Below are 57,299 nucleotides of genomic sequence, written 5' to 3'. Positions count from 1 at the left end.
CCAACGGGACGCAGGCGCAGAAGCAGCACTACATCCCGCAGATCTCCGCGGGCACGATGTTCTTCGCGATCGGGATGAGCGAACCCGACGCCGGCTCCGATCTGGCCGCGGTCCGCACCCGGGCCACCGACAACGGGGACTCGTGGTCGATCAGCGGCACCAAGGTCTGGACCACGGGTGCTCACATCGCACACGCGATGGTGCTGCTCGCCCGCACCGAGGGCACACCCGACGATCGGCAGCAGGGCTTGTCGCAGTTCGTCGTCGACCTCCCCCACCCGGACATCGAGATACGTCCGCTGGCGAGCATCGACGGTCAAGCGCACTTCAACGAGGTGATCTTCCACGATGCCGTCGTCGACTCCTCGGCACTGCTCGGTGTGCGCGGAGAGGGATGGCGACAGGTGATGAGCGAGTTGGCTTTCGAACGGTCGGGGCCGGAACGCTACCTCTCCACGCTGCCGTTGCTGCACGCCTGGACCGATCTGCTCCGGGAACACGGTGCGACACCGCAGCAGCGAAAAGCTCTGGGCGAGCTGACCGCACAGGCGTGGGCGCTGCGCCAGATGTCGATGCAGGTGGCGCGTGATCTTCAATCCGGCGGCAAACCCGACGTACTGGCGGCGATGGTCAAGGACCTCGGTTCGACCTTCGAAGGGGACCTCGTCGCCGCCATCCGGGACGCGTCCGGCGCGACCCCGCGGCGCACCGGCGGGTCGGACTTCGACCGCCTGCTCGCTCAATCAATCCTGCACACACCGGCTTTCACCCTGCGTGGGGGTACCAACGAGATCCTGCGCGGCATCGTCGCGCGCGGACTGGGGATGCGATGACCGAACTGGCACCAGAACTCGCTGCGGCGACGGCCGCGATGGTGGCACGGTTTCCCGTCGACCTGCGGACCCCGGCCACCGAACCCGACCCCGCGCTGTGGAAGGCCCTGGTCGACGCCGGGTTCACCGCGCTCGACGTCGCCGAGGGGGCAGGCGGTCAGGGCGCCGACCTCGCCGACGCTCTCGCCGTCCTCGACACCCTCACCGAGGCCGGCGCGATCACCCCGTATGTCGAACACGCATTGCTGGCTGCGTGGCTCGCGGGACGCGTCGATCACGTACTCGACGGGCTGAGCGCGACCGTCGCGGTCGTCGACGAGGCAACCGTCCGAGGAGATGACGAGCGAATCCGACTCAGCGGCACCGCGATCGGAGTCCCGTACGCGGCGTCGGCCGACATCATCGTGATCCTGGCCGCGACCGTCGACGACGCGGTGATCGCGGTGGTCGACGGCCGCGGACCGGGGGCACGCATCGAGCCCGGCACTGACCTGATCGGGTCGGAGTACAGCGACATCGTCTTCGACGACGCCGAGGTCACGTTCTCCGCCCCGTCGCCGGTCACGGTCGACGATCTCCGCACGCGTGGGGCGCTCGTCTACGCGGTCGCCTTGGCAGCCGCAGCGCGGGCAGTCCGCGAACGCACGGTCCGGTATGCCACCGAGCGGGTCCAGTTCGGCCGGCCGTTGACGAAGTTCCAGGCCATCCAACAGAGGCTCGCGCACATGGCCGCGCAGAGCACGATGATGGAGACCGCCGCACGAGCAGCGACCGACGCGGCGTCGGAAGATATCGTTACGGCCCGCGACGCGATCGCCGCCGCGAAGATCGTCACGTCGCGGTCCGCGCACGACGTCGCGGCCGCGGCCCATCAGATCCACGGGGCTATCGGGTTCACCGCCGAACATTCCCTCGGCCGGTTCACCACGGCGTTGTGGACCTGGCGCGACCGGTACGGGACCGAGCACGAATGGTCGGAGCAGTTGGCGGCGCGCATCCTCGACGACGGCCTCGACCCCTGGCACGTCATCACCGGCGCGTCCGATCCCGTCGCACAGTCGACGAGAACAGCCGCACAGTGAACGAGTTCAGACGCACAGTCGACAGATTCGGGCGCACAGCCGACGGGAACGGGAGCACCCCTGGCGTGGCATTTCTGTAACGTGTTCTAATTCAGGTAGAACACGTTCCAGCTGCGCGCACGAAGGGGACCCCATGGCCGGCTCGACCGAACCAGAACAGACCAGTACCCAACCCGAGACCCCTGGACCCGAGACCTTCGACGTCGTCGTCGTCGGGGCCGGCGGTGCGGGCCTGAGCGCGGCGATCACCGCAGCTCACAAGGGCTTGTCGACGGTACTGATCGAGAAATCGCCGTACTGGGGCGGCTCGACGTCGCGGTCGGGCGGCGGGGTCTGGATCCCGAACAACTCGGTGCTCCGCCGCGACGGCGTGACCGACACCCCGGACAAGGCCCGCGAGTACGTCCACGCGATCATCGGCGAACACGCGGCCACCGACCGCATCGACGCCTACATCGACCGCGGACCCGAGGCGCTGGACTTCCTGATGGCGCACGCCCCCCTCGACCTCGAGTGGGTCAAGAACTACTCGGACTACTACCCGGAGGCACCCGGCGGACGGCTCGCCGGACGGTCGATCGAACCGCGCCCGTTCGACGCGCGGCGGCTCGGTGACGACCTGAAGACCCTGCACCCGCAGTACACCAAGGCGCCGCTGAACATGGTCGTGCTGCAGTCGGACTACCGCTGGCTCAACACCGGCCTGCGTCACTGGCGCGGTCCGCTGCGGATGGCGAAGGTCGGCAGCCGGTTCTTCTGGGCGCGCAGCCGCGGCAAGAAGCTGATCGCCATGGGCGCAGCACTCGCGGCCGAGCTCCTTCTCGGCGTCCGCGAGGCGGGCGTCCCGGTCCGACTGAACACCGGACTCGCCGACCTCATCACCGAAGACGGCCGCGTGGTCGGCGTGATCGCCGAATCCGACGGCAAGCGGGTCGAGATCCGGGCCCGCCACGGCGTGATCCTCGCCTGCGGCGGGTTCGAGCACAACGACGAGATGCGCAAGAAGTACCAGCGCGACCCGATCGGCTCCGAGTGGACCACCGGTGCCCCCAGCAACACCGGCGACGGCATCAACGCCGGCCTCAAGATCGGCGCCGCGGTGTCGCTCATGGACGACGCCTGGTGGGGGCCGACCATCCCGCTGCCGCGCGGTCCGTGGTTCGCGCTGTCGGAGCGGGCGGTACCGGGCACCTTCATGGTGAACACGCGCGGGCAGCGCTACATGAACGAGTCGCTGCCGTATGTCGAAGCGGTACACCAGATGTACGGCGGCGAGTTCGGCCAGGGCGAGGGCCCCGGCGAGAACGTGCCGTCGTGGCTGATCTTCGACCAGCGCTGTCGCAACCGCTACCTCTTCGCCGGGATCAACGCGCGACAGCCGTTGCCCAAGAAGTGGTTCGAGTCGGGCGTCGTCGTGAAGGCCGACAGCATCAGCGAACTCGCCGAGAAGATCGGGGTACCGGCCGACGCGCTCACCGCGACCACCGAGCGGTTCAACGGGTTCGCCCGCAAGGGTGTCGACGAGGACTTCGGCCGCGGCACAAGCGGTTACGACCACTACTACGGTGACATCACCAACAAGCCCAACCCGAGCCTCGGCGAGGTCAGCAAGGGCCCGTTCTACGCGGTCAAGATGGTCCCGGGCGATCTCGGCACCAAGGGCGGGATCAACGCCGACGCCTCGGGCCGCGCCCTGCGGGCCGACGGCTCGGTCATCGAAGGCCTGTACGCGGCGGGCAACACCAGCGCGCCGGTCATGGGGCACACCTACGCCGGACCGGGCGCGACGATCGGTCCGGCCATGGTCTTTGGATACCTGGCCGCCACCGACATCGCCGCCAAGGCCGCCACCCCGACATCGACAGGAGCCTGACCCGATGCCCATCGACCTCTCCGTCGCCCTCGGTGCCGAACTGCCCGAGGTGAGCTTCGAATGGTCGGCGTCCGACGCCGCCCTCTACAACCTCGCGGTGGGTGCCGCAGCAGACCCGATGGACACCACCGGGCTCGAGTACATCCACGACGCGACGCCGAAGGTGCTGCCCACCTTCGCCACCGTGGCCGCCGGGTTCCACACCACCGAGCCCCCGAAGGTCTCGTTCCCCGGCATCGACATCGACCTCGCGAAGGTCGTCCACGGCAGCCAGCAGGTGACCGCCTACCGGCCGCTGCCGGCCGCCGGCAAGGCGACCACCCGCACCCGGATCGCCGAGATCCAGGACAAGGGGTCGGCCGCGGTGATCGTGCAGGAGTCGGTGACCACCGACGACGGCGGGCAGACCCTCTGGACGTCCCGCTCATCGATCTTCGCGAAGGGCGAGGGCGGATTCGGCGGCGAACGCGGTTCGTCGGCCAAGGTCGACTATCCCGACCGTGCGCCGGATCATCGCCTCACCGTTGCGACGCTCCCCCAGCAGGCATTGCTCTACCGCTTGTGCGGAGACCGCAACCCGCTGCACTCCGACCCCGGATTCGCTTCCCGCGCGGGCTTTCCCCGGCCCATCCTGCACGGCCTGTGCACGTACGGCACGGTCTGCCGTGTGATCGTCGACGAGGTCCTGGGCGGCGACGTGACCGCGGTCGCCGACTACTCGGCGTCGTTCGCGGGCGTGGTGTTCCCGGGCGAGACCCTCGCGGTCGAGGTCTGGGAGGACGGCTCCCGGTTGCTGGCCACCGCGACCGTCGTCGAACGCGACGGCGCGAAGGCCCTCGGCAATGTGGTCTGCGAACGTCGCCAGTAGTACCGACGCCGCGGCGGCCCGGGCGCAGCCCCGAGCCGCTGTCTGGTGGGGCCAGTACGCTACACACGCGGCCCGCGAGGCGGCCCGCAGGTTCCACGTCGCATATCCCCGAGGAGACACCCATGAGCGATTCGCTGACGCCCCTACTCGCCGACAACCGCAGTGCATTGGTGACCGACCTCGTCGGTGTCATCGACGCCGAGGTGGCCGACCAGTCGGGTCTGAGCGGCGCTGCTGTGAAGACCGCCTACTCCGCGGTGCAGAAGGTGAAGCCCGGTGTCGTGCGCAGCGCCACCGATCAGATGGCCGAGGACTTCCTGAAGGCGCTGGCGCCCTTCTGGGATTCCAAGCCTGCCGGTGTCGCCTTCGGCGATCACCTCTCGGCCAACGGAGATGCCGCGGCCGAGGCCCTGCTGTCGGTGACCGACCAGCAGGCCGAGACCGCCAAGCCCGCACTCGCGAAGGCGTACAACTCGCTGCGCGGCAAGGGGAAGAAGTACGTGATCGCGGCCCTGCCGCGTCTGGGTGCCGCCATCGAGCGGCACGCCGCCTAGCAGTCGGCGCGCGCGTCGTCGGCGGTCGCACCGACCTCCCCAGAGGGTCGGGTCAGACCGCTGACGACGCGATGGCCACGAGTGCCACGACGACGCCGATGAGTGCGGCGAGCATCGACAGCACACGCCACACATGGACGCGGGCGGGTGAGATCTCGGTCCCGTTCGGGGCGACGTCAGGCGATGCGGCCGCGGTCGCGGCAGCGGGAGTAGCAGCGGCGGGGGTTCGTGCGATTCGGGGTGAGGCCATGACCTGTCACCACTTTCGGTTGTCCGGGGCCAACGGGGACCGGCGCGGTCTCGCATTCGCCCGGTATCGATACTGCAGTGACAAATGTGTCACAAGTTACTCGAGTAGCGTCGGCGCCCACATAGCGTGTCGCGATAACGAAACCGCAACACCGCGGTGGCGGCGAACGTGCCGACCGAACCGGTTCCGCATGCCGACCCCGAAAGCGCAGGACGCCGAATGAGATTACCGTCCGCCATCCGCCTCGACGCCCGGTCCGCCTGGCTTGTCCTCGTCGCCTGCCTGTCGGTCAGCATGGTCGTGGCCGCCATGGCCGCCCTCAACACGGCCCTGCCCGACATCGCGATCGACACCGGCGCCGACGCCGGTCAGATGACCTGGATCGTCGACGGTTACACCCTGGCGCTCGCGGCGCTCCTGCTCCCGGCGGGCGCGATCGGCGATCGGCTGGGGCGCCGTGAGGTACTGATCGCCGGCCTTCTCCTCTTCGGCATCGCCTCACTGGTGGCGATCTGGGTGGACGGCCCGACCCAGCTGATCCTGGCCCGGTGCTTCGCCGGTGCCGCCGCGGCGCTGATCATGCCCACCACCCTGTCGCTCATCACGTCCGGGATGCCGGAAGGTCAACGCGCGGTCGGGATCAGCATCTGGTCGGCGATCGCCGGCGGCGGCGCCATCGCCGGCTTCCTGGTCACCGGGCTCCTCCTGGAGTTCTTCTCCTGGCACTCGATCTTCATCACCTTCGCCGCCGCGTCAGCCGTCGCGGCCGCACTGTGCCTGACGATCGGCACCTCCAAGGACAGCGACCCCGGTCGCTTCGACATCCCGGGGACCGTCTGTTCGGTCCTGGCCATCACCGGCGTCGTCCTCGGTCTGCTCGAGGCACCTCATCGCGGCTGGGCGGATCCCGTTGTCCTGATCTGCATCGTGGGCGGCGTCCTGCTCGCCGGCGGGTTCGTCGCCGTGGAACTGCGCTCGACGTCACCGCTGTTCGACGTCCGGTTGCTCGGCAACCGCGCCTTCGGGTCCGGGGCGCTGTCGGTCGCGGTCCAGTTTCTCGCCTCGTTCGGCATGTTCTACCTGCTGCTGCAACTGCTGCAGCTGGTCTTCGATTACACCCCGCTGCAGTCGGCGGTCGCGCTGATGCCGTTCGTGGCCGGCGTCGGCCTCACCACGCTCATCGCGAACTGGCTTGCCGTACGACTGGATTCGCTCAAGTTCGTCATCGCCGCCGGCGCCCTGCTGTCCGGCGTCGGGCTGATCCTCCTCGGATCGTTCCGGTACGAGACGTATTGGACGCTCGCCGGCGTGGTCGCGTTGATAGCGGTCGGGATCGGTCTGGCGTCGGCACCCGCCACGACGGCCATCATGTCCAACACCCCGCTCGACAACCAGGGCGTCGGCTCGGCCGTGAACGACACCGCCCGGGAGATCGGCGCCGCGATCGGTATCGCGATCGCGGGCAGCATCGTCGCCGCGGGATACCAGTCGCGCATCGGCGAGACCGCACAACTGGCCCGCGATCAACTGACCGCCGCCGGTGAGCAGCGCATCGCCGCCGGCGACACCGCCGGCGGCCAGGCCATGGTCGCCCAGGCCGACCAGGCCGGGACGCTGATCGAGCGATCCCTCGCCGAGGCGACGGTCGTCGTGGACCGGTTGTCCGGTCAGGCCGCATCGCTCGCGGAGAAGATCGCCGACGGCAGTCAAGAGGCGTTCTACGTGCCGTTCGAGTACGCCTGCCTCGTCCTGGGCGGGATCATGCTCGTCAGTTCGGTCGCGCTGCTGTGGCTCACGCCGCGACGCGTCGTCGAGGTGCCGCCGACCATCGAGTCCGACCCCGACCAGGACCGCGACGACACCTACGCCCGCGACTGAGTAGCCTGTCCCGGTGGTACTCACCGCGGACAGCATCGCCGGCACCCTGGTCGGAGTCGCCGCCCTGCTCGTGGTGATCGTCGCGACCGTTGTCGCCCAGCGTGTTCCGGCCGTTGTGGTGGCCGCACCGGTCGCCGCGCTGCTCCTCGCGCTCGGCCTGGCCGACGTCGAGCAGGCCGCCGACGAGATCGCCACGATGGCGCCGACCATCGGCTTCCTGGCCGCGATGCTGGTGATCGCCGACGCCTGCGCCCGCGCCGGGGTCTTCACCTGGATCGGCGCCCTCCTGGCCCGGTGGAGTCGGGCCTCGCCACATCGGTTGTTGCGCATCGTCTTCCTGGCCGCGGCGACGACGACCGCGGTCCTCAGTCTCGACACCACGATTGTCCTGCTGACGCCGGTCGCCGTCGCCACCGCGCGGCGGATCGGGGCGCCGGTGACCCCGGTCGCGTTCGCGAACGCCCACCTGGCCAACACCGCGTCGACCCTCATGCCGGTGTCGAACCTGACCAACCTCCTGGCGTTCACCGCGACCGGGCTGACCTTCCTCGGGTTCACCGGCGTCATGCTGGCGCCCTGGGTCGCCGCGATCGTCGTCGAATACCTCATCTTCCGGATGTACTTCGCCGACTCTCTCGCGCGCGCTGCCCCGGCAGCCGATTCGATCGCCGGCGATCCGGCTCCGGTGGATACGCCGCCCCGCCCCACCCTCATGCTGGTGATGCTCGGCCTGCTGCTGGTCGCCTTCGTCGTGACCGAACCGCTGGGCGTCCCGTTGGCCGCGGTGGCCGGCGTGGGCGCGGTCGCCTTCACGGTGCCGCGGTTGCTCGACGCACCGCTGCCCACTGTGCGGGAGACGGTGCAAGCCCTGAACATCCCGTTCCTCGGATTCGTCGCCGTGCTCGGTGTCGTCATCCTCCCGGTGCGAACCGGCCCGATCGGCGACTGGATCGGCAACCTGATCCCGGATGACTCATCACTCCTCGCGCTGCTCGCGGTCGCCGCGCTGGCCGCGGTCCTCGCCAACCTGGTGAACAACCTGCCCGCCACCCTGCTGCTCATCCCGCTCGTCGCCCACGAACCCGGCCTGGTCCTGGCGATGCTCCTCGGCGTCAACCTCGGACCCAACCTCGCCTACTTCGGGTCGCTGGCCAACCTGCTGTGGCGCGACATCATGCACCGCGACGGCTCCGGCGGGGGCACGGGCGCCCCGACCTCGCGCGAGTACCTACGCCTCGGCGCACTCACCGTTCCCGCCACGCTCGTCGTCGCGGTGGTCGCACTGTGGGGCGTGCTGCGGCTGACCTGACGCGCCGCCTCGGTACCTGGTGTCGGGCTGCCATCATTCCGGCGGTGTGCTCGTGCCGAGGATCGGCCAGCAGATCTCGGTGGTGGTGAACGCGGTCGGATCGGCGATCGTGCCGCCGAGGTAATGCTCGCGGATCGGGCCCTGACGGCTGATCAGGTGCTCGTTCGCGAATGTGCCCAGGGCCCCGTAACTGCGATCGATGCCGTCGTGACCGCCGGCGTGGGCGAGTACCGCGTACTCGGCCGGCGGCAGAACCTCGGCACGGACACCTTCCGGAGGGGTGGCGGATGGCGGCGCGGGGACGAACATGGTTGCCTCGCCGCGTGATTCGAGGAACAGGGCGCGGTCATAGAGACCGCCGGGCACGACCGCCACCGGCGCGCCGGCCGCCGTGGCGACCGCGTCCCGCAGCGTGCTCAGCGTCACCGCGAACCAGTCGTCGATCTCCGCGGTGTCGATGGTGCCGCCGACGGACCACACGGCAAGCGCGGGTTCGTGGCGCACCGCGATCGACGCGGGGGTGCATACCGGCGAGAGCAGTTCGCGCAGGGCGCCGACGCTGTCCCGAGTCTGCTGGAGCTGCGCCTCCATCTGCTCGAGATGAGTCGTGATGATCTCGGTGCGCGTCGCGGCATCGTCCGCGCTCAGCAGCGCCTTGATGTCGGGAATGGACATGCCCAGAGATCGGAACCGGCGGATGATGTGCGCGTGGTCGACCTGGCCGGTGTCGTAGAAGCGATAGCCCGTGTCGGAATCGACCTGGGGCCGGTTCGAGAATGCCGATGTCGTGGTAGTGCCGTAACGCCTTCCGGCTCAGGCCGGTCATCACCGCGAAGTCACCGATCGAGACCCGTGCCCCCATGTGCGTCATCCTCGGTGATCCGGTGTGCCAGGTGAGAACATCGTGCAACCTTCCCCTGGGGCAAGGTCAACACTGCAGCATGCTGGGTTGACCCTCCCCTTGGGGGAAGCCCCACGGTGGGGTCATGAACACAGAATGGGATGCACTCCCCGACACGATCAGGACTTTCATGACCGCGCTCGACGCGCGGGACGACGACCAGGCGCTCGCCATGTTCACCGCCGATGCGGTGGTGACCGACGAGGGCCACGACCACGCGGGACGCGACGAGATCAGCGCCTGGCTGGCCGCCTCGGTCAGCGGCAGTGAGTACACCTACACGTCCGAGTTCACCGGCGCGACCGCAACCGGCGACACCGTCGACGTCGGACAACATCTGCAGGGCGACTTCCCCGGAGGCGTTGCCGATCTGCACTACCGATTCGTTCTCGACGGCGCCCTGATCAGCCGGCTGGTGATCGAGCCGTGACCCGACGATGGTTCATCACCGGGGGGACACCGGGCGGCTTCGGGGTGGCATTCGCCGACGCCGCGTTGGTGACCTCGACGGACGCGGCGTCCTCGCTGCGCTCGGTCGACGCTGCTCGGCCAGCAGTGGGGGCCACCGGCCCCGGCGCGCTCGCCCGCGCCCCGGTTCCTACCATGACCTTCATGCTCGCCGCCCTCTTGTCCTTCATCGTCACCGCGACGCTGATCGTGCTGCTGCCGGGTCCGGACACCCTGGTGGTCCTGCGCGGAGTGGTCCGTGGTGGACGCGGCGAAGCCTTCCGGACCGCCGCCGGCATCGTGTGCGGACTGATGGTCTGGGTCACCGCCGCGGTCCTGGGCCTGTCGGCATTGCTGCAGGCCAGCGAGACCGGTTACGAGATCCTCAAGATCGTCGGGGCCTGCTACCTCGTGTGGATGGGTATCAGCTCGGTCCGCGCGATGCTGCGCGCCGCACCTGATCTCGCGGCATCGCATGACGTGGTCGAGCCGCCCGCGGGCCGGAAGGCGGGACTGCTGTTCTCCGGTTTCACCGCCGGCCTGCTCACCAACATCCTCAACCCGAAGATCGGCATCCTGTTCATCAGTCTCCTGCCCGGCTTCGTGCCGGACGGCTACTCGACGGGATGGACGACGCTCGGGCTGGGGGCGATCTACATCGCGCTGACCGCCGCGTACTTCACCGTGCTGGTGGGCGCCGCCGGCCGAATCGCCGGATGGCTGCAGAGCGCACGAATCCGCCGTCGCGTCGAAGCGATCGGCGGAGTCGCGTTGATCGGGCTCGGAGTGCGCCTGGCACTCGAGGGCTGATCAGACCGGGGCGGCCTCGTTCGCCGCGGCCGCGGCCTTGGCCCAGCGGTAGTCGGCCTTGCCGGCCGGGGTCCGCTTGACCTCGTCGACGAAGACGACCGTGCGGGGCACCTTGTAGCGGGCGAGGGTCTCCCGGCAGTGGTCCTGGATCTCCTCCAACGACGGCTCGTCGGCCCCGTCGGCGACGTTGACCACCGCCGCGACCCGCTGGCCGTACTTCTCGTCGGAAACCGGGACGACGAGCGCGTCGGCGATCGCCGGATGCGCGTGCAGCACCGCCTCGACCTCCTCGGCGTAGACCTTCTCGCCGCCGGTGTTGATGCACTGCGAACCGCGTCCGAGGAACACGATCGAACCGTCGGCCTCCACGGTGCCCATGTCGCCCAGGATCGAGATCCGGGTGCCGTCGGCCAGCGTCGGAAAGGTCTTCGCCGTCTTCTCCTCGTCCTTGTAGTAGCCGAGCGGGACGTTGCCGATGCGCGCGATGTAACCGACCTCGCCCGAGCCGGGCTCGATCTTGTTGTGCCGCTCGTCGACGACCATCATCCGGTCCGTCGGCGGGACCTTCAGGTTCCCGTTCTCGTCCATCATGATCTCGCCGTCGTTGCCCGACTCCGACGCGCCGAAGTTGTCGCGCAGCACCAGATCCGGTTTCACCGCGAGCATCCGGTCCCGCACGTGCTGGGACCAGATCGCGCCGCCGGAGGTGATCGAGAACATCGACGACAGATCGACGGAGTCCTTCCGCTTCTCGAGCTCCTCGACGAGCGGCATGCCCATGGCGTCGCCGACGATGAGGACGATGTTGACCTTCTCCTTCTCGATCTCGGTCACGATCGCCTCGGGGTCGAAGTCGCGCTGGATGACCAGCCGGCCACCGAGGGTGAAGAACGTGAACAGCGAGTACGACGCCGCGCCGTGCATGAGCGGCGCCGCGAGCAGGAACGCGATGGGCGGAAAATCCTTGACCGCCGTGCCGATCTCCGCGAGATCCTTGCGGGCCTCGCCGTAGGGGTTGCCGCCGGAAAGCGGCTTGCGGAAGAAGTCGTCGTGCTGCCACATGACGCCCTTCGGGTACCCGGTGGTGCCGCCGGTGTAGAGCAGGTAGAGCTCTTCGCCGTTGCGCGGCTCGAAGTCCCGGCCGTCGGGCTTGGACTCCGCGTCGGCGAACGACACGATCTCGACGACGCGGTCGTCGGGCAGGTCGGCGACCGCCGCACGGAGTTCCTCGACGATGTCCCCGATGACGAACACCGTTCGCACGGTGGGGGTCTCGGCGAGCAGCGCGGCGACGCTGCGCTGGTGCTCGGGCAGTTCGACGATGATCGCGCGGGAGTCGGAGTTGTCGAAGATGTACTGCAGTTCGGCGTTGGTGTAGCGGTAGTTCACGTTGACCGGGACCGCGCGCACCTTCAGCAGCCCCAGCAGACTCGTCACGTGGCCGATGCTGTTCTTCAGGAACAGCGCGACGTTGTCGAACGCACCGATCCCCGCGCCGGCGAACAGATGTGCCACCTGGTTGGAGAGGGTGTCGAGTTCGGCGTAGCTGATCTGGCGGCCCTGGTAGCTGAGCGCGATCCGCTCGGGCACCGAGTCGGCGACGGTCTCGAAGACATCGGCGAGGTTGAACTTCATCGTGCGCGCTCCTTGGTTCTACGGAGTGAATTGGTGGAGGAAAAGTGCATCGGATAGTCAGCTGTCATGCGGTCAGCACCAATCCGCTTGTGGGAACGCCGGTCCCGGCGGTCACGACGACCTTCTCGGCCGCCTCGACCTGGTTGACCGAGGTCCCGCGGATCTGCCGGACCCCTTCGGCGATCCCGTTCATGCCGTGGATGTAGGCCTCGCCCAGCTGGCCGCCGTGCGTGTTCAGCGGCAACCGGCCACCCACCTCGAGGGCACCCGGTTCCCGGACGAAGTCCTTGGCCTCGCCCCGACCGCAGAATCCCAGCTCCTCGAGCTGCAGGAGTGTGTACGGGGTGAAGTGGTCGTAGAGGATCGCCATGTCCATGTCGTCGGGGTTCAGACCCGACTGCGACCACAGCTGCCGGCCGACGAGCCCCATCTCCGGCAGACCGGCGAGCTCGTCCCGGTAATAGCTGGTCATGATGTACTGGTCGGCAGCACTGCCGGCCGCGGCGGCCGCGATCACCGCGGGCTTGTGCGGCAGGTCTTTCGCGCGCTCCGGCGAGACGATCACCAGCGCGACGCCGCCGTCGGATTCCTGGCAGCAGTCGAGCAGGTGCAACGGTTCGGCGATGTACCGCGAGTTCTGGTGATCCTCGAGGGTGATCGGCTTGTCGTAGAAGAACGCGTCCGGGTTCACCGCCGCGTGCTTGCGATCGACGACCGCGATCCGGCCGAAATCCTCACTGGTGGCGCCGAAGTCGTGCATGTAGCGCTGCGCGATCATCGCGACGAACGCGGCGGGAGTGGACAGACCGTGCGGGTAGGTGAAAGCGTTCTCGGTACCGGACGAGTTCTCCTGGTTCGCCACCGCCGAATTGACCTGCCCGAACCGCAGTCCCGACCGTTCGTTGAATGCGCGGTAGGCCACCACGACGTCGGCGACACCCGTCGCCACCGCCATCGCGGCCTGCTGCACCGTGGCGCACGCCGCACCGCCACCGTAGTGGATCCGCGAGAAGTACGTCAGGTCCCCGATCCCCACGGCGCGTGCGACGGAGATCTCGCTGTTCGTGTCCATCGTGAACGTGACGAGGCCGTCGACGTCGGCGGGTGTGAGACCGGCGTCGGCGATCGCCGCCGACACCGCCTCCGCGGCGAGCCGCAGTTCGCTGCGCCCGGAATCCTTGGAGAACTCGGTGGCACCGATGCCGGCGATGACCGCCTGACCGGACAGTGATCCCATCAGAGTCCCTCTCCTCGACCCGCAGGCGAACCGACCGTGTCGGGTTCGGTCGCACCGATCGTCAGCGTGACGGTCGAGATGACGTGCTTGCCCAGCGAATTCGTCCCGGTCACGGCGACGGTGATGACCCCGGCGTCGACCGCGGTGACCTCGCCGGTGAAGGTGACCGTGTCGTAGGCATACCAGGGGACGCCGAGTTTCAGTGCGATCGAGCGGATTCGGGCGGTCGGGCCAGCCCAGTCGGTGACGAACCGCTCCACCAGCCCGGTGTCGGTGAGGATGTTGACGAAGATGTCCTTGGACCCCTTCGCCTGTGCGAGGTCGCGATCATGATGCACGTCCTGGAAGTCGCGTGTAGCCAGCGCGGTGGCCACCACGAACGTGGGGGTCGCCTCGATCGTCAACGCCGGCAGCGTCGTTCCGACGGCAGCGGGGTCGGTGGCAACGCTTGTCATGCGGGCTCCCCTTCGGTAGGCACGGCCGGTTCCCACGCGTGCAGGGTCCAGGCCGGAGTCCCGGCCTCGTCATCGGCAGGGAAGTCGAGATAGGTCGCGCGCACCGGCATGCCGATGGCCACCTGCTCGGGTTCGACGCCCCGGAGCTCACCGAGCATGCGGATTCCCTCGTCGAGTTCGACGAGGGCCACGACGAACGGCAACCGCCGCCCGGGCACCTTCGGCGCTCGATGCACGACATAGCTGTAGACGGTGCCGGTACCGGCCGCGACCACGTAATCCGTTGGCGGGACGGTTCCGTCGGCCTCGCGCGGCTTCCAGGTCGCCGGCACCGGCGGGTGCCGCAGCGCCCCGTCGCCGTCACGCTGGATGCGCAGCTCGTGGGCGGCCACGCCGTCCCAGAAGAAGGCGGTGTCCCGGGATGCGCTCGGCTTGAGCAGCCGCGCCGGGTCGAGGTCGTCGGGAACCCCCGCGTCGGAAGCCGGCTCGGCAGCAGCACGTGCGGCGGGACGGAACTTCAGGATGCGGAAGCGCATCTCGGCGACGACCTCACGCGACCCGTCGCCTGAGCCCACCGACCAGACGTTCCGGGTCGTGAAGAACCAGCCCTCACCGAGCGCGGTGTTCTTCGGCCCGACGACCTCGACGAGTTCGGCCGACAGCGCTACCTCCTCGCCCGGGCGGGTGTAGCGGTGATAGACGGTGTCGCAGTTGGTCGCCACCACAGAGGTGAAGCCGGCCTCGTCGAAGAGTTCGCTGGCGCGACCCAGCGGGTCGTCCGCGGTCCGCACCCCGTGGAGGCCGCGCATCGTCCACACCTGCGCCATCGCGGGCGGTGCGACGATGCCGGGATGGCCGGCGTCCCGGGCCGCCGCGTCGTCGGTGTAGACGGGGTTCGTGTCGCCCATCGCCTCGACCCAGTTGTTGATCATGGGCTGATTGATCGGGTCCCGCCCGGTGACCGGTGCGCTCGGTCCGGCGTCGATGATCTCCTGCGCGGCGGCTCTGATCGCCTCGTCTCCGGCGACGCCGTCGCGGGCGAGCTCGGGCGCGCTCACCGCTTGGCCCGCGGGAGTCCGAGGCCGGCGGTCGCGATCATGTCGCGCATGACCTCGTTGACGCCACCGCCGAACGTGATGACGACGTGGCGCTTCTCCTGGACGTCGAGCCAGTTCACCAGCGCCGCGGTCTCCGGATCGGCGAAATCGCCGTAGCGCCCGATGATCTCGTCGACCATCCGGCAGACGGTCTGGATGCGTTCGGTCGAGAACACCTTGGTGGCCGCCGCGTCGGCCATCGAGATGGCCTCACCTGTCGCGGCCACCTGCCAGTTGAGCAACTCGTTGATGCGGCCGTAGGCGTCGATGGTCGCGAGCGCGCGACGGACGTCGGGATGCTTGGCGATGACCGTCCCGTCGGGGCCCGGCCGCTGCGCCCAGGCACGCACCCGGGCCGCGAGCCCGTCGATGCGGCCGGCGGGGCCGAGCATGACGCGCTCGTGATTCAGCTGAGTGGTGATCAGCTTCCACCCGCCCCCCTCCTCGCCGACACGCATCGACACCGGAACCCGGACATCCTGGTAGTAGGTGGCATTCACGTGGTGCGCGCCGTCGGCGGTGATGATCGGCGTCCACGTGAAACCGGGGTCGGAGGTGTCGACGATCAGGATCGAGATGCCCTTGTGCTTGGGAGCATCCCGGTCGGTGCGGACAGCGAGCCAGATGTAGTCGGCGTCGTGACCGCCGGTCGTGAAGATCTTCTGGCCGTTGACCACATAGTGGTCGCCGTCGCGGACGGCGGTGGTGGTCAACGACGCCAGGTCGGTGCCGGCCTCGGGTTCGGTGTAGCCGATGGCGAAGTGCACATCACCGGCCAGGATCGCGGGCAGGAACTTCTGTTTCTGCTCCTCGGTGCCGTGGACCTGCAGCGTCGGCCCGACGGTCTGCAGCGTCACCGCCGGCAGCGGGACGTCGGCGCGCACGGCCTCGTTGGTGAAGATCTGCTGTTCGATCTCACCGAAACCCTTGCCGCCGAACTCCGTCGGCCAGCCGACGCCCAGCCAGCCGTCGTCGCCCATCCGCTTGATGACCTTGCGGTAGGTCGGGCCGTGGCGTTCGGTCAGCATCACCGCTGCCTCGTCGGGGGTGACGAGGTCGGCGAAGTACTCGCGCAGTTCCGCGCGCAGCGCGCGCTGTTCGGGGGTGAGATCAATGAACATCGGGCACCTCTGCGATACGGGTGTCGTCGGCGGGGACGTCGGTGATGTCGGCGAGCTCGTCGAGCCGCACGTGCGCTCCGCCCACCAGACGCGCGAGGTCTTTGGTGAGCGAGAAGTAGCGGTGAAGCGGATAGGTGATGTCGACTCCGATGCCGCCGTGCAGGTGGGTCATCGTCCGCGTGGTCGGCGGGACCTCCTCGGCCAGCCAGTAGGCGGCGATCGCGAGATCGGTTGCGGCGTCCAGACCTTCGGACAACCGCCAGGCCGCCGAGGTGGTCGCGAGCTCCATCGACCGGCCGACGACGTAGATGTCGGCGAGTTGCTGGCCCACCGCCTGGAACAAGGCGATCGGCTTGCCGAACTGCTCGCGCGTGGAGACGTGGTCGGCGGTCAGTCGGGTGGCGCCGGCGACCAGGCCGTCGGCGTAGGCGCACAACGCCAGGCGGTAGCGATCGCGGAGGATCGCAAGGTCGCGGACCAGGATGTCGGCGTCGTCGACGGGTACGTCGTCGAAGGCCACCGTGTACTCGCCCCAGCCGCTCGAGGCCGGTGTGCGCGTGACGGTGACCCCGTCGGCATCAGGCGAGACGGCGACGACACCGGCATCGGCGGCCACCAGGAACAGTGAGGCACCGTCGGCGTGCAGGACGCCGACCTTCGTGCCGGTGAGCCGCCCGTCACGGACCGAGGTCCGCGGATGCGCCGTCAGGGCGTCGCCGTGTTCGCCGATCGCCACCGACACCCAACTGCCGCCGGTGAGCGAACTGCCGAACCGCGACCACACCGATCCCTCGCCGTCCTGGGCGTCGGCCCTGGCGAACACGAGCGCCGCGGTCAGCGATCCGAGCGCCGGCGTCACCGCCGCGGCCCGGCCCATCCGGCGGAACAACGGGAGCAGACCCGACTCGTCGACCTCGTCACCGTCGAGCGAGGCCGGCAGGGGCAGGGCGAGCAGTCCGGCGTCGACGAGCGCCTGCCAGCCATCGGCCTCGAACCCGCCGCGGGTCGCCTCCTGCTCGGCCGCGGCCGTCCCACCGGAATGACGCCCACCGAACGTCGACTCCCAGTCGGGCTGCCGTCGCGCGAACACGTCCTCGGCGACGTCGCGAACCGCGATCGCCGTGCCGTCCAGGGCAAAGTCCACCCTGTGCCTCCCTCACCATGAACCCGTCAAGAACTAGAACCTGTTCTAGTTGTATCAGAGTCCGCGCGCAAGGGTGTCGGAATCGGCGTTTATCTGCGGTTTCGGCACTTTCGCCGCAGCCGGTTACCGCGGCAAACCGAGAATGCGTTCCGCCGCGGCCGTGCGCAGGATCTGAGTCGTGCCGCCCGCGATCGAGAGGCAGCGGTTCTGCAGGACCGCGTCGGACGCCTCGGTCGCCGCCAGACCCGCGACCCCCAGGAGCCGCAGCGCGAGATCGGGTACCGATTGGCGATGTTCGACGCCGATCAGCTTGCGCACGCTCGACAACGCACCGGGGTCGAGCCCGGCCAGTTGCCTGGTCGCCGCCCGCGCGTCGAGGACCCGGCCGACGTGGGCGTCGGCGAGCTGGGTGCCGAGCGACGCGAGCTCCTCGGCGGTCAGCTCCCGATCCATCGACCGCACCTGCGAGAGCAGCGACTCCATCTCCTTGCCGAGGCCGGTACCGCCCATCGCCACCCGCTCGTTCGCGAGGGTGGTGCGGGCCAGCCGCCAGCCGCCGTTGATCTCGCCGACGACACAGTCATCCGGCACGACCACGCCGTCGAGGAAGACCTCGTTGAAGTTGGCCCGCCCGGAGAGCTCGCGCAGCGGCCGGATGTCGATGCCGGACGAACCCATGTCGACGAGGAAGTAGGTGATGCCCTTGTTCTTCGGCGCCTCGGGATCGGTGCGCGCGAGGCAGATCGCCCACTGGGCGTTGTGTGCCTGCGAGGTCCAGATCTTCTGGCCGTCCAGGCGCCAGCCGCCGTCGACCCGTTCCGCCCGTGTGCGCAACGCGGCCAGGTCCGATCCGGCCTCGGGTTCGGAGAACAGCTGGCACCACACGATGTCGCCGGCCAGCGTCGGGGCGACGAACCGCTCGCGCTGCGCGTCGGTGCCGTGTTCCAGGATGGTCGGGATCGCCCATGCGCCGATCACGAGGTCGGGCCGCTCGATCCCGGCCGACTCGAGCTCGGTGTCGATCAGCAGCTGCATCGCGGCATCCGCCCCCAGACCGTGCGGCGCCGGCCAGTGCGGGGTCAGGTAGCCGGTCTCGGCGAGCAGCCGGCGACGATCGTCGGGTTCGGCGTCGGCGATCCGCGCGACGGTCGTCCGGACCTCGTCGCGACGGTCCTCGACCTGCGAGAGATCCAGACGGAAGCGCCGCCGCGCCCCCGCGAGCCCGAGCCGGGCGAGGGCGGCGGCGTGCGACGACGCGTTCGCGAGCGCCGCCTGCGCGGCGAGTGCGGCGCGCAGATAGAGGTGGGCGTCGTGCTCGAAGGTGAACCCGATGCCGCCGAGGACCTGGACGCAGTCCTTGGTGTTGGCGACCGGGTCGCGGCCCACCACGACGTCGGCGGCCAGCCTGCTGATCTCGAGTTGCTCGAGCGCCGGAGCGAGCCCGTCCCCCGTCCCGGCCGCGAGCACGTCGTCGACCGCGCCGGCGACATCCCACGCGACCGCGGTGACGCGTTCGCTGCGGCACAGCATCTCGGCGCAGATGTGCTTGATCGCCTGGAACGACCCGATCGGCACGCCGAACTGGGTGCGGACCTTCGCGTACTCGACGGCGGTGTCGAGAGCCCACCGGGTGACGCCGCTCTGATAAGCGGCGAGCGTCGCCGACAGCAGGCCCGCGACGAACGTCCCCTCGCCCAGTTCGATGAGGTCCTCGGCCGCGACCCCGGACAGTGTCACGTGGCTGACCGAGGCCGTGCCGTCGAGCGGGGTCTGTGGCGTGACGTCGGCGACTCCGACGCCCGGCGGCACGATCCACCACGACCGTTCCCGATCGTCGGTCCCGAATTCGACCATCACGGCGCAACCCTCGACGTAGCCGGTGACGAGCCCGAGGTCGAGTGCGCCGTCGGCCAGGGTGAGACCCTTACCGGCATAGCTCGTCGCGGGCGTCACCACCGGCACCGACCCGGCCAGCACCTCGCCCAGCAGTCCGGCAGACCGGTCGGTGTCGCCCTGCGCCGAATCCGCACGGCGAACCGCCAGCGCGATCGCCGCGGTCACCGTCGGACCGAGCGGGCCGGGGACGAGATCGGCCCCACACTGCTCGAGCATGGCGGCCACGTCGAGGAAACTCGCGCCGAGACCGTCGGACGCCTCGGGGACCGCCGCGGCGAACACGCCCAGATCGGCGATCTGCGAAAATAGACCGGTCCACTGGTCGCTCGGCTTGTCGAGGTCGGACCGCACGATATCGGTCACACTGGTGGAGCGCGCCCAGGACGCGATGCTGTCACGGACCGCGATCTGCTCGGAAGACGTGGCGATTGTCACTGGCAATCCCTGTATGTCGAGTTGTGACGAATAATTAGAACCTGTTCTAATATGCCATGGGTGTACTCGGATCGGGTAGCCACCCACGATCCACCCATTGAGACGTTTGATCACGTGAGGATGTTCGAGAACACATGGCCCGTTCTGCACCCGGCAACGCCGCGGTCGACGCCCCCAACGGGGCTGCGGCGCCGGCCGCCTCGCCCGAAGCCGGCTCCACCGCGCAGCGCGAACGCCGCCGCCGCATCCTCGACGCCACCCTCGCGCTGGCGTCCAAGGGCGGATACGACGCCGTGCAGATGCGCACCGTCGCCGACAAGGCCGACGTCGCCGTCGGGACGCTGTACCGCTACTTCCCGTCGAAGGTCCACCTTCTCGTCACCGCGCTCGCCCGCGAGTTCGAGCGAGTCGAGTCGAAGGTCGATCGTTCCCAGTTGCGCGGCGACACCGCGATCGACCGCCTCCGTCATGTCCTGGACATGATCACTTTCGCGATGCAGCGCGATCCGCTTCTCACCGAGGCGATGACGCGCGCGTTCATGTTCGCCGACGCGTCGGCGACCGCCGAGGTCGACCAGGTCGCCGGGATCATCGACCGGCTCCTCGCCGGAGCGATCGTCGACGACGGCGAACCCACCGAGGAAGATCTCGCGATCGCGCGCGTCCTCTCCGATGTGTGGATGTCGAACCTGGTGCAGTGGCTGACCCGTCGCGCGTCGGCGACCGACGTCACGAACCGGCTCGAACTCACCGTCCGGCTCCTGCTCAAGGATCGCGTCAAGTAATCGGGTTCTCCCCTCGAACGTGACGTCACAACTGGGTGACGAGCACCTTCTCGACTTGGGAGCGCCAGTCGAACTCGGCTACCTTTGTTACGTCTGAGAATTCTGTTAACAGAAGGGGCTAGTGGTGCGATCCTCCTGGTTGCGACGACTGTGCGTCGTCGGATCTGCCGTTGCGGTCGCGACCGCCGGATGGGCTCCGGCCGCGCTGGCCGAGCCGACCCCCGATCCCGATCGCGCTCGCATAGACACCGTGGTCCACGACTCCGCCCAGCAGTCGACACTCATCGTGTACTCGGCGGCGATGCGCAAACTCATCCCCGTCAACGTGTTGCGCCCCAAGGACACCACCAAGTCGCGCCCCACGCTCTACCTGCTCAACGGCGCCGGCGGCGGCGAGGACTCCGCGACCTGGGCGGCCAAGACCCAGTACGCGAAGTTCTTCTCCGACAAAGAGGTCAACGTCGTCACGCCGATCGGCGGCGCGTTCTCCTATTACACCGACTGGCAGCACGACGATCCGGTACTCGGCCGCAACAAGTGGACGACGTTCCTCACCAAGGAGCTCCCGCCGCTGGTGGACAAGGAATTCGACACCACCAAGGTCAACGCGATCGCCGGGATCTCGATGGCCGGGACATCGGTGCTCAACCTCGCGATCGCCGCACCGAAGCTCTACCGGTCGGCCGCCGCCTACAGCGGATGCGCGCGTACCAGCGACCCGGTGGGACAGGCCTACATCCGGATGGTCGTCGCCGACCGCGGGCAGGGCAACCTGAACAACATGTGGGGACCGGTCAATTCGGCCGGGTGGCGGGACAACGACCCGTACATCCACGCGGACAAGCTGCGCGGCACCAAGGTCTACATGACCAGCGGCACCGGCATGCCCGGTCAGTTCGACCGGCTCGAGGCGCCGCTGGTCGCCGGCGATCCACTGACGCTGGCCAACCAGATGGTCATCGGCGGCATCATCGAGGCCGCGGTCAACGAGTGCACCAAGCAGATGGTCTCGCGCATGCGGGCCCTCAAGGTGCCGCACGAGGTCACCTTCCGGCCGAGCGGCACCCACTCCTGGGGTTACTGGGAACGCGACCTCGAGACCACCTGGCCGAAGATCGCGGCAGACCTGAGGTGAGCGACGCATCGGACCGCTTGTGGGCCGATGACCTGTCCGTGGGCCAGATCTTCGAGTTCGGCACGCATCACGTCAGCGAAGACGAACTGCTCGACTTCGCCCGCGCATGGGATCCGCAGGACTTCCACGTGGACAAGGCCGTTGCCGAACGCGGCCCCTACGGCGGGCTGATCGCCAGTGGGCTGCACACGATGTCGATCTACCAGAGGCTCAATGTCACCGGCGTGCTGAACAATTGGCGGGTGATCGCGGGCAAGCGACTGGGCGACGTCGAATTCCTGCGTCCCGTCCGCCCCGGCGACACCCTCACCGGGTCGACCGTCATCGACGCGATCGAGTTCGATGACCGTGCCCGCGCTCTGGTCACCTCGTCGGCGGAGCTGCGCAACGGTGACGGAAAACCGGTGATGCGCACCGTCGTCGAAGCGTATGTGCACGCCCGGCCAAGTCGCGCGACCACTGAAGCCTGACCGTCAGCACCCCAACAGCTTTCACAACCCGTCGACTGTGCGTCCGATCCGCTGATCGCGCGGAGCTCAGCCGACGCCCGGCACGGGGACCTGCGCACCGGTGATCGCACTCGAGGCATCGGAGACCAGGAACGAGATCGTCTGAGCGATCGACTCGGGCGACACCCAGCCCGCCCGCGACGAATCCGGTTGACTGGCGCGGTTGCCCGGGGTGTCGATCACCGACGGCAGGATCGCGTTGGCCCGGATGCCGTCGGACTTGTACTCGGCGGCGAGCGCACTGATGAACGCCCACACCGCCGCCTTCGACGTGACGTACCCCGCGGCACCGGAGAAGGGTGCGAACGCCGCCTTCGCCGACACCCCGACGATCGACCCGCCGCCGGCCTCGATCATCTTCGGAATGGCCGCCGCGGACAGCAGATACAGCGGCCGCAGGTTGAGCCGGAGCAGTCGCTCGAACTCGTCGACCGGTGTCGCGTCGACCCGCTCCCCCATCGCGAACCCGCCCACCAGGTTCACCACCGCGGTCACCGGCGCCGACGCGTCGCTCGAGGCGATCGCCACGACCTCGGCGACCGACGCCTCGTCGAAGAGGTCGGCGTGCACACCGACCAACCGGTCCGATTCCGGGAGGCGTGACAACCCGGCTTCGGTGCGCCCGGGCACCACCACGCGCCATCCGTCGTCGAGCAACGTGCGGGTGACCGCCGACCCCAGGCCGCCCGTCCCGCCCGACACGATCACCGTCTGCGTCATCCCGCCGACCCTACTGGAGGCGGGCCCGTGGGTGGAGGCGCACGCGCCTACGATGGTCGGCGATGACCGACGACCGTGTTCCCGAGATCGGAGACGAACCCCGGGAGCGCGAACCGGGCGGTCGTCGCCGCCCCGACGACGCCGACCGGACGAGCATGTTCGCGTCGTTGCGCATCCCCAACTACCGCCTGTTCTACGCCGGCATGGCCGTCTCGATGACGGGTTCGTGGATGCAGGCGACGGCGCAGGCGTGGCTCGTGCTGACGCTGAGCGGGTCGGCGTCCGTCCTGGGACTCATCGTCGCCCTGCAGGCGCTACCGGTCCTGCTCATCGGGCCGTACGCGGGCGTGATCGCCGACCGCGTCGATCGTCGACGCCTGCTCATCGTCCTGCAGTCGATGATGGGGCTGCTGGCCGCGGCGCTCGCCGCCGTCACCCTCACGGGGGTGGTGCAGGTCTGGCACGTCGGCGTGCTGGCGGTGATGCTCGGGCTCGGCCACGCCTTCGAACAGCCGGCGCGACAGGCGTTCATCCATCAGATCGTCGGCAAGGACCTCATCCGCAACGCGGTCACCCTCAACTCGGTCATGGTGAACGCCGCTCGCGCCGTGGGCCCGGCGGTGGCCGGGGTGATCCTGGCCCTCGTCGGTTCCGGTCTGTGCTTCGCCATCAACGCGGTCAGCTTCATCGCCGTAGTCGCGTCGCTGCTCGCGCTCGACTCGTCGAAGATCACCGCGGAATCACCGGTTCCGCGCGCGAAAGGTCAGCTGCGCGAGGGTCTTCGATATGTCCGGAGTCGCCCCGCGCTGTGGATTCCACTGGCGACCATGGCGCTCGTCGGGACCCTGACGTACAACTTCCCGGTCACGCTGCCCGCCGCCGCGGACTTCGTCTTCGACGGCGGGCCGCAAGCCCTCGGTTTCATGACGTCGGCGATGGGAGTCGGTGCGGTCGTCGGCGGACTCGTGGTCGCGGCCCGCGGAAACACCGGATTGCGGCCACTCACGCTGGCGGCCTTCGGCTTCGGGGTCGCCGTCGCCGCGACCGCACTCGCCCCGAACCTGCCGACGGCGATCTGCGCGCTTTTCGGGGTCGGCTGGTTGAGTGTCACCTTCATGTCGACGGGAAACGCGACCCTGCAGCTCAATTCCGAACCGCGGATGCGGGGCCGGGTGATGGCGCTGTGGTCGGTGGCGTTCATGGGCTCGACGCCGATCGGTGGTCCGATCGTCGGCGCGATCATCGAGACATTCGGCGCGCGCGTCGGTCTCGCGGTCGGCGCCGTTGCGTGCCTGGGCGCCGGAACACTCGCCTTCCTGGCCGCGCGCCGGAGCGGCGCCGGCGCCTCCTAGACGAGCGGCCGCCCCATCTTGACCCGAAGCCGGACATCGGCCAGCAGGAGCCGGAAACCCAACTGCGACACCCACAGCGGAGTGCGACGCTCTTTCTCCACCAACCGGCCGACGTAGCCGTCGAACCACGCCTGATCCTCGTCGGTCCACTCGACCCGGAGTGCGTCGCGGAACGGCTGCGGCAGATAGCCGATGGTCCGCCGCAGTTTGACCGGACCGTACTTCTCCTGGATGCGTTCCGGCGCGTAACCGAAATTGGCGATGTCGAGGAGGAAGTCCCGGACCTCGTCGCTGATCTCGATGCGCGAGACCTGGTCGTCCCAGTAGGTGGTGAACTCGTCGCGCGTGGCGGGCCACGCCTCGGCCGGCATCTGCAGCGTCGTCCCGCAGACCTTGCCCTGCTGGTAGAACTTCTCGCGATCCGCGCCCTGCAGCGGTCCGTGGACACGCTCGTAGATGTCCTCCCACCCGAAGTAGAGGCACGCCGCGACCCAGAGCTGCAGGTCGGTGTTCATCGCGTTGTACTCCACGGGACTGTTCTCGCCGGAGCGCACCTGCGCGTGCTGGCGGTTGACGGCGTGCCGGTACCGGCACCGGTCGTCGGCGTTGCCGAGAATCGCGACCGCCAGATACGACGCGGTGGTCCGTGCGCGTTTGACCGGATGTTTGTCGAGCCGCCCGTTCTCGACCTTGCTGTGCGCGACACCGTAGCCGACCGCCGGATTGGCGAGCTGCATGATGACGTTCGTCGTGCTCATCGTCTGCCCCATCGAGAGCAGGGAACGCGCGAAGAAGCTGCTGTCGATGTTGTCCATCTCCACCCGCGACATCCGCTCATCGGATTGCGTCATGACCCCACCCATTCTGATAACGCTTGTTGTCTGATTGCTGTCAGCTTAGCGGGGAGCACGCGGGCCGACAATCCCGGAGCCGAAAGACTCCGCCATACGCCGAACCCCGGCTCACCCGAAGGTGAGCCGGGGCTCGGCGTCGGCGATCCAGCTGTCAGTAGGTGTAGAAACCGTGACCGGTCTTCCGTCCGAGGCGGCCGGCATCGACCATGCGACGCAGCAGCGCCGGCGGCGCGTAGTGGGGTTCGGCGAATTCCGCGTACAGCGACTCCGCGGCGGAGAGCGTCACGTCGAGACCGATGGTGTCGAGCAGGGTCAGCGGACCCATCGGATAGCCGCAGCCGCCCTTCATCGCGAGGTCGATGTCCTCGGCCGAAGCGTAACCCGAATCGAACATCCGGATGGCCTGGCATAGGTACGGGATGAGCAGGGCGTTCACGATGAAGCCGGAACGGTCACCCGCGCGGACCGCGGTCTTGCCGAGGGTGTCGGTGACATATGCGCTCACTGCGTCGGCCGTCTCCGGCGCGGTGGTCAGCGTGGAGATGATCTCGACCAGCGGCATCACCGGCACCGGGTTGAAGAAGTGCACGCCGACAACGCGTTCGGGGGTCTTGGTCGCGGTCGCGACCTTGATGATCGGGATCGACGACGTGTTGGTCGCGAGGATGGTGTCGGCACCGGTCGCCTCGTCGAGGTTCGCGAAGATCTGCCGCTTGAGCTCCTCGACCTCCGGGGCTGCCTCGATCACCAGCTCGCGATCGGCGAGGTCGGCGTAGTCGGTCGTCACCCGCAGACGTCCGCGGGCGGCGTCGGCGTCGTCCTGCGCCAGCTTGTTCTTGCTGACCGCCTTGGCCAGCGACTTCTCCACCCGCGCCCGCGCGGCGTCGGCGAACTCCTGCTTGACCTCCACGATCACGACATCGCTGCCGGCCTTCGCACACACCTCCGCGATGCCCGCTCCCATGGTGCCTCCGCCGATGACGCCGATCTGTTGCACAGTGAACCTCCGAAGTCGAGTGATACGAGACCAAACGGTAGTCGGTCGCCGGATCGGTCATCCGAACGACTCCCGGCACCCCGGGAACATTCGTCCTCGACGTCGCCTCCAAGTACATGAACCGCCCAGAAGCACTCACCCCACTTGGAAGGACATACCAATGAGCACCGAGATCCCCGCCGACGCCGTTCTCATCGACACCGATGGCGACGGAGCCGTCGACGCCGCACTCACCGACGTCGACGGTGACGGCACCACCGACGCCATCCTCGACACCGACGGCGACGGCCAGGCCGACTCCATCGCCTACGACACGAATGCCGACGGCGAGATCGACATCATCGAAGCCGACACCGACGCCGACGGCTACACCGACATCGCCGTCGCCGACACCGACGGCGACGGCACCTTCGACACCGCCGTCGACGACGAAGGCAACGTCGAGGTCGGCGACTTCGGCAGCATCGACGGCGGCGACGCCGTCTGACGTCTGCCGCAACCTGCACCCGACACGAGCCGGCCCGGAGACCCCGGGCCGGCTCTGTTCGTCCGCTCGGATTCGACGATTCGCCGATGTCGTCTCGGCTCGCCCACTAGCGTGTCTCAGATCACGATCGGGGGATGCGATGATGCCTACTCGGTTCGACGCGCGACACACGGCCCGTTCGGGGGTCCGCCGGCGCCGCCGTCGCCATGCCGTCACCTGCCTCCTGGCCGGCGCGACACTTCTCTCGACAATGCTGGTGGCGGCACCGGCCGGCGCGGCCAACCACTATTTCCCCGACATCTCCGAGGTCGCGGTTCCCCAGGCGGACTGCGGACCGGGCTCGCTCCCCGAACCGGGCCTGCAGGGGGACGTCAGCGCCGAGGACCGCCTGTCCGGACGCAGCATGCGCGGCTACCGATGCAACATCACACGGATCGGCGGTGTCCGCGGCGCCGGCGGCGGGATCGTCTCGGCCAACTTCGAGCACTGCAGCTACACCGGCAGCCTGTTCCCCGGAAACAACTGGGTGAACCCGCCGGGCGTACAGGTCATCGACGCATCCGACCCGAGCGCGCCGCGAGTCGTCGGGTCCCTGACGGATCCGGCGATGCGCGGCGGCACGTGGGAGACGCTGAAGGTCAACAAAGAACGCAAGCTCCTGGCCGCGACGTCGGTGCCGTTGCTCTGGGGCGGCGGGTTCTTCGCCGTATACGACATCTCCGACTGCACCCGCCCCAGACTCCTCAACACGGGCCCGGGCACGACGACGCCGTTGCCGTTCACCTCGCACGAGGGCGGCTTCTCCCCCGACGGCCGCACCTACTGGGCGTCCGGGGTGTTCCCCGGGCACCTCAGCGCCATCGACATCGCCGATCCCCGGTCGCCCCGCGTGATCTGGCAGGGGCTCCACTCGTTCCTCGGTCACGGCTTCGGCATGTCGCCAGATGGCAACCGGATGTACCTGTCCAACATGGCGGGTGTGACGGTGCTCGACGTCAGCGACGTCCAGGAGCGACGGCCGCACCCGCAGGTCCCGCACACCGCGGCCTATCTCTGGCCGGACGGCCAGCTGAACCAGCACTCGATCCCGATCACCTACCGGGGCCGGCCCCACATCGTCACCGCCGACGAAGCAGGTTCGGGCGGCGTCAAGATCTTCGACGTGACGCGGGTGAACAAGCCCCGATACACCGCGCAGATCAAACTCGAGATCAATCTCCCCGAGCACCTCGACACCAATCTGCGGTCGTCGACCGGCGGGTCGCTGTTCAGCAGCAATCCGCACTACTGCACGGTCGACCGGGCGACCGATCCCACCGCGCTCGCGTGCGGCTGGGAATCGTCGGGTATCCGGGTCTTCGACATCCGCGACTTCGACCGGATTCGTGAGATCGCCTACTACAACCCGCCGGCCCGCAAGGGCACCACGATCGCGGAGTCACCCAACTCGCCGCACGTCGTCGGCTCGCTGATGGGCTTGCCCGCCGTCGAATTCCTCAGCCTCGGTATGTCGATCGCGAACGGCAAGGTCCGGTTGAACGAGATGGTCGGTCCACGTAGCGGGATGGTCATCGGCGGTGACATGTCGACGGACTGGTGCATGTCCCCACCCGAGTTCCGCGGAAACGAGCTGCGGGTCACCTGTTCCGACGGCGGCTTCCAGGTGTTGCGGTTGAGTCCCGCGGTGTACACGCCCCCGCCGGACCAGAGCTCCTCGATCGGATGAGCACTTCTCGCCTGGGCGTCCCGCTGGTGCGGGTGATGGTCCTCGGCGTGACCGCGGCCCTGCTCGTCACCATGGGTGTCGTCGTCGGGGCGGTGTGGCAGGGACGCGACCACGACTCATCCGCGATGAGCGTGTCCGACATCGGCTTCGCGCAGGACATGTCGGCGCACCACGACCAGGCGATCCTCATGTCGCGGACGATCGGTGCGGTGCCCGGAGTCGCGCCGCAGATCCGCGGCGTCGCCGACCGGATCGTCCACACGCAGACCGCCGAAACCGCCACGATGCGTGGCTGGTTGCTGTGGTTCGACGAACCGGTGACCGCGCCGGAGCCGATGTCCTGGATGTCCGGCGACCCCCACCACGAGGGCACCCATCACAACGAATCCCCTCCGCCGATGCCCGGCATGGCGAGTATCGACGAGATCGGCCGCCTTTCCACCCTGCCACCCGGCGAGGCGGAGATCTTGTTCCTGCAGTTGATGATCCGGCATCACCGTGGCGGGATGTCGATGGCCCAGGCGGCATACAACGACGAGCGGACCGGTTCCGCGACAAAGGACCTCGCGCTCATGATGATCGGCGACCAGGGCGACGAGATCGGTCTGATGACGATGCTGCTCGCGGAACGCGGCGCCGATCCGTTGCCGACCTGATCGCAGGGGCGGCAACGGATCGAACGTCTAGTCCGTCTTCGGATGCAGGATGAACATCTCCCACACCTCTTTCTGGTCCGCGGCCCAGGGGTCGTAGACGAACGGCGCGTGCCGTAGGGCCATCCCCGCCTTGCGCGGCGTCCGGTTGGCCTTGAAACCGTTGCAGGACTTGCACGCCGCGACCTGGTTTCCGAATGTGCTCGGCCCACCCTGCGAGACCGGGACGATGTGGTCGACGGTGTCGGCGGGACCGTCGCAGTAGGCGCAGATCCATTGATCGCGCCGCAGGATGGTCGCGTTCGACGCGTAGGAGTCCATCGTCTTACCGGCGAACGGGCGGTAGGCATCTCGCTTGATCGCGACCACTTTGTGGATCGGCAGGGACAGCGTCGGCGAATGGACGACGCGGACCAGCGGCGTGCCCTCGACGTTCCGCGCGACCTCGGTGGTCAACAGAACCGCGGCGCGACGCCAGGTGACGCGCGCCAGGATCTGCAGTCCGGCGTTGGTGACGAAGATGGTCATGACAGCTCCTCGATGCGTGGGCGAGTGAGTGCGCCGACCACCGAGGTTCATGACCTCAGGAACTGGTGACGCGTGATGTGATCGGTCCCGGCCTTCCGTCGGACTTCAGTCCGCATGGACGGTCGGAGGGGGCCGTCCGCCACTCGCCGGCGAAAGCCTTGTCACCCATCGACATCTGCGTCACCTCCTCTCGTTGGTCTGGCCTGCTCTGTCGCCACGATAACCGCGGTCGATGGACGCTGCCACCGTTTATGTCCGGCGTGTTCGGATGTTCACCCAGTTCACACGGGCTGTTTGCAGGAGTTTTTCACCGCGTGCCGGTCCCGCGGGACAATGTCCGGCGCTATCGTCGGCGGATGCCCACCGAGGAGACCGGCGAGAATCCCCCTCCGCAGCCACCCGTGTCGACTCTCGACGCCTTCGCGTCGGTGATGCTGGGACTGGTGCACGCCGTTTTGGCGCTGATCACGATCGCCGTCGCGGGTCTGACGGTCTTCGTCACCGACGCGTGCGCCTACGAGGAGTGCGGGAGTCCGGTCTGGACCGAGGTCGCCATCGGGGTGGGCATCGGGTCGGCCGTGGTGCTGGTGGCGGTGTCGGTGACCCTCGTCGTCCGCCGCGTGCGCCGAGGACTCCCGGCCTGGCCGGCCGCTGCGTGGTGCTGCGCCATCCAGCTGGCGATGATCTTCGTGGTACTCGAGATCGGCATCCAGGCCGGGACCCTCGACTGAGTGATCAGAAGATCTCGGGTAGATCTTCCGACACGGTGTTGGGGTAGGTCGCCGGACGCTTCTCCAGGAACGACATGACGCCTTCGTACACGTCACCGGACTGCCCGCGGTAGAAGATCGCCTTCGAGTCGGCGTGGTGGGCATCGAGCGGGCTGGGCGCACCGGCCATCCGCCACAACAGCTGTCGGGTCAGCGCCGCCGAGACGGGGGCGCTGTTCGCGGTCATCTCGCGGGCGACGGCGATCGCGGTCTCGAGCACCTGGTCTTTCGGGACCACCTGCTGGATCAGCCCGCGTTCATGGGCTTCGGCGACGGGCACCATCTTCGCGCCGATCGTCCACTGCAAAGCGGTCGGCAACCCGACGAGCCGCGGCAGGAACCAGCTCGACGCGGCTTCGGGCACCAGGCCGCGGGCGGCGAAGACGAAGCCGAATTTCGCGTCCTCCGAGGCGATCCGGACGTCGGCGGGCAGTGTCATCGTGACCCCGACGCCGGCCGACGGACCGTTCACCGCCACCACGATCGGCTTCAGCGAGGCGAACATCCGCAGCGTGAGCTTGCCGCCCTCGTCGGCTGGAACCTCGTTCGACTCGACAGCAGACGAGGCGTCGAACGTCGATCCGCCCGCCTCGAGATCGGCGCCGGCGCAGAACGCGCGGCCGTTGCCGGTCAGCACGACGGCGCGAACGGAGTCGTCGGCGTCGGTCTCGTCGAACGCGGCCCGCAACTCCTCGCCCATCTGCATGGTGAAGGCGTTGAGCCGGTCGGGTCGATTCAGCCGAAAGATCGCGATCTCCCCGTCTCGCTCGACGGTGATGGTGGGCTGGTCCTGTCGGGACTTGCGCCCGACCTCTGATGTATCGCTCGTCACAGATCGATGCTATCGGGCGCTGGGACACTCCGCGTCGGCTGTGTCAATCCGCGGAACCGCGCACCAGCCGGGCACAACACAACGGCGGCGCCACCCTGTCGGGTGACGCCGCCGTCGATTGTGTCAGATCAGGTCCGACGGGCCTGGTATCAGCTCGCGTCGGCCTCGCCGGCCTTGGTGAGCTCGACCGGTGCGTCGGGAACCATGCGCGGCTTCTCCGAACCGGTGAAGACGAACCGGGCGTCGTCGCCGTCGCCTTCGCCGTCCCAGTTCTCGACGTCGACCAGGACGATCTGTCCGGGAGCGATGTCGCCGAACAGGATCTTCTCCGAGAGCTGGTCCTCGATCTCGCGCTGGATGGTGCGACGCAGCGGACGCGCACCCAGCACCGGATCGAAGCCGCGCTTGGCCAGCAGGGCCTTCGCGCGGTCGGTGACCTCGAGAGCCATGTCCTTGTTCTTCAGCGCACCCTCCACGCGGGTCAGCATGAGATCGACCATCTGGATGATCTCTTCACGCGTGAGCTGGTGGAACACGACGATGTCGTCGATGCGGTTGAGGAACTCGGGGCGGAAGTGCTTCTTGAGCTCGTCGTTGACCTTCTGCTTCATCCGTTCGTAGTTCGACTGGGTCCCGTCGCTCGACGAGAAGCCCATGCCCACGGCCTTGGAGATGTCCGAGGTACCGAGGTTCGAGGTGAAGATCAGCACGGTGTTCTTGAAGTCGACCGTGCGACCCTGACCGTCGGTCAGGCGACCGTCTTCGAGGACCTGCAACAGGGTGTTGTAGATCTCCGAGTGGGCCTTCTCGATCTCGTCGAACAGCACCACCGAGAACGGCTTCCGGCGCACCTTCTCGGTGAGCTGCCCGCCCTCTTCGTAGCCGACGTACCCGGGAGGGGCACCGAACAGACGCGACGCGGTGAAGCGGTCGTGGAACTCGCCCATGTCGATCTGGATGAGGGCGTCGTCCTCGCCGAACAGGAAGTTCGCCAGCGCCTTCGAGAGCTCGGTCTTACCGACACCGGACGGACCGGCGAAGATGAACGAGCCCGACGGCCGCTTCGGATCCTTCAGGCCGGCACGGGTACGACGGATCGCCTTCGAGACCGCCTTGACGGCGTCCTCCTGCCCGATGATCCGCTTGTGCAGCTCCTCCTCCATGCGGAGCAGACGCGTGGTCTCCTCCTCGGTGAGCTTGAACACCGGGATGCCGGTCCAGTTGCCGAGGACCTCGGCGATCTGCTCGTCGTCGACCTCGGCCACGACGTCCATGTCACCGCTGCGCCACTGCTTCTCGCGCTCGGCGCGCTCGGCGACCAGCTGCTTCTCCTTGTCGCGGAGGCTGGCGGCCTTCTCGAAGTCCTGCGCGTCGATCGCGCTTTCCTTCTCCTTGCGCGCATCGGCGATGCGGTCGTCGAACTCACGCAGGTCTGGCGGCGCGGTCATCCGGCGGATGCGCATGCGCGCGCCGGCCTCGTCGATGAGGTCGATCGCCTTGTCCGGCAGGAACCGGTCGTTGATGTAGCGGTCGGCCAGCGTGGCGGCGGCGACCAGCGCACCGTCGGTGATCGAGACGCGGTGGTGCGACTCGTACCGGTCGCGCAGGCCCTTGAGGATCTCGATGGTGTGCTCGACCGACGGCTCGCCCACCTGCACGGGCTGGAAGCGGCGCTCGAGTGCGGCGTCCTTCTCGATGTACTTGCGGTACTCGTCGAGGGTCGTCGCGCCGATGGTCTGCAGCTCGCCGCGGGCCAGCTTCGGCTTGAGGATGCTGGCGGCGTCGATGGCACCCTCGGCGGCACCTGCGCCGACGAGCGTGTGCAGCTCGTCGATGAACAGGATGATGTCGCCGCGGGTGTTGATCTCCTTGAGCACCTTCTTGAGGCGTTCCTCGAAGTCACCGCGGTAGCGGCTGCCCGCGACCAGCGAACCGAGGTCGAGGGTGTAGAGCTGCTTGTCCTTGAGGGTCTCGGGGACCTTGCCGTTCACGATGGCCTGCGCCAGGCCCTCGACGACGGCGGTCTTGCCGACGCCGGGCTCACCGATCAGCACCGGGTTGTTCTTGGTGCGGCGGCTGAGCACCTGCATGACGCGCTCGATTTCCTTCTCCCGGCCGATGACCGGGTCGAGCTTGCCCTCGGAGGCCGCGGCGGTCAGGTTACGACCGAACTGGTCGAGGACCAGCGAGGTCGACGGGGTGCCGGACTCGCTGCTGCGACCGCCGGTGCCCGCCTCCTGCGGCTCCTTGCCCTGGTATCCGCTGAGGAGTTGGATGACCTGCTGGCGGACCCGGTTGAGGTCGGCGCCGAGCTTCACCAGCACCTGGGCGGCGACGCCCTCGCCCTCGCGGATCAGGCCGAGCAGGATGTGCTCGGTACCGATGTAGTTGTGGCCGAGCTGCAGCGCCTCGCGCAGCGAGAGCTCCAGCACCTTCTTGGCACGCGGGGTGAACGGGATGTGTCCCGACGGCGCCTGCTGGCCCTGGCCGATGATCTCCTCGACCTGGCTGCGAACCCCTTCGAGCGAGATCCCGAGCGACTCGAGCGCCTTGGCCGCCACGCCCTCGCCCTCGTGGATGAGGCCGAGGAGGATGTGCTCGGTACCGATGTAGTTGTGGTTGAGCATGCGCGCTTCTTCTTGGGCCAGAACCACAACCCGACGCGCGCGGTCGGTGAACCGTTCGAACATTGTTCTCCCTCACATTGCTAGCGCCCCGGCCGCCGCGGAGACCACCTCGGAGGTCCCGGAGGACAACCGGTGCGGATAGACGACGACCAGCCTGCTTCCACTCTAGAGGTCGTCTGGGGTGCACCTGCAGTTAACGCCTGCGCAGAGTGCATGGATCCCCCGTTGCGGCGGGGATGTGCCCAGTACAACTGCGCTGGCCGGGGCTGTGTTCCCCGCCGTCTACGCCGAGAGCGAACGGGCCGCCGACGGCCCGGGATGCGCCCCCACCGGGCACTGGGACCCGCGACGCGGCGCCCGCGTTGTGCCCGACAGCAGCCGGGTATCGCGGAAACCGCCGGCCGACGAGACCACAGGAGGCGAGTGGGGACCACCCGGGCCGCTGCCGGGCCTCGGTAGATCTGGCCCTCGCTTGACTGCGACCGTCGCACACCAACGAGCAGCAGGGCGCATCCGGGTACGGCCCGGTACACGGCGAGCACGGCCACGACACGCGGCGGACGCCTATCACACGACACCGACAAGATGTAGGCGCTCAGTTCTGTTGCACGACAACATTTTTGGTATTGACGGCGACCGATGGCCGTGTACACTCGAACGTACATTCGCAGCAACGGTTCTCGGGGGAGGTGACCATGTCTGACGAAACCACCACGGCGCAACCACGTGCCGTCGAGCTGGTGGCCGACCTCCACCGCATCCTCGACGAACTACAGACCGTGGACCTGGCGCCGTGCACCGATACCGAGTTGGCCGATCTGGCGGCCGACACCGAGAAAGCGATCGCCCGGCTGACCGTGGCCGGTGACCGGCAGATCGATCAGGTCGAGGCCCGCGACCTCCCCCGCAAGGCAGGCTGCAGGACACTCATGCAGTTCATGACCCACCGGCTGCGGGTGTCCAACCCGGTGCGGCGCCGCAAGCAGATGGATGCCACCTCCCACCGGACCAGCCTGGGCGGCGACATTCTGGAGCCCGAACACCCCACGCTGGCCGAGGCGTTCGCTGTGGGAGCTGTCGGCTCCGCGCACGTGCAGGCCGCCTTGGACGTCCTCGACCGCATCCCCGGCACCATCGACCACGACATCAAGGTCGCCGCTGAGCGGCAGATGGCCGAGATCGCCGAAGCCCACACCCCCGCCGAGATCACCCAGCTCGGTGCCCGCCTGCTCGCCCACCTCGACCCCGACGGCACCCTGGCCGACGACACCGACCAGAAACGACGCCGCGGCCTGTGGATCGGCCGACAACGCGCCGACGGCACCGCCAAAATCTCCGGCACCCTGACCCCCGCACTCGCCGCCCGGCTCACCATGATGTTCGCCGTGTGGGGCAAACCCGGACTCAACAACCCCGACGACCCCGCCTCACCCAGCGGACCGGCCGGCACCGCCGACCCCGACGCCCTGACCGCCGCCGCCGACCGCGACGGACGCACTCTCGCCCAAACGAATCACGACGCCCTCGACGCCGCCCTGGCCGCCGGTTTCGCCGACGGCACACTCGGCACCTCGCACCGCGGGCTACCCGTGCAACTGATCATCAAGGCCGACCTCTCCGACCTCATCCGCGAAGCCGGACTCGCGACCACCGCCACCGGCACCCTGCTGCCCGTCCGGGACCTGATCGCGATGGCCGGTGACGTCCAGCCGTGGTTGGCGATCTTCAAAGACGCCACCACCGTCCCGCTGCACTTCGGGCGGGGTAAACGCTTGGCCACCCGCGAACAACGCCTCGTCTCCTTCGCCCGCCCCGACGGGGAAGTGTGCTCGGCACCAGGATGCGACCAACCCGCCACCCACGTCGACATGCATCACGCACAGAAAGACTGGGCCAAGGGCGGACTCACCGACATCGACGACCTCGCCCCCGCCTGCCCACGCCACAACCGCATGGTCGGCGACCAACCCGGCCAATACACCACCCGGATCGTCCGGTCCGGACCCGACGAAGGCCGCTGCCTCTGGCGGTTGAACGCCGAACCCGGCGCACCACCCAACCCCGAACGCCTCAACCGCCGACCCGACATACCCAGGCGGTTCGCACACCACCTCAACACCGTGCGCGACGACATCCACGGACCACCAACCCGGCCCGGCGATCAACCACGCCCAGACGGCCACACCCACGACGACGCACGCCGCTCATGGGCGACAGTCAGCCACGTCATCGACGTCCGACCACCCCGACCCGGCCGACGACAGGTCCGCCCCTCCCTCGTCGAAGCACACCTCATGGAGCTACTCGCCACCCACTGAACCGGGTAGAACAACTCACACGGATCCGTCCAAACGGTCCGCCCCAACGGCGATCGGACTAGCGTCGTGGTCCATGAGTGATGACGCCGCTCGACCGTCCACGTCGGTCCATGCCGAGACCAAGACCGGCGAGCGGCGATTGCCCACGCGCCGGGTCAATCTGACCGTCTTCATAGCCTCGGCCGTCATCGTGGTCGCCTTCGCCGCCTGGGCGCTGGCGGCACCGGCAGCGGCCGAGTCGACGATCAACGACGTACGCGACTTCATCACCCGCTGGTTCGGCTGGTGGTACTTCATCCTCGCCACCGCCATCGTCGGTCTCGTGGTGTTCCTCGGCCTCAGCAAGTACGGGCGCTACCGGCTCGGACCGGAGGAATCGCGCCCCGAGTACAGCCTGTTCACCTGGACGGCGATGCTGTTCGCCGCGGGGATCGGCATAGATCTGATGTTCTTCTCGGTCGCCGAACCGGTGACCCATTTCCTCAACCCGCCGACCGGGCCCGCGGAGACCAACGAGGCTGCGCGCGAGGCGGTCACGTGGACGGTCTTCCACTACGGCGTGACCGGCTGGGCGATGTACGCGCTCATGGGTGGCGCGCTCGCGTATTTCGCCTTCCGCCACAATCTCCCGCTGACGATCCGGGCAGCGCTCTACCCGATCTTCGGCAAACGTGTCGAAGGCCGCTGGGGCGACGCGATCGACGTCGCGGCCGTCCTCGGCACCATCTTCGGCATCGCCACCTCACTGGGGATCGGGGTCGTCCAGCTCAACTTCGGGCTGAACGAGATCTTCGGGATCGAACAGGGCAAGGCGGCTCAGATCGGCCTGATCGTCCTGGCTGTGGTGATCGCGACCGCGTCTGCGACCTCTGGTGTCGACAGGGGCATTCGACGCCTCTCCGAGATCAACGTCATCCTGGCCATCTGCCTGCTCATATACATCACGGTCGCCAAGGACGCCGACTTCTTGCTCAACGGTCTCGTCCAGAACGCGGGCGACTACGTGTCCACCTTCGCCGACCGCACGCTCGACACCTTCGCGTGGGACCAGGTGAACCCGCCGCCCGGCAACGACGCCCGCGCCTTCGTCGACGGCTGGACCCTGTTCTTCTGGGCCTGGTGGGTGGCCTGGGCGCCGTTCGTGGGATTGTTCCTCGCCCGCATCTCGCGGGGACGCACGTTGCGACAGTTCATCTTCGGTGTCCTGGTGGTCCCGTTCAGCTTCATCCTGGTGTGGATCTCGATCTTCGGGAACAGCGCCCTGCAGGTGGCCCGCGGCGATGCGGACTTCGCCGAGACGACCGCGTCCACACCCGAGGCCGGGTTCTATTCGCTGCTCGAGCAATACCCCGGCTCGACGCTGCTCATCGGGATCGCCACGATCACCGGCCTGCTCTTCTACGTGACCAGCGCCGACTCCGGGTCGCTCGTGATGGGCAACTTCACCAGTCGGCTCGGCGACCCGATGGCCGACTGCGCCCGTTCGCTGCGCGTCTTCTGGTCGGTGGCCATCGGGCTGCTGACGCTCTCCATGCTGTTCGCCGGCGGCGGCGACGGCTCGATCCTGACCCTGCAGGCCGCGACGGTGATCATGGGGCTGCCGTTCTCCTTCGTCCTCGGGCTGATCGGCATCTCGCTGCTGCGCGCCGTCCGCAACGAGTCGGTCAAACTCGACAGCTTCCGGACGACCCTGCCGAAGGTGATCGCCGTCGGGCGCGGTCCCACCGAACACGGCAGTTGGCGGCAGCGACTCGTCGGGACCCTCCGCTTCCCCGGTCCTGTCGCCACCCGAAAATTCATCGGGGCCAGCGTCGTTCCGGCGATGACCGAGGTCGCCGAACAGTTCGGTCGCGAGGGGATCACCGCGACGGTCGACGAGTCGGCCGAGAACGAAGGGCTGCCGTCGCCGCGCCTGGTCGTCGAACTCGCCGAGGTCCCCCGGTTCGAGTACTGCGTGTGGCCGGTCTCGGCGCCGACCCCGACGTACGCGGTCCGGACCCAGCGATCCGACGATCGCTACTTCCGGTGCGAGGTCTATCTCACCGAGGGGTCCCAGGGCTACTCACTCACCGGATACACCCGCGACCAGATCATCGGTGACATCCTCGACCAGTACGAACGCCATCTCGGCTACCTGCATCTGCGGGATGCGGCCGGTGATCACCACGACCCCGAACCCGATCCGGCCGCCGGCGGCGGTACCGTGCCCGACAGCGACACGGACATCCCCGACAGCAGTTCCGAAGGAGCACCGGCTCGATGAGCGAGACCCTCTACATCGACGGCCGCTGGCGGCCCGCCGCCTCCGGCGAGACCCGTGAGATCCGTTGTCCCGCAGACAACTCGTTCGTCGGTGTGGTGGCCGAGGGCGGTGTGGCCGACACCGAGCAGGCCATCGCGGCGGCCCGCCGCGCGTTCGACGCCGGCGAGTGGAGCGCCACACCCGCCGCCGACCGTGGGGACCTCCTTCTCCGCGTCGCCGCCCAGATCGACGAGCGCCGAGACGAGTTCGTCCGCGCCGAGACCCTCGACACCGGCAAGCGGCCCTACGAGTCGGACATCGACATGACCGACATCGCGAACTGCTTCCGGTACTTCGGCAAGCTCGCGGCGGCCGACGCCGGGCGTGTGGTCGACACCGGGTCACCCGACGCCGATTCGCGCATCGTGTACGAACCGGTCGGCGTCTGCGGACTGATCACACCGTGGAACTACCCGCTGCTGCAGGCGGCGTGGAAGGTCGCGCCGGCACTGGCGGCAGGCAACACCTTCGTGCTCAAGCCCGCCGAACTCACCCCGCACACGTCGATCCTGCTCATGCAGGTCCTCGAGCAGGTCGGTCTCCCGGCAGGCGTGGGCAACCTCGTCCTGGGCGCGGGCGCCGAGGCCGGCGCTCCGCTGTCGTCTCATCCTGACGTCGACCTGGTCTCGTTCACCGGTGGGCTCGTGACCGGCCGGGTCATCGCCCGCGAGGCGGCGGCGACGGTGAAGAAGGTCGCGCTCGAACTCGGGGGCAAGAACCCGAACGTGGTCTTCGCCGACGCCTGCGCCACCGACGAACTCCTCGCGGCAGCGGTCGACAACGCGCTCAACGCCGCGTTCCTGCACTCGGGGCAGGTCTGCTCGGCCGGGGCGCGGCTCATCATCGAGGAGTCCGCTCACGATCGCTTCGTCGATGAGCTGGTCCGCCGCGCGGAGCAGATCCGGCTGGGCCTGCCCTACTCCGACGGCACCGAGACCGGGCCGCTCATCTCGGCGGCACACCGCGACAAGGTACACGCCTACGTCGAACAGGCTCGTGCGGACGGGGCCGTCATCCGTACCGGTGGCACGTTCGCCACGGGCGATGCGGGTTCGGGGCGCCTCGACGACGGATGGTTCTATCTGCCCACCGTGATCGATCGCGCCGACCGTTCGATGGCCTGCGTGCACGACGAGGCGTTCGGACCGACCGTCACCGTGGAGACCTTTGCCACCGAGGACGAGGCCGTGACCCTGGCCAACGACACCGTCTACGGTCTCGCGGGGGCCGTCTGGTCGGCCGACGCGGCACGCGCCCGCCGCATCGCCGGACGAATCCGGGCCGGAACGGTGTGGGTCAACGACTTCGGGCCGTACCTGCCGGAAGCCGAGTGGGGCGGTTACGGCCAGTCGGGCTTCGGGCGGGAGCTCGGACCGTCCGGTCTGGCGGAGTACCGCGAAGCCAAACATGTCTACGAGAATCTCCGACCGGGCGTGACCGGCTGGTTCGCGGACCGGTCCGGAGACGGCGAGGAGCGACGATGAGCGAGACCTACGACTACGTGGTCGTCGGCGGCGGCTCCGGGGGTGCCGTGGTGGCGTCGCGGCTGTCCGAGGACCCCTCGGTCTCGGTGTGCCTGCTGGAGGCGGGTCCGTCCGATGTCGGCGACGACGCGATCCTGCGGCTCGACCGGTGGATGGAACTCCTCGAATCCGGTTACGACTGGGACTATCCCATCGAACCGCAGGAGAACGGCAACGACTTCATGCGCCACGCCCGGGCGAAGGTCCTCGGCGGGTGCAGTTCGCACAACAGCTGCATCGCCTTCTGGGCGCCGCGCGAGGACCTCGACTCGTGGGAGCGTGACTTCGGGTGCGCCGGATGGGGTTCGGCGGAGTTGTACCGCCTCTACCCGCAGATCGAGACCAACGACGCGCCGGGCGCGCACCACGGTCGCAGCGGGCCCGTCCACGTCATGACGGTGCCGCCGAACGACCCGTGCGGGGTCGCCCTGCTCGAGGCCTGCGAGTCGGTCGGCGTCCCCCGCGTCGAGTTCAACAGCGGCAGCACGGTTGTCAACGGGGCCAACTTCTTCCAGATCAACCGACGACCCGACGGTGTGCGCGCCTCGTCGTCGGTCAGTTATCTGCACCCGCACCTCGACCGGCCGAACCTCACCATCCGCACCGGGTCGTGGGCAAAACGGGTGGTGATCGAGCGGGTCGACGGCGAGCTACGCGCCGTGGGCGTCGACATCACCGACAACGCGTTCGGTCGCACGACACGGATCGAGGCCCGGGGCGAGGTGATCGTGTCGGCGGGGGCGATCGACTCCCCGAAGTTGCTGATGCTCTCGGGAATCGGGCCGGCCGACGATCTGCGCGAGCACGAGATCGAGGCCCTCGTCGACGCGCCGGGGGTCGGTGAACACCTGCAGGACCACCCCGAAGGGGTGATCGGGTTCGAGACCGCGAAGCCGATGGTCCGCGAGTCGACCCAGTGGTGGGAGGCGGGCATCTTCACCACCGTCGATGCGGGTCTGACCCGGCCGGACCTGATGATGCACTACGGCAGCGTGCCGTTCGACATGCACACCCTTCGTCAGGGCTATCCGACCAGTGACAACACCTTCTGCCTGACACCGAACGTGACGCACGCGCGGTCACGGGGCACGGTGCGGTTGCGCTCCCGTGACTTCCGCGACAAGCCCCGCGTGGACCCGCGGTACTTCACCGACCTCGAGGGCTACGACATGCGGATCATGATCGCGGGCCTGCGCAAGGCGCGGGAGATCGCCGCCGCGGAGCCGCTGGCGACGTGGGTTGCGCGCGAACTCTATCCGGGCCCCGCCGCCACGAGCGATGCCGAACTGGCCGACTACATCACCCGCACCCACAACACCGTCTACCACCCGGTCGGCACCGTGCGGATGGGTGCGCCCGACGACGAGCTGTCGCCGCTCGATCCCGAACTCCGCGTGAAAGGTGTTGCAGGACTTCGGGTGGCCGACGCATCGGTGTTCCCCGAACACACGACGGTGAACCCGAACCTCACCGTGATGCTCGTCGGCGAACGCTGCGCCGAGCTGGTGCGCGCCGACGGCAGCTGACCACCAGGAGCGACTAGGTCGCGAAGGAGTCGACGATCCGTTCCAGGACGGCGGTTACCTGTTCGGTGGCGGCCTCGCGATCGTCGGCGGCGGCGACGTAGAGCGCCGCCTCGTCGAGCGCGCCGATCGCGACGTGGGCCAGCGGGCGGGTCGGCTGCTCGACCGCCTGGCCCGTGGCGATCGCGGCCGCGATCAGACCTTCGACGAGTGCGAATCCGAATTCTTCACCGCGAGCACGCCATTCACTCCATCCGAGCACTGACGGCGCCTCGACGAGCGTGATCCGATGCACCTCCGGCTCGGTGCACAGCCGCAGGAACAGACGCATACCCGCCTTCAGCGCGGCGAGCGGGTCCTCGCCGGCGCGCTCCCCCACGGCCGCCGCGATCTGCGCGACGATCGACTGTTCCACGTCGTCGTAGACGGCGACGAACAGCCCTTTCTTGTCGTCGAACTGGTGGTAGAGCGCACCGCGCGTCACGCCGGCCTCGGCGACGATCTCCTGGGTGCCGACGTCGGCGAAGCCGCGTTCGCCGAACAGCTTCCGGCCGGCGTCGATCAACGACGCGCGGGTCGCCGCGGTCCGCTCGGCCTGGGTACGACGGTTGACTTTCATACAGGTTGCACGTAACTTTCGTACTAAGTGTTCGTAAGTTACCGAGTCTACGAGAAGCGGGTCTCGCCATGACGACTGCATTGCCGACCGTCGAACTTCCGTCCGGCGTCATCGAGTACGCGACCTACGGTCCGGACGACTCGACGCATCCGCCGATCGTGTTCGTCCACGGGGCCGTGGTCGACCACCGGCTGTGGGAGCCGACGGCACGGTTGCTCGCCGAGCGCGGATTCCGGTGCCATGTGCCCCTCATGCCGCTGGGCTCGCACCGCATCCCGCTCGGACCCGGAACCGACCGCTCGCCGCGCGGGATGGGCACGCTCCTACGTGAGTTCGTCGACCGGTTCGGCCTGTCGGGCGCGACCCTCGTGGCCAACGACTCCGGTGGCGCCATCACCCAATTCGCTCTCGACGACGATCCCGCGTTCGTCAGCCGGCTGGTCTTCACCAACTGCGACGCCTTCGATCTCTTTCCGCCGCAGCCGTTCCGGTTGTACTTCGCGCTGATGAAGCACCGACTCCTGCTCAAACCCCTGGCCGAGGCGATGCGCCTGCGTGCACTGCGCCATTCCGCGCTGGGCGTCGGTCTGCTGTTGAACGATCCCGACCCCGACCTCACCGGCTCGGTCTTCGAACCGCTGCAGCGCGACGTACGCATCCGCAACGACTTCATCGCGTTCCTCCGCGGCATCCGCCCCGCCGAACTGGCGCAGATCACCCCACGGATGTCGCGCGTCGACCTCCCGGTCCGAATGGTGTGGGGTCGCGACGACCGGTGTTTCACCCCGGCCCACGGACGCCGCCTGGCCGCCGTCTTCCCGGGCGGGGCGCCGTTCGTCGAGGTTCGCGACGCCCGGACCTTCGTCTCACTCGACCAGCCACAGATCCTGGCCGACGAGATCATCGAGCTCACCGTCGGAGAACGCACCGCTCCGTGACCGCCCGGAGAACGGCGCAAGTTTTTTTCGCCACGGGCGTCGGATCATCGGGTCCGGCCGCGACGATAGAGATGTGAGCAGCGACCAACCGGTTTCTTCGGCCCGGGGACCAGAGGGATTGCTGGCGGTCTACGACCAGGCACTGCCGGAGGTGTACGGCTTCGTCGTGCGGCGCTGCACGGATCGTCGTACCGCCGAGGACGTCACCTCGGAGACCTTCCTGGCCGCCATGGACTCCGTCCGACGACGCCGCGACACCGAACCGACCACTCCGTGGCTCATCGGGATCGCGCGGCACAAACTCGCCGACCACTGGCGACGTGCACAGCGCACGCCGGAACCGGTCGACGACCTGCCCGACCACGGGGACGACCCGTGGGACACCGAACTCGACCGGATGGTCGCCCATCACACGCTCGGCCAGTTGTCGCCGATCCACCGTTCGGTGCTGACGCTGCGCTATGTCGACGATCTCCCCGTCGGCGAGTGCGCGGAGATTTTGGGCCGCACGGTCGGCGCCACCGAGGCGCTTCTCACCAGGGCCAAGCGGGCGTTCCGCGCCGCCTACCCCGAAACACAACCCCAGCCCAGCGGGAGAGGAGGTCACGCATGAGCACCCGGAACAGCTCGCGCTTCGACGCAGCACGAGATCCGCTGCACGTCCTGAACGCAGCGCGCACGCCGGGCTTCGACGATCCGGTCCGTCCCGACCTGGATTTCGCCGCCGCGCTGCGGGACCGCCTCGAGCGCGGGGCGACCCTACCCGAAGGAGTCGTCATGGCCACCGCAACACAACTCGACGCAACCGAGACCGTCCGGACCGAGGCGCCCGCCCGACCGGAACCGACGGTCGAACGCCCCGGCGCCCTCCCGTATCTCGTCGTCGCCGAACCGCAGGCCGCGATCGACTGGTACGTCGACACGCTCGGCGCCCGGCTGCGCGGCGAGCCGATCGTGATGTCCGACGGCGTGATCGGTCACGCCGAACTCGAACTGGGCGGCGGCGCGGTCTATCTCGCCGCCGAGTTCCCGGACCTCGGACTCCGGGCGCCCGCACCCGGACAGGTCTCGGTCAGCCTGATGGTCGCCGTCGACGACACCGACGACGCGGTCGCCACGGCCGCCCGCGCGGGAGCCGCGGTGACCCGAGAGCCGTACGAAGCCCACGGCACCCGCACCGCGGTCATCATCGACCCGTTCGGGCATCGGTGGATGCTGAGCGGTCCGTCGAAGACCGTGGGTACCGAGAAGGTCCATCAGGGCGACATCGGTTACATGTCCCTGAACACGCCCGACGCCGCCCGCGCCCGACGCTTCTACGCCGACGTCCTGGGCTGGGAGTTCGACGCCGAGGGCCGACGCGTCACCAACGTCGGCCATCGCCTCGGCATCTTCGAGACCGACGGCGCACCGACGATCTTCTGCGCGCACGCCGTCGACGACCTCGAGGCCGCACACGAGCGCATCGTCGCAGCGGGCGGGCGGGGCGAGTTCGGTTCGAGCCCCGACGGTCATCGCCTGGTCGACGCCGTCGACGATCAGGGCGTTCGGTTCGCGGTCTACGCCGCGAACCCCGACGACGAACGGCCGCAGGCACACCCGCGCGACCCCGGGGCCATGACCTACCTGACGGTGTTGACGCCCGACAGCGGACGCTTCCGCGCGTTCTACGGATCGGTCCTCGGCTGGACGTTCCACGGCGGACGCATCGACGACGGCTGGGAGGTCGACGACTCGCGACCGCAGGTCGGGCTCGCGGGCGGCGCCGAGAGCTCGGTGGCGGTGCCGATGTGGACGACCGACGACGTCGTGGCCACGGTCGAACGTGTCCGGGCCGCGGGCGGCACGGTGCTCGAGGAACCGAACGCGGCCCCTTACGGCATCTCGGCGCGGTGCACCGACGACCAGGGCGCTCAGTTCTACCTCGGTCAGTTGTTCTGAGTCACCCCACGGTCAACCCGACGACGAGCACCGCCACCGCGGCGGTGGTCAGCACGGACCGCACGATGTTCCACGGCACCCAGACGGCGGTGAACCGCGTCCAGACCCGCACCGCCTCGTCGCCGCGGACAACGCCCGCGGCGTCGAGGCGGTCATTGGCCGGGACGTTGACGACCATCGTGATGACGACACCGAGCGCGGTCAGGACCGTCGCGGTAAGGACCCACCATCGGAGCCCGGAACCCCACGAGACCCAGACGGTCAGCGCGCCGAACACCACGCCGCCGCCGAAGATCACCGCGAAGAGCGGGTTGAGGATGGCGCTGTTCATCCGCTGCATCGCCGCGACCGCGACGTCGGCGCCGGCCCGGGTCAGACCCGGGATCACGGCATAGCCGAATCCCGCCAGTACGCCGGCACTGAGGCCGGCGGTCACGACCGTCAGGGTCACCAACACATCACGCAACAGGTCCATGGGAACAGTCCAGTGCCCTGCGGGCGCGAAAACCATGACCGGACCGGCGAATTTCCTGCTCCGCCGTCCGGCTCCCGGCTCCGGAGCGGCCACCACCGTCATGGTTGACTCTTACCCATGTCCTCTCGCTCCCGCGTCCGGGCCCTGTCCGCGCGTCTGCCCTTCGGCATCGGGACCGTCGTCTTCGCTCTGTGCGCCGCACTGGTCGTGACCGGCGGCGTGGTGCTGGCGAGCGGCACCGCCCAGACCGACGACGGCGACTACGCCTACGGCGAGCTGCGCGGCTACGAACGCGAACCGGGGACCGCCTGGACGATCGTCGGGCAGGAGGATCTACCGGACCACTCCGGCGAGGTCACCATCGAGATCGCCGACACCTCCGACGAGGGATGGCTCATCACCTACCCCTCCGGGCTGGGGCGCTCGTTCATGATGGTGGACCGGCGATCGGGAAACCTGCTGTGGGACAGCCCCATCAACGCGGGGCAGGGCGACTGCGCGGTCAACGAAGCCGGCCAGGTCGGTTGCGCGGTACAGCTCGGCACCCCACTCGAGGACGGCTTCTACCTCGTCGACGACGGCGGCATCCCTACCCGCACCGCCGAATACCTGGACACCAAATCGGTGGAGGGCCTCGGCAACAACTTCCTGCGCGTCAACCGGGTCGGGCACCAGGTCACCCTGAACACGCCGGCCGGCAACGGCATCTGGGCTCGGACCTTCGCGGCGCCGGTCGTCGGTATCGAGGTCACCGGCGACACCGTGGTCAACAGGACCGCCGACGCGAGCGAGCACCTGGTCAACCCCGCCACCGGTGAGGACCGTATCGGTTGCGATCAGTGCAGCATCAAGCTCTACCCGACCGGGGTGACCGTCGACCACCAGACGCACGGCGAGGAGAAGGTGGTCACCTACGCCACCGTCAACGGCCGGGTGGACGCCGATCCGGTCGCCGAGGCCGACGGTCTGAGCGTGCTGCCCGGGCCGTCGACCCTCCCGGTCCTGAACGCGGCGAACCTTGTCTTCGCCGCCGAGGGGCAGTACGAGGTCCGCGACCCGGCACGTCCGGGGGCGCTGTGGCAGATCCGCGACGGCGAACTGTCCAAGGCCAATGCCATCGCGTGCGGGTCCCTCGTGAACTTCGGCCGCCTGGACGGTTCGCGGACGACCTACGCGCTCGCCGACGGCACGCACATCGGCAGCGGACCGCCGCCGGGACCGCAGCAGCCGATCCTCGCCAACCCGCGGTGCGTCGGGTCCAGCGGCACCACCATGGTCGTCGTCAACCAGGGCCTGCTGACCGGGCTCACCCCGGCGAACACCGCGGCCTGGGAGCGCGGCCTGTCCTCCCCCGGACTCGTGCGGGTCGTCGACGGATACATCGTCGTCAGCGAGGGCAGCACCCTGTCGATGCTCCGTCCGAACTGACCCCGCCGTTTCCCTGAACCCGAGGGTCTCAATCCCTCTTGTGGGCCGTTTCACATGCCGGGCCGAGCTTCCGGGCTCACCTGCAAGGACACGAATCGGTGGCGGTGTCCAGACCTGAATTGATCACGACAAGGTAACGCTTTGCTCACGGCCGCGTGTACGGTCGGCTCGATTCCGCAAGCACGAACCACGAGATGTACACGCGAGGTCGATCAGTTTTGGGTAAGCACTCCAAGCCACGGAAGAAGTCACGCACACCGTTGTGGGCCACCGCCCTGCTGCCGGTGGGCGTTTTGGCCGGCGCGGCGACCGCCGGGGCCGAACTCTCCGGCAATACGCTGGCCCCCACGCCGGTGTCCGCGCCGCAGGTGACGTCCGAGGCCCCGACCACGCCACCGTCCGTGACGCCGGCTGTGAAGGCCCACCCGCTGGCACCCACTCCCCCGCCGCCGCCGGTTCGGCCGGCCAGCGTCACCACCGGTGCGGTCCCGGTGACCAACTACGACGCGTATGAGGCGGCCGCGAAGTCCGTCACGAGCACCCACCCGCGCTGCGGCATCGACTGGAAGGTCATTGCCGGGATCGGCCGGGTCGAGTCCCACCACGCCGATCAGGGCAACGTGAACCCCGACGGCGTCCTGCGCAGCGCGATCTTCGGTCCGCGCCTCGACGGCTCCCTCGCCGGCAACCAGGTCATCGGTGACACCGACGGCGGCGAACTCGACGGCGACCCGGTCTACGACCGCGCGGTCGGCCCGATGCAGTTCCTGCCGTCGACGTGGAAGATGTACGCCGCCGACGGCAACGGTGACGGCAAGTCCGACCCGCAGAACATCTTCGACGCTGCGCTGACCACCGCGAACTACCTGTGCGACGACAACCTCGACCTGCGCGACTCGTCTTCGTTGGTGACCGCCGTCCTGCGGTACAACAACTCGATGGAGTACGTGAACAAGGTCCTCGGGTTCGCCCGCGAATACTGATCCCGCTACCTCACCAGGACCCTTCGTGACGCGCCCTCCGCAAGCTCCGGGCGCTCCTCAGGGAGCGGTAGGCGACGCTCGCGCCACTTACAAATGCAGGGAGCGCCCACCACCGGTTTGAAGTCGGGGAGCACCCACCACCGCTCCCTCAAGTCGAGGAACGCCCACCACTGCTCCCTGAAGTCGAGGAACGCCCACCACTGCTCCCTGAGGTGCGAGGAGCGCAAGCGACGAGCCACGAAGGGTCCGGCGACTGAGCTTGCGAGACCCTTCGTGACGCTCGCAAGCTCGCTCCTCAGGGAGCGAGGTGAGGCACTCGCAAGCTCGCTCCTCAGGGAGCGAGGTGAGGCACTCGCAAGCTCGCTCCTCAGGGAGCGAGGTGAGGCGCTCGCAAGCTCGCTCTTCAGGGGCGCTCGTCGGCTCGCGCGTCGTTCCTAGTCCTGCGTCATAAACGCTTGCAGCGCAGCCGAATACATCGGCACGTCGTCGGCACCCATGAGCTCACGCGCGGAGTGCATCGCGAGCTGCGGCGCGCCGACGTCGATCGTGGTGAGACCGGTGCGTGACGCCGTGATCGGCCCGATCGTCGACCCGCACGGCAGATCCGCGCGATGGACATATCGCTGCATGGGGACGCCCGCGGCGTCGCACGCGAGCGCGAAGACGGCCTCTCCCACCGCATCCGACGCATAGCGCAGGTTCTGGTTCACCTTCAGCACCGGTCCGCCGCCGATCGAGATGCGGTGCCCGGGTTCGTGGCGCTCGGGATAGTTCGGGTGGGTCGCGTGGGCCATGTCGCCGGACAGGCAGACGCTCGCGGCCATCGTCTGGAGGAAGTCCGCGCGGGATCCCCCGCGCGCGAGCACGATTCGTTCGCAGATCGACCCCAGGAAGTCCGAGGCGGCACCACGCTCGGAACCGCTGCCGACCTCCTCGTGGTCGAACAGCACCAGCATCTTCGTGTGCGCCGACGAGCCGGCGTCGAGCAGCGCGCGCAGACCCGTGTAGCAGGTGCCCTGGTTGTCCAATCGCGGTGCGCTGAGCAGGTTTCCGTCGGCTCCGATGATCGCCGACGGCGCGACGTCGTGGGTCATGAGTTCCCAGCCGAGGAGCGCGTCCGGGTCGATGCCCGCGTACTCCGACACCCAGCCGAGGACGTCGGGGACGTCGTCGCCGATTCCCCACACCGCGTTGACATGCCGCTGCGGATCGAGCGACACGCCCTTCCGGTCCTCGGACAGGTGGATGGCGAGTTGGGGTACCCGCACCACCGGTTCGGTCACATGAACCAGCGTGTGCGCCACCGAGTTCCCCGATCGGTACGCGAGGCGGCCGGAGAGGCCGAGATCGCGGTCGAGCCAGGAATTGAGCCAGGCGCCGCCGTAGGGTTCGAGGGCGACCATCGCGACTCCGGCCGACGAGCGGTCAGGATGCTGCTTGAGCCGCAGGTTGGGGCTGTCGGTGTGTCCGCCGACGATGCGGAAGGCGCCGGTCTGCCCGGTCTCCCACGCGATGATCGAGCCGCCGCGGATGACGTAGTACCGCGCCGACGGGGCGTCGAGACCGGCGTCTGCCCATGGCTGATCCTCGAACAGCCGCGTGTACCCGGCGCTTTCGAGTTCGCGGGCCACCGTCGCGCAGACGTGGAACGGCGACGGCGAGGCGTCGACGAACTCGCCGAGGCCGCGTGCGGTCGCGCTGGTCGGAATCCTGGCGGACGCACTCATCGACGAACGCGCATTCACGCCGAGGCGAGGACCGAGTCGATCGCCGAGTAGAACAGGCCGAGGCCGTCGTCGCTGGGTCCGGTGAGCGGCTCCGTGGCGTGCTCGGGATGCGGCATCAGGCCGACGATCCGCCCGTTAGGGCTCGAGATACCGGCGATGTCGAGGGACGAACCGTTCGGGTTCCGCTCGGGGAACCGGAACACGACGAGTCCCTCGCCCTCGAGCTCCTCGAGCTTGCGCTGCGAGGCCACGTAACGTCCTTCGCCGGACTTGAGCGGGATGAGGATCTCCGCACCCTGCTCGAAGCGGGTCGTCCAGGCCGTGGTGTTCGACTCGACGCGCAGCCACTCGTCCCGGCAGATGAAGTGCAGGCCCTCGTTACGGGTCAGGGCACCCGGCAGCAGCCCGGCCTCACAGAGCACCTGGAAACCGTTGCAGATACCCAGGATCGGCATCCCCTTGCCGGCGGCCTCGACGACCGATCCCATCACCGGAGCGAAGCGGGCGATGGCCCCCGCGCGCAGGTAGTCGCCGTAGGAGAATCCGCCGGGGACGATGATCGCGTCGACGCCCTTCAGGTCGGCGTCGCCGTGCCACAGGGCGACCGGCTCGGCGCCGGCCAGCCGGACCGCGCGGGCGGCGTCGACGTCGTCGAGGGTGCCGGGGAAGGTGATGACCCCGATTCGTGCTGTCATGTGCTGCTCTCTACTCCGCGACGCGCGAGACGTTGAAGTTCTCGATGACGGTGTTGGTCAGCAACTCCTCGGCGATGCGCTCGAGCGTCGTGTCGTCGACCGTGTCGTCGACCTCGAGCTCGAAGCGCTTGCCCTGACGGACGTCGCCGATCCCACTGAACCCGAGCCGGCCCAGGGCGCCGACGATGGCCTGCCCCTGCGGGTCGAGAATCTCGGCTTTGGGCATCACGTCGACCACCACTCGCGCCATGGACCGCTCCTCAATGTCTGCTGGTCGGTTGTCGCCTGACCGGTGTTCTCCCGATCAGTTCACGCCGGCCAGCTTACCGGGTGCACCAAATCGGCTCAGAGCACGGATTCGATGGCGGCGACGACCGTCGGATCGGTCGGCTCGGTGCGCGGACGGAAGCGGTTGACCACCTCACCGTCGGCGTTGACGAGGAACTTCTCGAAGTTCCACTGGATGTCGCCGGCCTCCCCGTCGGCGTCGGCGTGCCGGGTGAGTTCGGCGTAGAGCGGGTGACGCGCCTCGCCGTTGACGTCGGTCTTCTCCAGCAGCGGGAAGGTCACCCCGTAGGTCGCCGAGCAGAAGGTCGCGATCTCCTCGGCGGTACCCGGCTCCTGCCCCATGAACTGGTTGCAGGGCACTCCGACGACGGTGAGTCCCTTGTCTCCGTACGTCTTGGCGAGTTCCTCCAGGCCGGCATACTGCGGCGTGAGGCCGCACTTGCTGGCGACATTCACCACGAGCAGCGGTCCGCCGAAGTCCTTCAGCGAGACGTCGGAGCCGTCCAGAGCGGTAACGGGGATGTCCTTGATGTTGGCCATGGCTGCCAGATTAGACGGCGCCCGCGCCGCCTTCGGGAGACCCGGGTCACAGGTGCCGCCACGGTATGCGCAAGGTCACCGTTAATTGCGTTTCGGCAATAGTTGCATTCGGGTTAGCATCTTTCGGTGTCCGGAGAATGCAGGTCGAACAGCGGCGCCGACGAGTCGGTGAACGCTGCGTCGTCGGCGCTCAACGCCTTCCTCGAGCGGCTCCTCGATCTGAGCCGGCCCGAGGCGCTGGAGAGTCTGGCGGCAAGCGAGGTCACGTTCTCGCAGCTCCGGATCCTCTCCACGCTTGCATGCCAACCCGGGCCGATGCCGGTCAACGCGATCGCCGATCACGTTCACCTGTCCCTCGCGGCCGCCGGCCGGACGGTGGACAAGCTGGCGACCGGAGGTCTCGTCGACCGTCGAGAGGACCCGTCCGACCGTCGGGTCAAGCGCATCTCCCTCACCGACGCGGGCCGGCGCTACCTCGAGACCCATCTGGCCGTGAAGCGCGGGACCATCCGACACTTCGTCGCCAACCTGCCCGCAGACATGCGCGACAACCTCTGCGCGGCACTGCGTCCCATCGTCGACGACGGCGTCGACCATTTCTGTCTGCCCACCGACGGACGGCAGGCCTCGTGACTCCCTCTCCTACCTCGTCGCTCCCTGATCTCTGACCACCGACCCTCACGGGGTCGAACGAGCCCACAGACTTCTCTGCCGCGGATGGCCGCGGCACGCCCATTTCTCGCCCGACCGATAGGAACACGCGAATGACCTCATCCACAGGTGGCCACCTGCACGACGGCCCACCCGACACCAAGTTGGACCGTCACGTCCTGCTGGTCGCGGGCGTGGTCGTGCTCGGCGCGATCATGTCGATCCTCGACGTCACCGTGGTGGCGGTCGCCCAGAACACCTTTCAGCAGGAGTTCGGCACCGACGCCGCGGGCGCCGCCTGGACCGCGACCGGTTACACCCTGGCACTGGCGGCGGTGATCCCGTTGTCGAGTTGGGCGGCATCGCGTTTCGGCACCAAGCGCGTCTACCTCGTCTCGCTGGTCCTGTTCACGGTGGGTTCGGTGTTGTGCGCGCTGGCGCCGAACATCGGCATGCTCGTGGCCTTCCGCGTGATCCAGGGACTCGGCGGCGGCATGCTGATGCCGATCGGCATGATGATGCTGACCAAGGCGGCCGGTCCCGAGCGGGTCGGTTCGGTCATGGCCGTGCTCGGTATCCCGATGCTCCTGGGTCCGATCTCGGGCCCGATCCTCGGCGGCGTCCTCATCGAGCAGCTGAGCTGGCACTGGATCTTTCTGATCAACGTCCCGATCGGCATCATCGCGCTGGTCTACTCGTGGATCGTCCTGCGCGACGACGCGGAGACCAGTCGCCCCTCGATCGACGTCGTCGGTCTGTTGCTCCTGTCGCCGGGGCTCGCGTTGTTCCTGTTCGGTATCTCCTCGAGCGCCGAGCACCGCACGTTCGTCACGGCATCGGTTCTGGTGCCGACCATCATCGGTGCACTGCTGATCGTGGCCTTCATCGTGCACGCCCTGCGCAAGAAGAACCCGCTGCTCGACCTGCGGCTCTTCGCGAACCGCACACTGAGCATCTCCGTCATCACGATGGTGCTGTTCATGGTCGCGTTCTTCGGTGCGGCGCTGCTGTTCCCGCAGTACTTCATCGGCGTGCGCGGCGAGTCCACGTTGACCGCCGGTCTGCTGCTGGCCCCGCAGGGCATCGGCGCCATGCTCACCATGCCGATCACCGGCCGTCTCACCGACAAGATGGGTCCGGGCAAGTTCGTGCTCGCCGGCATCGTCCTGATCGTGCTGGGTCTGAGTACGTTCATGTTCCTCGGCGCCGAGACCTCGTACTGGCTGATCTGCGGTTCGCTGTTCGTGCAGGGTCTCGGCATGGGCATGACGATGATGCCGATCATGTCCGCGGCCCTCGCGACCCTCAGCAACCCGCAGGTCCCGGACGGTTCGACGCTGCTGAACGTCATCCAGCAGTCGGCCACGTCGATCGGTACGGCCGTCATCTCGGTGATCCTGGCCAGCAGCCTGGCTAGCCGACCCGAGGCGGGACTGGCGATCATGGCGAACACCTCCGACGATCCGCTGCCGCCGGGCGTGCCGAACCCGTTGCCGGAGTCGTTCTTCGAGACCGCGGCGGACGTGTTCTCGAGCACGTTCACCATCTCGGTGGTCCTGATCGTCCTCACCCTGATCCCCGCGTTCTTCCTGCCCCGCAAGAAGATCGCGTCGCCCCTCACCGAAGAGGACATGGACCGCGGTCCGATCATGATGCACTGATCATCTCCTGCTGATCGCAACCAAAGCCCCACCGACTTCCGGGTCGGTGGGGCTTTGTGGTTTCGACAAGCTCAACCAGCGGAAGGGTGAGCTCAACCAGCGGAAGGGTGAGCTCAACCAGCGGAAGGTGAGCTCAACCAGCGGGAGTATCGAGCGCGCCCGACTGCTGCAGGATCCACGCGATCTCGAACGCGACCTCTTCCCACTGCTTGTAGCGTCCGCTGACGCCGCCGTGGCCGGCGGACATCTCGGTCTTGAGCAGTACCGGGTTGTCCGAGGTGGTCTTCTCCTGCAGTCGTGCAACCCATTTCGCCGCCTCGGTGAACAGCACCCGGGTGTCGTTGAGCGAGGTCAAGGCGAGGATCGGCGGATACGGCTTCGCGTCGACGTTCTCGTACGGCGTGTAGGTCTTCATGTACTCGTAGACCTTCGGGTCGTGCAGCGGGTCACCCCACTCGTCCCACTCGATCACCGTGAGGGGCAACGACGGATCGAGGATCGAGTTCAGCGCGTCGACGAACGGCACCGACGCCAGGATCCCGTTGAACAACTCGGGAGCGAGATTCGCGACCGCACCCATCAGCAAACCGCCCGCGGACCCGCCCTCCGCGACCATCTGCTGCGGTGTCGTCCACCCGGTGTCGACGAGATGCCGTCCCGCGGCCACGAAGTCGGTGAATGTGTTCCGCTTGCTGAGTTCCTTGCCGTTCTCGTACCAGTAGCGACCCATCTCCCCACCACCGCGGATGTGCGCCAGGACGAACACCATGCCGCGATCGAGCATCGACAGTCGCGCCACCGAGAAGTACGGGTCGATACTCGCCTCGTAGGAGCCGTAGCCGTAGAGGAGCAGGGGCGCCGGCTTGGCGGCGTCGGTTTCCTTGCGCCGCACCACCGACAGCGGGATCCGGGTGCCGTCCTCGGCAACGGCCCACTCCCGCGACTGCACGTAGTCGGCCGGGTCGTAACCGCCGAGCACCGGCTGCCGCTTGAGCAGGGTCCGCTCGCCGGAGGCGACGTCGAGCTCGAACAGTTCCGCCGGTTCGATGAAACTGCCGTATCCGATGCGGAGCCTCGGGGCACGCCATTCCGGGTTGGCGCCGAGGCCCGCGGAGCCGAGTTCCTGGTCGAACGTCACCTCGCGGAAATCCGATTCGACCGGTATGCCGTCGATCTGCCGCAGATCGGCGATCGCGAGACGCGGCAACGCATCTCGGCGGTAGGACAGGACCAGGTAGTCGGCGAAGGCGTCGAGGTCCTCGATCCGGCGTTGCGGGTCGTGCGCGATCAGCGGACGACGGTTCGACGGGTCGGCGACCGGCGCGAGGTCGATGGCGAAGTTCTCCGCCTTCTGCCCGCCGCGGACTTCGTTGTGCACGATGACCAGATAGTCCTCGCCGCCGATGACGGCGTGCTCGACGCTGTACTCGACCCCGTCGACCCGCGGTGCGACGCTGCGGAATTCACCCGTCGGGTCGTCGGCGGCGAGCAGGTAGCTCTCCGAGGTGATCTTGGACCCGACGCCGATGACGAGGTACTTGTCGCTCCGGGTGGTGCCCATCCCGACCCAGAACCGCTCGTCGGGCTCGTGAAAGACCTTGACGTCGGCCGTCCCGGCACCGATGTCGTGGCGCCACACCGTGTCCGGGCGCCAGGCGGCGTCGACTGTCGAGTAGAACACGTGCCGGGCGTCCGCCGACCACACCGCACCCCCCGATGTGTCGCGAACCTCGTCGGGGAGGAGTTCCCCGGTGCGAAGGTCCTTGACGCGCAGGGTGTATCGCTCGTCCCCGACGATGTCGGTGCTGTAGGCGAGCCAGTTGCCGTCGTCGCTGACGGTCAGCGCCCCGAGACTGAAGAAATCGTGACCCTCCGCCTCGACGTTGGCGTCGAGCAGGATTTCCTCGCCGGGCAGCGGGTCGTCGCCCACCTCTGGCGGGGTCCAGTCGTCCTCGGACCGGATCGGGCAGCGGCACGACGTCGAGTACTGCTTGCCCTCATGGGTTCGCCCGTAATACCAGTACCGCCCGCGCCGGTTGGGCACCGACATGTCGGTTTCCTTGGTGCGGCTCTTGATCTCACCGAAGATCTGCGTGCGCAGGTCCGCCAGCTGCGCGGTGTGCGATTCGGTGAAGGCGTTCTGCGCCTCCAGGTACGCGATGACCTCCGGATCGTCCTTGTCGCGCAACCATTCGTAGTCGTCGACGAAGGTGTCACCGTGGTGGGTGCGTTCGGTGGGCACCTTCTTGGCCACCGGCGCGGTGACCGGCGCGGCGTTCATGATGGTCTTCTCGTCGGTCATCAGATCACCTTTGCATCGGGCCAGTCCGCGAAGGACTTTCGCGAGATCCATTCGTAGGCATCGATATAGCGCTGCCTCGTACGGTCGACGACGTCGTCGGGCAACGGCGGCGGCGCGACATCGGAGGCCCGGTCCCACCCGGATTCGGCACCGGTGAGCCAGTTCCGCACGATCTGCTTGTCGAAGCTGGGCTGCACCTTGCCGGCCTCGTAGGTGGCGGCCTCCCAGTACCGCGACGAGTCGGGGGTGAGCACCTCATCGGCCAGGACGAGTTTACCGTCGGCCCCGCGGCCGAACTCGAATTTGGTGTCGGCCAAGATGATCCCGCGCTGGGCGGCGACGGCGGCGCCGCGGGCGTAGATGTCGAGGGTGGCCGATCGTAGCGCCTGCGCCAACTGCTCCCCCTCCTGCTCGACGACCCGCTCGAAACTGATGTTCTCGTCGTGCTCACCCTGCTCGGCCTTGGTGGCCGGCGTGAAGATCGGTTCGGGGAGCTTGCTCGCCTCCGCCAGTCCCGCCGGCAGTTCGACGCCGCACACCGACCCGGTCGCCTGGTAGTCGAGCAGGCCCGACCCGGTCAGGTAGCCGCGGGCGACGCATTCGACCTGCACCATCGGCAGTCGACGGACCACCATCGACCGGCCCACGACCGACGCCGGGATCCGTTCGTCGGTGGGGCCGCCGGCCAAATGGTTGGGCACGCCGAGCTCGTCGAACCAGTAGAAGCTCATCGCGGTCAGGATGCGCCCCTTGTCGGGGATCGCGGGACTGAGGATGTGGTCGTAGGCCGAGATCCGGTCGGACGCCACCAGCAGCAGGGTGTCGGCGTCGATCTCGTAGATCTCGCGGACCTTCCCCGACGCCAGATGACGGTAGGACTGCAGTTCAGGACGCATGGACTCGACCCTAGAGGGTGAGGTGACCCCGCGGGGCGGCAGGGACCACCCGTCCGGCCGTGGGTCCCGGGGTCTGCGATCCTGGACCGATGAGCGAGCCGCACATCACCATCACCTACTGCACGCAGTGCAACTGGCTGCTGCGGGCGTCGTGGATGGCCTCGGAACTGCTGAACACCTTCGGCACCGAGATCGGCTCGGTGACCCTCGTCCCCGGCACGGGCGGGGTGTTCGCCATCGACGTCGACGGCACCCAGATCTGGGAACGCAAGCGCGACGGCGGCTTCCCCGGTGCTCCCGAACTCAAGCGTCGCGTGCGCGACACCGCGCTCCCGGACTGGAACCTCGGCCACTCCGACGTCTCGACCCCCGAGTGACAGAGCCGACCTTCTGCTCCCTAAGAGACTGCTGAAATAGTCGGCGTCGTTTCGGTGTGGGGTGAGCGGGTTTGCCTGGTGGGCTGGGATCCTGGTGGGTATGCAGGGTGAGCCGGATCGTCAGGGTGAGTTTCTGGATGTGAACTCGGTCGTCGGGCATTTGCTGGCCGAGGGCAGTGTGTTCGCGTTTTTGGCTGCTCATCGCGAGCAGTTGTTCCCTGCGGAGATGTTCGCGGACCTGTTTCCCAGCGGCCGGGGCCGTCCGTCGATCCCGCCGGCCACGATGGCGTCGGTGATCGTGCTGCAAACGCT

Annotated in this window: 51 protein-coding genes and 2 pseudogenes (1 of these 53 running past the window's edge); 30 read left to right on the top strand and 23 right to left on the bottom strand. The window is 68.3% G+C overall.

Going from position 1 to position 57,299, the window contains the following annotated elements; translation table 11 throughout:
* From A9310_RS01775 to A9310_RS01755, 5 genes are all read left to right on the top strand, one after another.
* Positions 1-833, top strand: the 3' portion of a protein-coding gene (locus A9310_RS01775) for an acyl-CoA dehydrogenase family protein (RefSeq protein WP_065629291.1). It extends 298 nt beyond the left edge of the window; 833 of the gene's 1,131 nt are visible here — the last part of the coding sequence; the start codon falls outside the window, past its left edge; the stop codon is at positions 831-833.
* Positions 830-1,915, top strand: coding sequence for an acyl-CoA dehydrogenase family protein (locus A9310_RS01770; protein ID WP_065629135.1), 1,086 nt, complete (start codon positions 830-832; stop codon positions 1,913-1,915). The genes A9310_RS01775 and A9310_RS01770 overlap by 4 nt, the downstream gene beginning before the upstream one ends.
* A gap of 133 nt (positions 1,916-2,048) precedes the next feature.
* Entirely contained in the window at positions 2,049-3,788 is a 1,740-nt protein-coding gene (kstD, locus tag A9310_RS01765; RefSeq protein WP_065629134.1) for a 3-oxosteroid 1-dehydrogenase, read from the top strand.
* A 4-nt stretch (positions 3,789-3,792) separates the two neighbouring features.
* Positions 3,793-4,656 carry a MaoC/PaaZ C-terminal domain-containing protein gene (locus A9310_RS01760; RefSeq protein WP_065629133.1) on the top strand — a complete coding sequence of 288 codons (864 nt, stop codon included), beginning with the start codon at positions 3,793-3,795 and terminating at the stop codon, positions 4,654-4,656.
* Positions 4,657-4,778: 122 nt separating this feature from the next.
* Entirely contained in the window at positions 4,779-5,210 is a 432-nt protein-coding gene (locus A9310_RS01755) for a hypothetical protein (protein WP_058251180.1), read from the top strand.
* 52 nt (positions 5,211-5,262) lie between these two features.
* On the opposite strand, the gene A9310_RS01750 is transcribed toward A9310_RS01755, so the two are convergent.
* Positions 5,263-5,460 (bottom strand): hypothetical protein, encoded by a 198-nt coding sequence (locus A9310_RS01750; RefSeq protein WP_065629132.1) that lies wholly within the window; start codon positions 5,458-5,460, stop codon positions 5,263-5,265.
* A gap of 219 nt (positions 5,461-5,679) precedes the next feature.
* Between A9310_RS01750 and A9310_RS01745 the strand changes: the two genes are divergently transcribed.
* Both A9310_RS01745 and A9310_RS01740 read left to right on the top strand, forming a co-directional pair.
* Positions 5,680-7,338, top strand: a complete 1,659-nt coding sequence (locus tag A9310_RS01745; RefSeq protein ID WP_065629290.1) for an MFS transporter — start codon at positions 5,680-5,682, stop codon at positions 7,336-7,338.
* Positions 7,339-7,351: 13 nt separating this feature from the next.
* Positions 7,352-8,647 carry an SLC13 family permease gene (locus A9310_RS01740; RefSeq protein WP_065629131.1) on the top strand — a complete coding sequence of 432 codons (1,296 nt, stop codon included), beginning with the start codon at positions 7,352-7,354 and terminating at the stop codon, positions 8,645-8,647.
* A 33-nt stretch (positions 8,648-8,680) separates the two neighbouring features.
* On the opposite strand, the pseudogene A9310_RS01735 reads toward A9310_RS01740, so the two are convergent.
* Positions 8,681-9,509 (bottom strand): annotated as a pseudogene (locus A9310_RS01735) (MerR family transcriptional regulator).
* Positions 9,510-9,633: 124 nt separating this feature from the next.
* On the opposite strand from A9310_RS01735, the gene A9310_RS01730 reads away from it, so the two are divergent.
* Positions 9,634-9,978: a nuclear transport factor 2 family protein gene (locus tag A9310_RS01730; protein WP_065629130.1), complete on the top strand. Its 345-nt coding sequence runs from the start codon at positions 9,634-9,636 to the stop codon at positions 9,976-9,978.
* On the top strand, positions 9,975-10,805 hold the full coding sequence (locus tag A9310_RS01725; protein WP_349291566.1) for a LysE family translocator: 831 nt from the start codon (positions 9,975-9,977) through the stop codon (positions 10,803-10,805). The genes A9310_RS01730 and A9310_RS01725 overlap by 4 nt, the downstream gene beginning before the upstream one ends.
* Here A9310_RS01725 and A9310_RS01720 read toward each other — a convergent pair whose 3' ends face one another.
* From A9310_RS01720 to A9310_RS01690, 7 genes are all read right to left on the bottom strand, one after another.
* Positions 10,806-12,440, bottom strand: a complete 1,635-nt coding sequence (locus A9310_RS01720) for an AMP-binding protein (RefSeq protein WP_065629129.1) — start codon at positions 12,438-12,440, stop codon at positions 10,806-10,808.
* 64 nt (positions 12,441-12,504) lie between these two features.
* Positions 12,505-13,677 (bottom strand): lipid-transfer protein, encoded by a 1,173-nt coding sequence (locus A9310_RS01715; RefSeq protein ID WP_065629128.1) that lies wholly within the window; start codon positions 13,675-13,677, stop codon positions 12,505-12,507.
* Entirely contained in the window at positions 13,677-14,132 is a 456-nt protein-coding gene (locus tag A9310_RS01710) for a MaoC family dehydratase (RefSeq protein WP_058251185.1), read from the bottom strand. Before A9310_RS01710 ends, A9310_RS01715 begins: the two co-directional genes overlap by 1 nt.
* Positions 14,129-15,190 (bottom strand): bifunctional MaoC family dehydratase N-terminal/OB-fold nucleic acid binding domain-containing protein, encoded by a 1,062-nt coding sequence (locus A9310_RS01705; protein WP_065629127.1) that lies wholly within the window; start codon positions 15,188-15,190, stop codon positions 14,129-14,131. Before A9310_RS01705 ends, A9310_RS01710 begins: the two co-directional genes overlap by 4 nt.
* Entirely contained in the window at positions 15,187-16,350 is a 1,164-nt protein-coding gene (locus tag A9310_RS01700) for an acyl-CoA dehydrogenase family protein (protein WP_058251187.1), read from the bottom strand. Before A9310_RS01700 ends, A9310_RS01705 begins: the two co-directional genes overlap by 4 nt.
* On the bottom strand, positions 16,340-17,494 hold the full coding sequence (locus tag A9310_RS01695; protein WP_065629126.1) for an acyl-CoA dehydrogenase family protein: 1,155 nt from the start codon (positions 17,492-17,494) through the stop codon (positions 16,340-16,342). Before A9310_RS01695 ends, A9310_RS01700 begins: the two co-directional genes overlap by 11 nt.
* Positions 17,495-17,617: 123 nt before the next feature.
* Positions 17,618-19,825: an acyl-CoA dehydrogenase gene (locus A9310_RS01690; RefSeq protein ID WP_065629125.1), complete on the bottom strand. Its 2,208-nt coding sequence runs from the start codon at positions 19,823-19,825 to the stop codon at positions 17,618-17,620.
* Between the two features lie 134 nt (positions 19,826-19,959).
* Between A9310_RS01690 and kstR the strand changes: the two genes are divergently transcribed.
* The 3 genes from kstR (at position 19,960) to A9310_RS01675 (ending at position 22,215) form a co-directional block, all read left to right on the top strand.
* Complete coding sequence (kstR, locus tag A9310_RS01685) at positions 19,960-20,610, top strand: cholesterol catabolism transcriptional regulator KstR (protein ID WP_065629124.1); 651 nt, start codon at positions 19,960-19,962, stop codon at positions 20,608-20,610.
* A 124-nt stretch (positions 20,611-20,734) separates the two neighbouring features.
* Positions 20,735-21,745, top strand: a complete 1,011-nt coding sequence (locus A9310_RS01680) for an alpha/beta hydrolase family protein (RefSeq protein ID WP_065629288.1) — start codon at positions 20,735-20,737, stop codon at positions 21,743-21,745.
* Positions 21,742-22,215 (top strand): MaoC/PaaZ C-terminal domain-containing protein, encoded by a 474-nt coding sequence (locus A9310_RS01675; RefSeq protein WP_065629123.1) that lies wholly within the window; start codon positions 21,742-21,744, stop codon positions 22,213-22,215. Before A9310_RS01680 ends, A9310_RS01675 begins: the two co-directional genes overlap by 4 nt.
* Positions 22,216-22,281: 66 nt before the next feature.
* On the opposite strand, the gene A9310_RS01670 is transcribed toward A9310_RS01675, so the two are convergent.
* Entirely contained in the window at positions 22,282-22,974 is a 693-nt protein-coding gene (locus A9310_RS01670; protein WP_065629122.1) for an SDR family NAD(P)-dependent oxidoreductase, read from the bottom strand.
* Positions 22,975-23,036: 62 nt separating this feature from the next.
* Between A9310_RS01670 and A9310_RS01665 the strand changes: the two genes are divergently transcribed.
* Positions 23,037-24,326 (top strand): MFS transporter, encoded by a 1,290-nt coding sequence (locus tag A9310_RS01665; RefSeq protein ID WP_065629121.1) that lies wholly within the window; start codon positions 23,037-23,039, stop codon positions 24,324-24,326.
* On the opposite strand, the gene A9310_RS01660 is transcribed toward A9310_RS01665, so the two are convergent.
* Both A9310_RS01660 and A9310_RS01655 read right to left on the bottom strand, forming a co-directional pair.
* Positions 24,323-25,189: an oxygenase MpaB family protein gene (locus tag A9310_RS01660; protein WP_065629120.1), complete on the bottom strand. Its 867-nt coding sequence runs from the start codon at positions 25,187-25,189 to the stop codon at positions 24,323-24,325. The genes A9310_RS01665 and A9310_RS01660 overlap by 4 nt on opposite strands.
* 142 nt (positions 25,190-25,331) lie before the next feature.
* Positions 25,332-26,177, bottom strand: coding sequence for a 3-hydroxybutyryl-CoA dehydrogenase (locus A9310_RS01655; protein WP_065629119.1), 846 nt, complete (start codon positions 26,175-26,177; stop codon positions 25,332-25,334).
* A 160-nt stretch (positions 26,178-26,337) separates the two neighbouring features.
* On the opposite strand from A9310_RS01655, the gene A9310_RS01650 reads away from it, so the two are divergent.
* From A9310_RS01650 to A9310_RS01640, 3 genes are all read left to right on the top strand, one after another.
* Positions 26,338-26,664: a hypothetical protein gene (locus A9310_RS01650; protein ID WP_065629118.1), complete on the top strand. Its 327-nt coding sequence runs from the start codon at positions 26,338-26,340 to the stop codon at positions 26,662-26,664.
* Positions 26,665-26,914: 250 nt separating this feature from the next.
* On the top strand, positions 26,915-28,390 hold the full coding sequence (locus A9310_RS01645; RefSeq protein WP_175401054.1) for an LVIVD repeat-containing protein: 1,476 nt from the start codon (positions 26,915-26,917) through the stop codon (positions 28,388-28,390).
* On the top strand, positions 28,387-29,046 hold the full coding sequence (locus tag A9310_RS01640; RefSeq protein ID WP_065629116.1) for a DUF305 domain-containing protein: 660 nt from the start codon (positions 28,387-28,389) through the stop codon (positions 29,044-29,046). The genes A9310_RS01645 and A9310_RS01640 overlap by 4 nt, the downstream gene beginning before the upstream one ends.
* Before the next feature lie 27 nt (positions 29,047-29,073).
* Here A9310_RS01640 and A9310_RS01635 read toward each other — a convergent pair whose 3' ends face one another.
* Positions 29,074-29,571 (bottom strand): HNH endonuclease, encoded by a 498-nt coding sequence (locus tag A9310_RS01635; RefSeq protein WP_058251202.1) that lies wholly within the window; start codon positions 29,569-29,571, stop codon positions 29,074-29,076.
* A gap of 356 nt (positions 29,572-29,927) precedes the next feature.
* Between A9310_RS01635 and A9310_RS01630 the strand changes: the two genes are divergently transcribed.
* On the top strand, positions 29,928-30,302 hold the full coding sequence (locus tag A9310_RS01630) for a hypothetical protein (protein WP_065629115.1): 375 nt from the start codon (positions 29,928-29,930) through the stop codon (positions 30,300-30,302).
* A 4-nt stretch (positions 30,303-30,306) separates the two neighbouring features.
* On the opposite strand, the gene A9310_RS01625 is transcribed toward A9310_RS01630, so the two are convergent.
* Both A9310_RS01625 and A9310_RS01620 read right to left on the bottom strand, forming a co-directional pair.
* Positions 30,307-31,173, bottom strand: coding sequence for an enoyl-CoA hydratase-related protein (locus A9310_RS01625; protein ID WP_065629114.1), 867 nt, complete (start codon positions 31,171-31,173; stop codon positions 30,307-30,309).
* 149 nt (positions 31,174-31,322) lie between these two features.
* Complete coding sequence (locus tag A9310_RS01620) at positions 31,323-33,863, bottom strand: ATP-dependent Clp protease ATP-binding subunit (RefSeq protein WP_058251205.1); 2,541 nt, start codon at positions 33,861-33,863, stop codon at positions 31,323-31,325.
* A 632-nt stretch (positions 33,864-34,495) separates the two neighbouring features.
* Between A9310_RS01620 and A9310_RS01615 the strand changes: the two genes are divergently transcribed.
* The 4 genes from A9310_RS01615 to A9310_RS01600 all read left to right on the top strand — a co-directional run bounded on the left by A9310_RS01615 (position 34,496) and on the right by A9310_RS01600 (position 41,469).
* Positions 34,496-36,118, top strand: coding sequence for an HNH endonuclease signature motif containing protein (locus tag A9310_RS01615; RefSeq protein ID WP_065629287.1), 1,623 nt, complete (start codon positions 34,496-34,498; stop codon positions 36,116-36,118).
* Positions 36,119-36,191: 73 nt separating this feature from the next.
* Entirely contained in the window at positions 36,192-38,381 is a 2,190-nt protein-coding gene (gene betT / locus A9310_RS01610) for a choline BCCT transporter BetT (protein WP_065629113.1), read from the top strand.
* Entirely contained in the window at positions 38,378-39,904 is a 1,527-nt protein-coding gene (locus A9310_RS01605) for an aldehyde dehydrogenase family protein (protein ID WP_065629112.1), read from the top strand. Before betT ends, A9310_RS01605 begins: the two co-directional genes overlap by 4 nt.
* Positions 39,901-41,469 (top strand): GMC family oxidoreductase, encoded by a 1,569-nt coding sequence (locus A9310_RS01600; RefSeq protein WP_065629111.1) that lies wholly within the window; start codon positions 39,901-39,903, stop codon positions 41,467-41,469. Before A9310_RS01605 ends, A9310_RS01600 begins: the two co-directional genes overlap by 4 nt.
* 13 nt (positions 41,470-41,482) lie before the next feature.
* Here the strand turns inward: A9310_RS01600 and A9310_RS01595 are convergent, their stop codons facing one another.
* Positions 41,483-42,085 (bottom strand): TetR/AcrR family transcriptional regulator, encoded by a 603-nt coding sequence (locus A9310_RS01595; protein ID WP_065629110.1) that lies wholly within the window; start codon positions 42,083-42,085, stop codon positions 41,483-41,485.
* 68 nt (positions 42,086-42,153) lie between these two features.
* On the opposite strand from A9310_RS01595, the gene A9310_RS01590 reads away from it, so the two are divergent.
* From A9310_RS01590 to A9310_RS01580, 3 genes are all read left to right on the top strand, one after another.
* A complete protein-coding gene (locus A9310_RS01590) occupies positions 42,154-43,023 on the top strand; it encodes an alpha/beta fold hydrolase (protein ID WP_065629109.1) in 870 nt (289 codons plus the stop codon).
* Positions 43,024-43,096: 73 nt separating this feature from the next.
* On the top strand, positions 43,097-43,636 hold the full coding sequence (locus tag A9310_RS01585; protein WP_175404299.1) for an RNA polymerase sigma factor: 540 nt from the start codon (positions 43,097-43,099) through the stop codon (positions 43,634-43,636).
* Entirely contained in the window at positions 43,633-44,964 is a 1,332-nt protein-coding gene (locus A9310_RS01580) for a VOC family protein (RefSeq protein WP_065629108.1), read from the top strand. The genes A9310_RS01585 and A9310_RS01580 overlap by 4 nt, the downstream gene beginning before the upstream one ends.
* 1 nt (position 44,965) lies before the next feature.
* Here the strand turns inward: A9310_RS01580 and A9310_RS01575 are convergent, their stop codons facing one another.
* Positions 44,966-45,439, bottom strand: coding sequence for a DUF1772 domain-containing protein (locus A9310_RS01575; protein ID WP_065629107.1), 474 nt, complete (start codon positions 45,437-45,439; stop codon positions 44,966-44,968).
* 117 nt (positions 45,440-45,556) lie between these two features.
* Between A9310_RS01575 and A9310_RS01570 the strand changes: the two genes are divergently transcribed.
* Entirely contained in the window at positions 45,557-46,867 is a 1,311-nt protein-coding gene (locus A9310_RS01570; protein WP_065629106.1) for a hypothetical protein, read from the top strand.
* Positions 46,868-47,085: 218 nt separating this feature from the next.
* A complete protein-coding gene (locus A9310_RS01565; protein ID WP_065629105.1) occupies positions 47,086-47,850 on the top strand; it encodes a lytic transglycosylase domain-containing protein in 765 nt (254 codons plus the stop codon).
* A 434-nt stretch (positions 47,851-48,284) separates the two neighbouring features.
* Here A9310_RS01565 and A9310_RS01555 read toward each other — a convergent pair whose 3' ends face one another.
* From A9310_RS01555 to A9310_RS01540, 4 genes are all read right to left on the bottom strand, one after another.
* On the bottom strand, positions 48,285-49,577 hold the full coding sequence (locus A9310_RS01555) for a M18 family aminopeptidase (protein WP_065629286.1): 1,293 nt from the start codon (positions 49,575-49,577) through the stop codon (positions 48,285-48,287).
* Positions 49,578-49,591: 14 nt separating this feature from the next.
* Positions 49,592-50,272: a phosphoribosylformylglycinamidine synthase subunit PurQ gene (gene purQ / locus A9310_RS01550; protein WP_058251220.1), complete on the bottom strand. Its 681-nt coding sequence runs from the start codon at positions 50,270-50,272 to the stop codon at positions 49,592-49,594.
* A 10-nt stretch (positions 50,273-50,282) separates the two neighbouring features.
* Positions 50,283-50,522: a phosphoribosylformylglycinamidine synthase subunit PurS gene (purS, locus tag A9310_RS01545; protein WP_010844201.1), complete on the bottom strand. Its 240-nt coding sequence runs from the start codon at positions 50,520-50,522 to the stop codon at positions 50,283-50,285.
* Positions 50,523-50,617: 95 nt separating this feature from the next.
* Positions 50,618-51,100 carry a glutathione peroxidase gene (locus tag A9310_RS01540; protein ID WP_058251221.1) on the bottom strand — a complete coding sequence of 161 codons (483 nt, stop codon included), beginning with the start codon at positions 51,098-51,100 and terminating at the stop codon, positions 50,618-50,620.
* A 126-nt stretch (positions 51,101-51,226) separates the two neighbouring features.
* Between A9310_RS01540 and A9310_RS01535 the strand changes: the two genes are divergently transcribed.
* On the top strand, positions 51,227-51,733 hold the full coding sequence (locus A9310_RS01535) for a MarR family winged helix-turn-helix transcriptional regulator (protein WP_065629103.1): 507 nt from the start codon (positions 51,227-51,229) through the stop codon (positions 51,731-51,733).
* A 131-nt stretch (positions 51,734-51,864) separates the two neighbouring features.
* On the top strand, positions 51,865-53,412 hold the full coding sequence (locus A9310_RS01530) for a DHA2 family efflux MFS transporter permease subunit (protein WP_065629102.1): 1,548 nt from the start codon (positions 51,865-51,867) through the stop codon (positions 53,410-53,412).
* 133 nt (positions 53,413-53,545) lie between these two features.
* Here the strand turns inward: A9310_RS01530 and A9310_RS01525 are convergent, their stop codons facing one another.
* The gene (locus tag A9310_RS01525) at positions 53,546-55,714 is read right to left on the bottom strand and encodes a S9 family peptidase (RefSeq protein ID WP_065629101.1); all 2,169 of its coding nucleotides are present in this window, start codon (positions 55,712-55,714) and stop codon (positions 53,546-53,548) included.
* Positions 55,714-56,610, bottom strand: coding sequence for a phosphoribosylaminoimidazolesuccinocarboxamide synthase (locus A9310_RS01520; protein WP_065629100.1), 897 nt, complete (start codon positions 56,608-56,610; stop codon positions 55,714-55,716). The genes A9310_RS01525 and A9310_RS01520 overlap by 1 nt, the downstream gene beginning before the upstream one ends.
* 89 nt (positions 56,611-56,699) lie before the next feature.
* Between A9310_RS01520 and A9310_RS01515 the strand changes: the two genes are divergently transcribed.
* Positions 56,700-56,987, top strand: a complete 288-nt coding sequence (locus A9310_RS01515) for a SelT/SelW/SelH family protein (protein ID WP_065629099.1) — start codon at positions 56,700-56,702, stop codon at positions 56,985-56,987.
* A gap of 100 nt (positions 56,988-57,087) precedes the next feature.
* Positions 57,088-57,299, top strand: a pseudogene (locus A9310_RS01510) (IS5/IS1182 family transposase); the annotation flags it as partial.

The organism is Gordonia sp. UCD-TK1, assembly GCF_001691435.1.
In the GTDB taxonomy this organism is placed as follows: Bacteria; Actinomycetota; Actinomycetes; order Mycobacteriales; family Mycobacteriaceae; genus Gordonia; species Gordonia hongkongensis.
This window is presented reverse-complemented; position numbering and strand designations above follow the sequence as displayed.

What these genes read in the sequence shown, in the direction of transcription:
- A9310_RS01635 (WP_058251202.1), bottom strand. Translation starts at nt 29,571, where the DNA reads ATGACCATCTTCGTCACCAACGCCGGACTGCAGATCCTGGCGCGCGTC.
- A9310_RS01670 (WP_065629122.1), bottom strand. Translation starts at nt 22,974, where the DNA reads ATGACGCAGACGGTGATCGTGTCGGGCGGGACGGGCGGCCTGGGGTCG.
- A9310_RS01645 (WP_175401054.1), top strand. Translation starts at nt 26,915, where the DNA reads ATGCTGGTGGCGGCACCGGCCGGCGCGGCCAACCACTATTTCCCCGAC.
- A9310_RS01600 (WP_065629111.1), top strand. Translation starts at nt 39,901, where the DNA reads ATGAGCGAGACCTACGACTACGTGGTCGTCGGCGGCGGCTCCGGGGGT.
- kstD (WP_065629134.1), top strand. Translation starts at nt 2,049, where the DNA reads ATGGCCGGCTCGACCGAACCAGAACAGACCAGTACCCAACCCGAGACC.
- A9310_RS01715 (WP_065629128.1), bottom strand. Translation starts at nt 13,677, where the DNA reads ATGGGATCACTGTCCGGTCAGGCGGTCATCGCCGGCATCGGTGCCACC.
- A9310_RS01660 (WP_065629120.1), bottom strand. Translation starts at nt 25,189, where the DNA reads ATGGGTGGGGTCATGACGCAATCCGATGAGCGGATGTCGCGGGTGGAG.
- A9310_RS01700 (WP_058251187.1), bottom strand. Translation starts at nt 16,350, where the DNA reads ATGTTCATTGATCTCACCCCCGAACAGCGCGCGCTGCGCGCGGAACTG.
- A9310_RS01720 (WP_065629129.1), bottom strand. Translation starts at nt 12,440, where the DNA reads ATGAAGTTCAACCTCGCCGATGTCTTCGAGACCGTCGCCGACTCGGTG.
- A9310_RS01580 (WP_065629108.1), top strand. Translation starts at nt 43,633, where the DNA reads ATGAGCACCCGGAACAGCTCGCGCTTCGACGCAGCACGAGATCCGCTG.
- A9310_RS01595 (WP_065629110.1), bottom strand. Translation starts at nt 42,085, where the DNA reads ATGAAAGTCAACCGTCGTACCCAGGCCGAGCGGACCGCGGCGACCCGC.
- kstR (WP_065629124.1), top strand. Translation starts at nt 19,960, where the DNA reads ATGGCCCGTTCTGCACCCGGCAACGCCGCGGTCGACGCCCCCAACGGG.
- A9310_RS01710 (WP_058251185.1), bottom strand. Translation starts at nt 14,132, where the DNA reads ATGACAAGCGTTGCCACCGACCCCGCTGCCGTCGGAACGACGCTGCCG.
- A9310_RS01515 (WP_065629099.1), top strand. Translation starts at nt 56,700, where the DNA reads ATGAGCGAGCCGCACATCACCATCACCTACTGCACGCAGTGCAACTGG.
- A9310_RS01575 (WP_065629107.1), bottom strand. Translation starts at nt 45,439, where the DNA reads ATGGACCTGTTGCGTGATGTGTTGGTGACCCTGACGGTCGTGACCGCC.
- A9310_RS01615 (WP_065629287.1), top strand. Translation starts at nt 34,496, where the DNA reads ATGTCTGACGAAACCACCACGGCGCAACCACGTGCCGTCGAGCTGGTG.
- A9310_RS01605 (WP_065629112.1), top strand. Translation starts at nt 38,378, where the DNA reads ATGAGCGAGACCCTCTACATCGACGGCCGCTGGCGGCCCGCCGCCTCC.
- A9310_RS01650 (WP_065629118.1), top strand. Translation starts at nt 26,338, where the DNA reads ATGAGCACCGAGATCCCCGCCGACGCCGTTCTCATCGACACCGATGGC.
- betT (WP_065629113.1), top strand. Translation starts at nt 36,192, where the DNA reads ATGAGTGATGACGCCGCTCGACCGTCCACGTCGGTCCATGCCGAGACC.
- A9310_RS01755 (WP_058251180.1), top strand. Translation starts at nt 4,779, where the DNA reads ATGAGCGATTCGCTGACGCCCCTACTCGCCGACAACCGCAGTGCATTG.
- A9310_RS01630 (WP_065629115.1), top strand. Translation starts at nt 29,928, where the DNA reads ATGCCCACCGAGGAGACCGGCGAGAATCCCCCTCCGCAGCCACCCGTG.
- A9310_RS01570 (WP_065629106.1), top strand. Translation starts at nt 45,557, where the DNA reads ATGTCCTCTCGCTCCCGCGTCCGGGCCCTGTCCGCGCGTCTGCCCTTC.
- A9310_RS01590 (WP_065629109.1), top strand. Translation starts at nt 42,154, where the DNA reads ATGACGACTGCATTGCCGACCGTCGAACTTCCGTCCGGCGTCATCGAG.
- A9310_RS01730 (WP_065629130.1), top strand. Translation starts at nt 9,634, where the DNA reads ATGAACACAGAATGGGATGCACTCCCCGACACGATCAGGACTTTCATG.
- purS (WP_010844201.1), bottom strand. Translation starts at nt 50,522, where the DNA reads ATGGCGCGAGTGGTGGTCGACGTGATGCCCAAAGCCGAGATTCTCGAC.
- purQ (WP_058251220.1), bottom strand. Translation starts at nt 50,272, where the DNA reads ATGACAGCACGAATCGGGGTCATCACCTTCCCCGGCACCCTCGACGAC.
- A9310_RS01540 (WP_058251221.1), bottom strand. Translation starts at nt 51,100, where the DNA reads ATGGCCAACATCAAGGACATCCCCGTTACCGCTCTGGACGGCTCCGAC.
- A9310_RS01640 (WP_065629116.1), top strand. Translation starts at nt 28,387, where the DNA reads ATGAGCACTTCTCGCCTGGGCGTCCCGCTGGTGCGGGTGATGGTCCTC.
- A9310_RS01665 (WP_065629121.1), top strand. Translation starts at nt 23,037, where the DNA reads ATGACCGACGACCGTGTTCCCGAGATCGGAGACGAACCCCGGGAGCGC.
- A9310_RS01555 (WP_065629286.1), bottom strand. Translation starts at nt 49,577, where the DNA reads ATGAGTGCGTCCGCCAGGATTCCGACCAGCGCGACCGCACGCGGCCTC.
- A9310_RS01525 (WP_065629101.1), bottom strand. Translation starts at nt 55,714, where the DNA reads ATGACCGACGAGAAGACCATCATGAACGCCGCGCCGGTCACCGCGCCG.
- A9310_RS01760 (WP_065629133.1), top strand. Translation starts at nt 3,793, where the DNA reads ATGCCCATCGACCTCTCCGTCGCCCTCGGTGCCGAACTGCCCGAGGTG.
- A9310_RS01620 (WP_058251205.1), bottom strand. Translation starts at nt 33,863, where the DNA reads ATGTTCGAACGGTTCACCGACCGCGCGCGTCGGGTTGTGGTTCTGGCC.
- A9310_RS01530 (WP_065629102.1), top strand. Translation starts at nt 51,865, where the DNA reads ATGACCTCATCCACAGGTGGCCACCTGCACGACGGCCCACCCGACACC.
- A9310_RS01745 (WP_065629290.1), top strand. Translation starts at nt 5,680, where the DNA reads ATGAGATTACCGTCCGCCATCCGCCTCGACGCCCGGTCCGCCTGGCTT.
- A9310_RS01520 (WP_065629100.1), bottom strand. Translation starts at nt 56,610, where the DNA reads ATGCGTCCTGAACTGCAGTCCTACCGTCATCTGGCGTCGGGGAAGGTC.
- A9310_RS01750 (WP_065629132.1), bottom strand. Translation starts at nt 5,460, where the DNA reads ATGGCCTCACCCCGAATCGCACGAACCCCCGCCGCTGCTACTCCCGCT.
- A9310_RS01770 (WP_065629135.1), top strand. Translation starts at nt 830, where the DNA reads ATGACCGAACTGGCACCAGAACTCGCTGCGGCGACGGCCGCGATGGTG.